Source organism: Pseudomonas sp. MWU16-30323 (assembly GCF_020515595.1).
Taxonomy (GTDB): domain Bacteria; phylum Pseudomonadota; class Gammaproteobacteria; order Pseudomonadales; family Pseudomonadaceae; genus Aquipseudomonas; species Aquipseudomonas yamanorum.
In genome coordinates, this window is the sequence record NZ_JAIWYM010000029.1 from 1 (window position 1) to 56295 (window position 56295).

The window sequence follows — 56295 nt, forward strand, 5'->3', positions numbered from 1 at the left end:
ATAGGCAGCCGTTACCCAAATAACGGATATACCCCCTAACCCAACAGCGCCCGAGCAAACTCATCAGACGCAATAAAGTCCATGGCCTTACGCAACTCGCAAGCCGCCTCAGCCCCAAACACCTCATCAAACCGCACCGCCATCTGCCTGGACACCACCCGCGCCTCTTCGTACTTACGCTGCCCCGCATCAGTCAACAACACCCTCCGGCTACGGCGGTCCAACTCATCCACCCGCAACACCACCAACCCATCCCGCACCAGCGGCTTGAGCGTATGCCCCAGGGCCGACAAATCCATCACCAACGACTGCGCCAAATCACGCATTTTGGGCGCGTCCCCATTGGCAATGTGGTTCATCAACGAATACTGAGTGGCCTTCAGCCCACACGGCAAAAACGCCTCATCATAGATTTGCGCCATCCGCCGGGACGCACGACGCACGGCTCCATTGGAACAGGTGCTGGGACTATTGAGGACGGGCGGTGCGCATTTCACAGGCTGATCACTCGCTACAGCTAAAGGGTTAACCGAACGTTAATCCGGCAAGATGAATATTGACACATGTTGCAACAAATTAGTTGCGTATGCCTCTAAACGCTATATCGTGGCATATGCCTCTATATTGACCGGATGTCAGTGCAGTTGGCCCGGATTACAGACGGGCGGGGCAGGAGGGAAGCGCTGTTTGGTACCTCCTTCAGTCATCAACTTCCTGTCTGGATCACACCTATGCTCAACCTCGTGCGCATCGCATTGCGGCGCCCCTATACCTTCCTGGTATTGGCTATTTTCATTCTGATTGTGGGCCCGCTCGCGGCCTGGCGTACTCCGACCGACATCTTCCCCGAAATTCGCATTCCTGTGATTGCCGTGATCTGGCAGTACACCGGCTTACCACCGGATCAGATGGCCGGCCGGATCACCTCGCCGTTCGAGCGGGTGCTGACCACCACGGTCAACGACATCCGCCATATCGAGGCGGAGTCGTTGAACGGCTTCGGCATCGTCAAGGTGTACTTCCAGCCGGGGGTCAATATCAGTACGGCCAACGCACAAGTGACGTCGGTGTCCCAGGCCATCCTGCGTCAATTGCCACCGGGCACCACGCCGCCGCTGATTCTCAACTACAGCGCCTCGACGGTGCCGATCGTGCAACTGGCATTGTCCGGCAAAGGCCTCAGCGAACAGAGGCTGGGCGACCTGGGCCTCAACACCGTGCGGCTGATGCTGACCACGGTGCCCGGCGCGGCGCTGCCGTATCCGTTTGGCGGCAAGACCCGCCAGGTGCAGATCGACCTCGACTCGGCGCGGATGCAGGCGCGCGGGCTGTCGGCGCAAGACGTTGCCACCGCCCTGGCCACCCAGAACCTGATCACCCCGGTGGGCACGCAAAAGATCGGCAGCTATGAATTCAACCTGCAACTAAACAACTCGCCGACGGATTTCCACGACCTGGAAAACCTGCCGATCAAGACCGCCGACGGCACCACCGTGTTGATTCGTGACGTGGCCACCGTGCGTGACGGCAACCCGCCGCAGACCAACATCGTGCACGTCAACGGTAACCGTTCTGTATTGCTGCCGGTGCTCAAGACCGGTTCGGCGTCGACCCTCGGAGTGATCGCCGGCATCAAGGACAAACTGGCCGACAACAAAGGCGCGTTGCCGCCCAACCTGAATATCGACCTGATCGGCGACCAGTCGCTGTTCGTGCGCTCAGCCATCAGCGGCGTGGCCCGTGAAGGGGTGATTGCAGCGGCGCTGACCAGCCTGATGATCCTGTTGTTCCTCGGCAGTTGGCGCTCCACGGTGATCATCGCCACCTCGATTCCGCTGGCCATCCTGTCGTCGATTGCCACGCTGTCGGCGCTCGGCGAAACCCTCAACATCATGACCCTCGGCGGCCTGGCATTGGCCGTGGGGATCCTGGTGGACGATGCCACGGTGACCATCGAGAACATCAACTGGCACCTGGAGCAGGGCAAGCCGGTGGAGACGGCGATCCTCGACGGTGCGGCGCAGATCGTCACGCCCGCCTTCGTGTCCCTGCTGTGTATCTGCATCGTGTTCGTGCCGATGTTTTTCCTGGAAGGGGTGGCGCGCTTCCTGTTTGTGCCGATGGCGGAAGCGGTGATCTTCGCGATGATCGCCTCGTTCATCCTCTCGCGAACCCTGGTGCCGACCCTCGCCAATTACCTGCTCAAGCCTCACGAACATCATGCCGACGGCACGCCGGTGGTCGCGCCATCAAGCAACCCGCTGGTGAAATTCCAGCGTGGGTTCGAGCGCCAGTTCGAGGCGTTTCGCGGGGTTTACCACGGGGCACTGGAGAGTGCCTTGCATCACCGCCGTATCGTGGTGATCGCGCTGCTGGCATTTGTCGCCGTGTCGTTTGCGCTGGTGCCATTTCTGGGTCGCAACTTCTTCCCCGAGGTCGACTCCGGGCAGATCCTGCTGCATGTGCGTGCACCGATTGGTACACGGGTCGAAAGCAATGCGCGGCTGGTGTCGCAGATCGAAAACACCCTTCATAAAGTGATTGAGCCCCAGGAGCTGGCGGCTATTGTCGATAACATCGGTCTGGCCATCAGCGGGATCAACGTGGCCTATAACAACACCGGCACCGTGGGCTCCCAGGACAGCGATATCCAGATCAGCCTGAAAGAGGGCCATCGTCCCACCGCCGAATACATGCGCGAACTGCGGGAACGACTGCCTCGCGAATTCCCGAGTGCGGTGTTCTCGTTCCCGGCGTCGGACATCGTCGGGCAGATCCTCAACTTCGGTTCTTCCGCGCCGGTGGATGTGCAAGTCAGCGGCAATAACCTGCCAGCCAACTTCACCTATGCCAGCACGTTGCTGCGGGAAATCCGGCGGGTGCCGGGGGTGGTGGATGCGCGTATCCAGCAGTCGCGGCAACTGCCAACCTTCAATATCAACGTGGACCGCACTCAAGCCCAACTGGTGGGCCTGAACGAGCGTGACGTGACCAACAGCCTGGTGGTTAACCTCGCCGGTTCCAGCCAGGTGGCGCCGACGTTCTGGCTCAACCCGGCCAACGGCGTGTCCTACCCGATTGTGATGCAAACCCCGCAATACGGCCTCGACACCCTGGCCGCGTTGCATAACCTGCCGTTGAGCGGCAGTGCCGGTGCGGCCGCGGACCAGACCCTCGGCGGCCTGGCTTCCATCGACCGCAGCCACAGCAACTCAGTGGTGACCCAATCGGATATCCAGCCGGTGGTGGAGGTGTTGACCGCGATCCAGGGCCGTGACCTCGGCGCCGTCGCCGCCGACATCCAGAAAATCCTCGCCGCCCACGCCAGCGAGGTGCCCACAGGTTCCAAGGTGCTGTTGCAGGGCCAGGTGCAAACCATGAATGCAGCCTTCAGTGGCTTGCTGTTTGGCCTGCTCGGCGCCGTGGTGCTGATCTACCTGTTGATCGTGGTCAACTTCCAGTCCTGGGTTGACCCGTTCGTGATCATCACCGCCTTGCCGGCGGCGCTCGCGGGCATTGTGTGGATGCTGTTTATCACCCATACGCCGCTGTCGGTGCCGGCGCTGACCGGGGCGATCATGTGCATGGGCGTGGCCACCGCCAACGCCATCCTCGTGGTGAGCTTCTGCCGCGAACGCCTGGCGGTGCACGGGGATGCGGTGCAGGCGGCGCTTGAAGCCGGCTTTACGCGTCTGCGCCCGGTATTGATGACCGCGATTTCGATGATCATCGGCATGGCGCCGATGGCCCTGAGCCTGGGGGAGGGCGGCGAACAGAACGCCCCGCTGGGCCGTGCGGTCATCGGCGGGTTGGCCTTCGCCACCATTGCCACGCTGTTCCTGGTTCCGCTGATTTTCAGTCTTGTGCACGGGCGGCGTCAGCACGCCACGCTTGCGACCACCGCCACTCAAGGGGTTTGACATGTCCACTTCCGTTTCCAATCCAGGTTCACCCCGCCGTAAATCCCGTGGCCTGCTCTGGCTCGTGCTGGGGCTGGTGGTGCTGGTCGCCGTGGTGGTGTTCGGTATCGGCGTGCGCGCCAGCGAATCCCGCGACCTGAAAACCTGGACCGACGCCCAGGCCTTGCCCAGCGTGATCCTGATCACCCCGAGCGTGCAGCCCCAAGGGCCGATCCTGAATTTGCCGGGGCGCCTAGAGGCGTATTCGCGGGCGTCGATCTTTGCCCGGGTCAACGGCTACCTCAAGACCTGGAACGTCGACATCGGCGACCACGTAAAGGCCGGGCAACTGCTGGCTGAAATCGACACGCCGGAGCTTGATCAACAACTGCTGCAAGCCAAGGCTGTACTGGCTTCGGCCCAGGCCGACGAGTCGCTGGCACAGACCACCGCCAAGCGCTGGCAGGCGATGCTGGCCTCGGATTCGGTGTCGCGCCAGGACGTGGATGAGCGCACCGGCGACCTCACCGCCAAGCAGGCCAAAGTGGTCGCGGCCAAGGCCAACGTCGACCAGTTGATTGCCACCAAGGGCTTCCAGCGGTTGACCGCGCCGTTCGCCGGCGTGGTCACCGCGCGTTCCACCGATGTGGGGGCCTTGATCAGTGCCGGTGGCGCCACCGGCAAAGAGCTGTTCGCAGTCTCCGATGTCAGCCGCCTGCGGGTTTACGTGCAGGTGCCGCAGTCGTCGGCGCCGCAGATCAAGGTTGGCACCGTGGCCCGTCTGAGCGTGCCGGAATATCGTGGCGAAGCCTTCACCGCCAAGGTGATCGCCACCGCCGATGCGGTCAATGCCGCGTCCGGCAGCACCCTGGTGCAACTGCTGGTGGACAACCCCGGCAGCCGCCTGTTGCCGGGCGGCTACACCAGCGTGCAGTTCACCTTGCCAGTGCAGACCGACGTGCTGCGCCTGCCTGCCAGCGCCCTGGTGTTCGATGACAAGGGCATGCGCGTGGCCACTCTCGACGCGAATAATCATGTGCACTTCAAGACCGTGACCATCGCCCGGGACTTTGGTGACAGCGTGGAAATCGGCAGTGGTCTCGTCGCCACTGACCGAGTGATCGACACCCCGCCCGACGGCCTGGCCGACGACGATTCGGTGCAACTGGCCGCCAACCCCGTAGAGGCCAAACCCCATGGCTAAGCGTACTTGCCTGGTATTGATCGCGACCCTGGGCCTGGGCGCCTGCCACCTGGCGCCGCCGCTGGACGTGCCGGAGGTACCCGTGGCCACGCAGTTCCATACCCAGGGCCCGTGGACCGTCGGCACACCGAACGACCAAGCGAGTCGCGACGGTTGGTGGCACATCTACAAGGACCCGCAACTGGACGCCATGGAGCAGCAGTTGCTGCAAAACAACCCGGACTTGAGCGCGGCATTGGCTCACTATTCCCAGGCCCAGGCGTTTTTGGCCCAGGCCCAATCCGGGCTGTTTCCGAAGCTCATCGGGTCGGGCAATGCCCAGCGCATTCGCCAGTCGGACACCCGGCCACTGCGCTCGGCCAGCCCGCCGAATGTCTACGATTCCGGGACCGTGGGGGTAGAGCTGGACTATGAAGTCGACCTCTGGGGCCGCGTGCGCGATACCGTTGCCGCCGGCACCAGCGACGCCCAGGCCGCCAAGGCTGACCTGGCTTCGGTGCGCCTGAGTTTGCAGGCAGAGTTGGCCGACAGCTATATCCGCCTGCGTGGCATCGACCGGCAAGACCAACTGCTACAGGAAACCAGCGACGCCTACGCCAAGGCCCTGAGCCTGACCGAAGGCTTGCACGGTGGCGGTATCGTTTCCGGCCTGGACGTGGCGCGGGCGCGTACCCAACTGTCGACGGTCAAGTCGCAACTGAGCCAGAATTTGGTGCAGCGTGCAGTGCTCGAACACTCGATAGCGGCGATGCTGGGTGAGTCCGCATCGACCTACGCGATTGCCCCCAGCGTCGCGGATATCGCCTTGCCCGGCGTGCCGACAGGTGTACCGTCTACGCTGTTGCAGCGCCGGCCGGACATTGCCGCTGCCGAGCGCCGGATTGCCTCGGCCAATGCACGCATAGGCGTCGCGAAAGCCGCGTGGTTCCCGGCCCTCACCCTGAGTGCCCAAGGCGGTTTCCAGAGCGATGAGTTCGCGCACTTGTTGAGCGCGCCCAACATCTTCTGGGCCATTGGCCCGTCGCTGGTGGGGACAATCTTTGACGGCGGCGCGCGCCAGGCCGGCGTCGACAGTGCCAAGGCGGCAACCGATGAAGCCGCGGCCAAGTATCGTGGTGTAGTGTTGACCGCGTTCGAGCAGGTGGAGAACAACCTGTCGATCCTCTCCGGGCTCGACGCCGCGCTGGTGGATCAGCGCGATGCCGCCGCTGCCGCGCAGTACGCCGAGGACTTGTCCCTGGCGCGCTATCGCCAGGGCGGCGCGGCGTACCTGGATGTGGTGACGGCGCAGGTAGCGTCGTTGCAGGCACGGCGAACTGTGCTCGATCTACAGACTCAACAGTTAAGCGCCAACGTAGGGCTGATCAAGGCCTTGGGTGGCGGCTGGAATATCGCCCAACTGGCGCAAAAGAACCTGTAGGAGCGAGCTTGCTCGCGAAGGTCGTCAACGATAACGCGGGCATCCTGAAAGCACACGGCGCTCTCGAGTTTTTCGCGAGCAAGCTCGCTCCTACCGTTAGTTGTTGTGAACATTGAATCCAAGGAGTAGTGGCATGACTGATTACGTACCGCCAAAAGTCTGGACCTGGAAAACCCAAAACGGCGGCACCTTCGCCAGCATCAACCGGCCCATCGCCGGCGCGACCCACGACAAGGAATTGCCGGTCGGTCGTCATCCGTTGCAGCTGTATTCGTTGGCAACGCCCAATGGCCAGAAGGTCACGATCCTGCTGGAAGAGCTGCTGGCCCTGGGTCACCAGGGTGCGGAATACGATGCGTGGTTGATCAAGATCGGTGACGGCGACCAGTTCGGCAGTGGCTTCGTCGGCGTGAACCCGAACTCGAAGATTCCCGCGCTGCTGGACCGCAGCGGGCCCAAGCCGATTCGGGTGTTCGAGTCAGGAGCGATCCTGCAGTACCTGGCCGAGAAGTTCGGCGCGTTCCTGCCCACCGAGCCGGCAGCCCGTGCCGAGTGCCTGTCGTGGTTGTTCTGGCAGATGGGCAGCGCGCCGTATTTGGGCGGTGGTTTTGGGCATTTCTATGCCTACGCGCCGACCAAGATCGAATACGCCATCGACCGTTTCGCCATGGAAACCAAGCGCCAGCTGGACGTGCTGGACAAGCAACTGGCCGAGCACGAATACATCGCCGGCGACGACTACACCATCGCCGACATGGCGATCTGGCCGTGGTATGGCGGCCTGGTGAAAGGCCGCTTGTATGAGGCGGGGGAGTTTCTCTCGGTGCAGGATTACAAGCACGTCGTGCGCTGGGCCAACGCCATCGAAGCGCGGCCGGCGGTGCAGCGAGGGCGCCGGGTCAACCGCGTGTCGGGCGATCCTTCAGAGCAACTGCGCGAGCGGCATGAGGCGTCGGACCTCGACTGACCCACCACACCCGCCCCTTGTGGCGAGGGAGCTTGCTCCCGCTGGGCTGCGCAGCAGCCCCAACACCTGCGCCACGCTCTACCTGAAAGAATGCGGGATGCTTATTGGGGCCGCTTCGCGGCCCAGCGGGAGCAAGCTCCCTCGCCACAGGTTTCTGCGGTGCCTTCACGGCGCTCCCACTTGGCAATCACCAGCGGTGCCAGGGCATTGCCCAGCACGTTCAACGCGGTGGTCGGCATTTCCATCAGGCGATACACCCCGGCGATAAAGGCGATGCCCTCCAACGGCAAGCCCGCACTCGCCAGGGTCGCCGACAAGATCACGAACATGAACCCCGGCACCCCGGCCGCGCCCTTGGACGTCAGCACCATGGTCACCACCAGCAGTGCCTGGTCGCCCAGGCTCAGGTCGATGCCATACAACTGCGCCACGAACAGCGTGCCGATCCCCAAAAACAGCGACGCTCCGTCCAGGTTGAACGAGTACCCCACCGGCACCACAAAGCTCACCAGCGAAGGCGGTACGCCGTAGGTTTCGAGCTTCTTCATCAGTTGCGGCATCACCGCCGCCGAGCTGGCGGTGGAGAACGCCAGGATCAGCTCGTCCTTGATATGCCGCATCAACGCAAACAGGTTGATCCCGCACAGCCGCGCCACCAGGTTGAGCACCACCAGCACGAAGAACGCAATCGACACGTAGCTGACCATGATCAACTTGGCCAACGGCAGCAGCGAACTGAAGCCGAAGTTGGCCACGGTCACCGCGATCATCCCGAACACGCCGATGGGCGAGTAGGCCATGATCATCGACGTGACCTTGAACATTGCCTCCGACACCCCGCGCAGCAGGGCAATCACCGGGGCCTTGCGCTCGGCGGGCAAGCGCGAAACCCCGAGGCCAAACATCACCGCGAAGAACAGTACCGACAGCAGGCTGCCCTGGGCCATGGCGTTGATCACGTTGTCTGGAATGATCCCGACAATGATCTGCCCCAGGCTGTGGCCGCCGCTGGCGCTGCTGGTGGGCAAGGTCACGGCACTGGCTTTCAGGCTGGCCAGTTCGGTGCCGGCGCCCGGCTGGAGCAGGTTGCCCATCACCAGCCCGACGATGATCGCCAGGGTGGTGATGCAGAAGAAATAGCCCAGGGACTTGGCCCCGATGCGTCCTAACGATTTACCGTCACCGTGCCCGGCGATGCCCACCACCATGCAGGCAAACACGATGGGCACGACGATCATCTTCATCAGCTTGATAAAGATATCGCCCGCCGGTTGCAGCAGGTTGTCCACCAGCCACGGCCGGGATTCGGGAAAACGGTGCAGCAGGGCACCGACGGCGATGCCGGCGAGCAGGCCGATCAGGATTTGCCAGACCAGCGCGATGCGGGGCTTGTGCATGGGAATGCCTCATTTTTATCAATGATTATGAGTGTTGTTCTAGGCAGTCAATGAGCGGCCATCCCTGGCCGCCGGGTGGGGCGAGAATCCGTCAGCGCAATCGATGGCACGCTTCATTCAGGCGACGGCAACCTTCTTCAATCACTTCAAGGGAGCTGGCGAACGACAGCCGGATATACGGCGACATGCCGTACGCCGCACCACTCACGGTGGCCAGGCCGTATTCCCGCAGCAGGTGCTCGGCCAGTTGTGTGTCGCTGTCGATCCGCTCGCCGTGCTCGGTGGTCTTGCCCATCAGCCCGGCGACGTTGGCGAACACGTAGAACGCGCCATCCGGCGGGGTGAAGCTCACGCCGGGAACCTCTTCGAGCAGGCTCAGCATGTGTTCGCGGCGTTGTTGGTACACCTCGCGCATCCCGGCGATGGGCGCCTGGTCGCCGGCGAAGGCGGCAACTGCGCCAGCCTGGCTGAGGGAACTGGGGCAGGTGGTGGTTTGCGAAAGCAACTTGGCAATGGCCGCGATCAGCCAGGCCGGGCCTGCACCGAAACCCAGGCGCCAGCCGGTCATGGCGTAGCCCTTGGACGCGCCGTTGACGATCAGCGTGCGCGGCTTCAGGTCCGGTGCGAGTCGGGTCAGGGAAACGTGGCGGGCATCGTCGTAGACGAAGTGTTCATAGATCTCGTCGGCCATGATCAGCACATGGGGATGACGCCGCAGCACCTCGGCCAGGGCCAACAGCTCGGCTTCGTTATACACCGCGCCGCTGGGGTTGTTCGGGCTGTTGAGGATCACCCATTTGCTGCGCGGGGTGATCGCCTGTTCCAGGGCTTGCGGTGACAGCTTGAACCCCAGTGACTCATCGCCGGGAATGATCACCGGCGTCGCGTCGTTCAGCCGTGCGATGTCCGGGTACGACACCCAATACGGCGTGTGCACGATGACTTCGTCACCGCGATTCAGGGTCGCCGCCAGGGCGTGATAGATGATGTGCTTGCCACCGCAGCCGGCAATCACTTCGTCCAGCCCATAGTCCAGCTGGTTATCACGCTTGAGTTTGAGGCAGATCGCCTGGCGCAGGGCGAGGGTGCCATTGGTGGCGGTGTAGTGCGTGTCGCCACTGTGCATCGCGACGCTGGCTGCTTCGAGGATATGCGCGGGCGTATCGAAGTCCGGCTCGCCGACGGTGAAGTTGACGATGTCCCGGCCCTGGGCGCGCAGTTCGCTGACCAGTGCATTGGCGGCGATGCTCGGGGAGGGCGCGATGCCCAGCACCCGATCGGACAGAAAGGCAGTACTCATCATGATCCCCTTCAGCCCGCCAGGCCGGCCTGTTGCAGCACCTTGTCGATCCAGCTCTGGCGCAGCGCACCGCTGGAGATTTCGGCTTTGACTTCCTCTTCATGGGCCGCGTGTTGCGCCGCCTTGCGCAGTACTTCGGGGGCGTCGGCCTGGGAGAAGGCGACCAGGCCGTCTTCGTCACCCACCAGCACATCCCCCGGGTTGATCAGCATGCCGCCGATGGACACCGGCACATTCACCTCGCCCGGGCCGGTCTTGTAGGGGCCGCAATGCACTACGCTGCGGGCGTAGCAAGGGGTGTCCTCGAAGCTCGCGACATCGCGAATCGCCCCGTCAATCACAAACCCCACGCAGCCGCGTTGCTGGGCGTAGAGCTTGACCAGTTCGCCGATCACCGCGTTGTGGGTGTCTCCCTGGGCGTCCACCACCAGCACGTGGCCCGGCTCCAGCATGCTCAAGGCCTTGTAGATCAGCAGGTTGTCGCCGGGGCGGGTTTTCACCGTGAGCGCGGTGCCCACCAGCTTGCCGGTGCGGTTGTAGCGGTTCAGCCCACGGGCACCGATGTGCCGGCCGAGGTTGTCGCTGATGTGCGGGGTGACCACGTGGGCAAACGCTTCAAGCACTTGCGCAGAAGCCAGGGGAGGGTTGGGCAGGATGCGGGAACCGGGCAAGGACATGGCGTATCTCCGATTGATCTTATGGGCCAGTGGCTAGATCTTAGGAGCGATGAACATACAGTTTTAGCGATATTTTATTATCTGATAGGATCGCTTTTTTTCATGTGTGGTAGCCGATGATCACGTTCAAGCAAATCGACGCATTGTACTGGATTGCCGAGTTGGGCAGTTTCGAGGCCGCGGCGAACAAGCTGAACATGTCGCAGTCGGCGATTTCCAAGCGCATCCAGGAGTTGGAAGAAACCTTCGATGTGGAGATTTTCGACCGCAGCAAACGCAATGCCCGGCTGACCGAAAAAGGCGCCGAGTTGCTCGACTACGCCAAGGACCTGCTGGAGCGTCGTGACTACATGCTGGAGCGGGTCAGCACCCGTGAAGTGCTGGTGCGCAGGTTTCGTTTGGGGGTGACGGAGCTGACGGCCTTCACCTGGTTGCCGGCGCTGGTGGAGGCGTTGCGCGAGGCCTATCCCAAGGTGCAGATCGAGCCGTCGGTGGAGTTGAGCAGCGAGCTGTTTCGCAAGCTGGAGAGTGATGAACTTGACCTGGTGATCGTGCCCGATGCCTACAGTGATTCGCGCTTTCTGAGTACACCGTTGGGCAGTGTGGAAAACGCCTGGATGTGCGCACCGGGGTTGGTCAGCGAGCCTGATCCAGTGGGGCTGGAGGTGTTGGCCGGGTATACGGTACTGACCCAGGGTTCGCACTCCGGGACGGGGCTGATTTATGAGCGCTGGCTGGCGGCGCATGCTGTGCAGATGCCGCGTAAGCTGACCAGCCACAACTTGCTGGTGCAGGTCGGGCTCGCGTTGTCGGGGGTGGGGGTGAGTTACTTGCCCAAGGCGTGCTTGTCGCATTTGATCGAGCGCGGAGAATTACGCGCATTGGAGACGGAACCGGCGCTGCCCAAGGTTGGGTATGTGGCGTTGCATCGGGGTGATCGGCAGTTTGGCTTGAACCAGAACGTGGCGCAGCTGGCGGTGCAGTGTTGTGATTTTTCGCGGTTGTTGTTTTAGTTTTTCGAAGCAGTGCATGAGTCCTTAAAGACCTACCCGGTGTAATCCATCATGAAACGCCATTTCGAAGATTTGCAGCTGGGCAGCATCGAGCTGTTCTGCCTGGCCGCCGAGGCCAGCAGCTTTACCGCCGCCGCCCAGGTGGCAGGCGTGACCCCGGCGGCGGTGAGCCGCAGCATCTCGCGGCTGGAAGAGCGCCTGGGCTCCCGGCTGTTTGTGCGCACCACCCGCAGCATCCGCCTGACCGATGGCGGCCGGACATTTTTCGAGCAATGCCGCCAGGCCCTCACGCAACTGGTGGAAGCCCAGCAGAAAATGATGGGCGCGCAATCGGTGCCGTCCGGGCTGTTGCGCATCAGTATCCCGACCACCTACGGCCATCACCGGATCCTGCCGCTGCTGCCGAAATTTCGTGCGCTGTACCCGCAAGTCACCGTGGATATCCACATCAGCAACCGCAACATCGATTTCGTCGCCGAAGGTTATGACCTGGCCATCCGCGTGCGGGCCCAGCCGGACTCGACGCTGATTGCGCGGTTGCTGGAAGACGCCAAGCTGGTGGTAGTCGCGACGCCGGCGTACCTGAAGCGTGCCGGCACACCCCAGACCCTGGAGGATTTGCCGGCCCATGAGTGCATCCAGTACGAATTGCCGAGCAATGGGCGGCGCATTTCCTGGTTGTTCCAGGTGGACGGCAAGGAGCGAGAGTTTGCCGGGGAAGCAGGCTACAGCTGCTCTGACGATGTGCTGGGTGGCGTGACCCTGGCCAAGCATGGCGCCGGGTTGTTCCAGACCTACAAGTTCATCGTCGAGGAGGAATTGGCCAACGGCAGCCTGGTGGAGGTGTTGCAGCCGTACGGCGGCCGTTCGCGGCCGTTTACCTTGCTGTATCCCCACGGCCGCTTCGTACCCCATCGGGTGCGGGCGTTTGTGGATTTTCTGCTGGAGCATCGCGCCGAATGGGCGGCGCTGTAGCGGCGGATAAATCCCAGGTCAGCATCAGTTGGCCGATGGCCGTGTCGATGGCGTCAGCGTCGACGCCATCCCGGGCCAGGATCGACACGCCTTGCAGGAAACTGTCGTAGACCGTAGCCATGGCACGGGCGTTGGTCTCGGCGGGTAACTGGCCTGCGCAGATGCCACGCTCGACGCAATGCACGATGCCTGCTCTTGTACGCTCCCGCGACTGAGTCAGCCCATGGGTGACTTGTGCGTTCTCGGGGGAGGGCGCGCTCATCACGCCCAGGGCTACCATGCAGCCTTTGGGATGCCCCTCTTCACACTGCATGCGCGCCGATTGGCGCAGAGCGGTCTCGATGGCCTGGCGCGGTGGCAGGCTGTCATCCCACAGGCATTCGGTGACTTGGGCGAACGTCGCCAGATAACGCTGCACGCATTCCTGGAACAGCGCGTCCTTGGAGCCGAAAGCGGCGTAGAAACTCGGCGCGGAGATGCCGCCGCCCAATCCGGCTTTCAACTGGCTCAGGGACGTGGCGTCATAACCGTGCTGCCAGAACAGGTGCATGGCCTGTTCCACGGCCTGGTCGCGGTCGAAAGTGCGGGGGCGGCCCATCTGCGCCATGGGGGAATCCTCTCGGGGTGATGAGATAAATACTAGTCGATACATAAGTCGTTGACAACGCTGGTTGGTGCGCCCAACATTTATATCGATCGGTATTTAAGTCCTCTTGTTCAAGGAGTTTCCCTGTGACCCCCTCAACCACCTTATCGGCAGATGCCGTTCCCGACCGCTTGCCCATCGGCGCTTTGCTCGCCCTGGCCATGACCGGTTTTATCTGCATCGTCACTGAAACCCTGCCGGCGGGCCTGTTGCCGCTGATCAGCGACGGCCTGGGAATTTCAGCGTCCATGGCCGGGCAGATGGTCACCGCGTATGCGCTGGGTTCGGTGCTGGCGGTGATCCCGCTGACCATCGCGACTCGCGGTTGGCGTAGACGCAATGTGCTGCTGCTGACCATCGTCGGTTTTCTGCTGTTCAATTCCATCACGGCGCTGTCGTCCCACTACGGGCTGACACTGCTGGCGCGGTTCCTTGCCGGGATGGCGGCGGGGCTGGCCTGGAGTTTGTTGGCCGGCTATGCGCGGCGCATGGTAGAGCCACATCAGCAGGGCAAGGCGTTGGCGCTGGCCATGGTAGGAACGCCGATTGCCCTGTCACTCGGCGTACCGCTGGGCACCTGGCTGGGTGGGCTGGTGGGCTGGCGCACCACGTTCGGGATCATGTCGGCACTGACCCTGGTGCTGATTGTCTGGGTGCTGGTGAAAGTGCCGGATTATCCCGGCCAGGCGGCCCATCAGCGCATGCCGTTGCGCAAGGTGCTGACCACGCCGGGCGTACGGCCGGTGCTGGCGGTGGTGATCTCATGGATGCTCGCCCACAACATTCTCTATACCTACATCGCACCCTTCGTGGCCCCGGCGGGCTTGGTGGACCGGGTGGATCTGGTGTTATTGGTGTTTGGTATCGCGGCGCTGCTCGGGATTTGGGTTACCGCCCGGTGGGTGGAGGTGGCGTTGCGCAAGACGGTGCTGGTCAGCCTGGCGGGCTTTGCGGCGACGTGTTTGGCGTTTGGTTTTCTGGCGCAAGTGCCGGGCGTTATTTACCTCGGCGTGGCGGTGTGGGGCTTGAGTTTCGGCGGCGCTGCGACGTTGCTGCAAACGGCATTGGCGGATGCTGCCGGGGATGGGGCGGATGTTGCGTTGTCGCTGAATGTGGTGGCCTGGAACAGCGCGATTGCCGGGAGCGGCGTGGTGGGTGGGGTGTTGCTGGATACCTGGGGCGTGGCTTCTTTCCCCTGGGCAATGTTGGTGTTGCTGGCGGTGGGCTTCGCGATTGTGTGGTGCGCGCGACTCCATGGCTTCAAGCCGGGGCCCCGGGCCCACGGCAAGCCAGCGGTTGCCGTCCACTGAACGGGGAGCGGCAACCGGTCTGTTCAGCTGCCTTTAACGAGCATGTACTTGCTGAAATTATTGATGTGATCATCAAGATTATCCTCAAGCATCATCCGGTACTGATCACAGAAATACTTCAGCATCGCCTCACGCGCCTGGGCCATCTCTTCGCCGGATTTGAAGCTGCGTGCGCTGACCCAGGCATTGAAGCGTGTGGTGCCGAACATCATCGAGGCGCTGACTTTGCCCAGGTCGGCGAACGCCCTGAACTGCTCGTTGGACAGCTCGATGTGCGCGTCCGCGCGATCATAGAAGCCGTTGTCGGTGGTGTCTGGCATTGCGGTTACCTTCCTGTTCGTGAGTGCGGCGAAGGTACCGCCGCGCTCCCCGGGAAGGCAACCACGTTGGCCGCTTCAGGCCTTATTTATTGCGCGTCACCCGCCACACCGTGTTGGCCAGGTCATCGGCAATGATCAGCGCACCCTTCGGGTCAACCGTGACCCCCACCGGCCGCCCGCGAGTCTTGCCATCGTCTCCACGGAAACCCGTGGCGAAGTCCAGCGGCTCACCGGCAGGCCGGCCATTGCTGAACGGCACGAAGATCACCTTGTAGCCCACCGGATTGTCCCGGTTCCAACTGCCGTGCTCGCCGACGAAGACGCCGTCGGCATATTTCTCGCCCATGGCCGGAATGGAAAAATCGACGCCCAGCGCGGCGACGTGGGAACCCAGGCTGTAATCCGGCTTGATCGCGGCGGCGACCTTGGCCGGGTTCTGCGGTTGGGCGCGGGTGTCGACGTTCTGGCCCCAATAGCTGTAGGGCCAGCCGTAGAACTCGCCTTCGCGCACCGAGGTCAGGTAATCCGGCACCAGGTCCGGCCCCAGTTCATCCCGCTCGTTGACCACCGCCCACACCTGCCCTGAGCCCGGTTGAATGGTCAATGCCGTCGGGTTGCGCAAGCCGGTTGCATAAGGCTTGTGGGCACCGGTGGCGGCGTCGATCTGCCAGACCATCGCCCGGTCGATCTCGACCTCCATGCCGCGTTCGGTGATGTTGCTGTTGGACCCAATGCCCACATACAGCGAGCGGCCGTCGGGGCTGATCGCCAGGGATTTGGTCCAGTGATGATTGATCGCGGCGGGCAGCTCGGTGACGGTGGTAGGCGGGCCACCGGCCTTGGTCTGGCCGTCTTGGTAGTCGAAGCGCACCAGCGCATCCTGGTTCGCCACGTACAGCTTGCCGTCGGCGAACGCCAAACCGTAGGGCGCGTTGAGGTTGTCGGCGAACACGGTTTTCAACTCGTAGGTGCCGTCACCGTCGGCATCGCGCAGCAGGGTCAGGCGATTGCCGCCCTTGACCTTGGTGTTGCCCTCGGCCTTGATCACGCTGGCGATCACGTCCTTGGGCTTGAGCTTCGCCGCGCTGCCGCCCCGGCCTTCGGCGACGAGAATGTCGCCGTTGGGCAGCACCAGGGTCTGGCGCGGGATCCGCAGGTCGGTGGCGATGGCCGTGATGCTGAAACCCTCGGGCACGGTGGGTTTCTGTTCGCCCCAGGCCACCGGTTCGGCGATCTTCATGCTGGGCAACAGGCCGCGTTGGGGTTCCGGCAGCTTGGGGTCGGGGCCGCGAGCCTGAGTGCTGTCGGCTTCGCCACCGCAGGCGCTCAACAACATCGCCATGCTTAAAACGGTCAGCGTGCTGGAAGGCTTCATTGGGCACCTCCCGAGCGCAGGCTGCTCAGGCCGACCCAGGTGGTCACGCAGGCCAGCAAGGTCACGATGGCAGACAGCACCAGGCCCGAAGGCATCACGGCCCAGGCATCCTTCGCATGCTCAAAGGCGTTGACCAGGCCCAGTGCCCAGGTCACCAGCAACAGCAGGAAGTACACCGTGGGGCGTCCGGCCTTGCGCTCGGCACGCAGCAGGTTGGCCAGCGCAAACAGCCACGCCAGCCCACAGAACACCAGGCCACCGGCGATCAGCCAGGCGGCGAAGTTGCTCCATTGGATCTGGTAGGTCTGGTAGTAGGCAATGTCACTCAGCAGGGCGCCGAGAAACAGCGGGACGGTACCGGCCAGCAAGGTCGCGTGAAGCGGGCCAGGCGTGCAGCGGTAGGTGAGGGTGGTGGTGACGGTCACGGGCGGCTCCTTATCGTTGAGCGGCCCTGATGAGGCTCATCAGGGCCGCGCTGACTGCGCTTAAGGAAGGAGCCTGCTGCTTGCGCGTTAGTTCACCGTCTATTCGTTTCCAAATATGTTGCGTCAGTTGATGCGTGGGTGCTGCTGCACCAGGTTTTCGCGCTTGGCTTCCAGCTCGGCGATTTGCGCGTCGATGTCTTCGATCTTCTGCTCGATATTGTCTTCGTGCTCCTGCAGCAGCTCCTTCGCTTCCTCGATATCCGAAGCTGCTGGTGCCGCGCCGCGCAGGGGTTTGTTGGCGGTTTCTTTCATGGTCAGGGCGGTGAAAAGCCCCAGTACGGCGAACACCATCAGGTAGTAGGCCGGCATGTACAGGTTGTTGGTGGTCTCCACCAGCCAGGCCATGGCGGTCGGCGTGAGGCCGGCCACCAGGATCGAGATGTTGAAGGCGCTGGCCAACGCGCTGTAGCGGATGTGGGTAGGGAACATCGCCGGCAGGGTAGACGCCATTACGCCGATAAAGAAGTTGAGCACCACCGCAATGATCAGCAGCCCGGAGAAAATCAGCCCGAGCTTGCCGCTGTTGATCAGCATGAACGCCGGAATGGCGAGGAAGAACAGGGCAATGCTGCCGACGAGAATGAAGGGTTTACGCCCGATCTTGTCACTGACAAAGCCAATCAGCGGTTGCACGAACAACATGCCGACCATGATCGCGATGATGATCAACACGCCATGGTTTTCGCTGTAGTGCAGGTTGTGGGACAGGTAGCTCGGCATGTAGGTGAGCAGCATGTAGTAGGTGACGTTGGTCACCACCACCACGCCGACGCAGGTCATCAGGCTACGCCAGTGCTTGGTGGCGACTTCCTTGAACGACACTTTCGGGCCGCCTGCCAGGCCTTCGCGATCGCCTTGTTCGAGTTGTTCCACATGCTGTTGGAAGGCGGGTGTCTCTTCCAGTGCGTGACGCAAGTAAAGCCCGATCATGCCCAGGGGCAGCGCGAGGAAGAACGGCAGGCGCCAGCCCCAGGACTGGAATGCCTCTTCGCCGATCACCGCCGAAATCAACACCACGACACCGGCGCCGAGGACAAAGCCGGCGATGGAGCCAAAGTCCAGCCAGCTGCCGAGGAAGCCGCGCTTGCGGTCGGGGGCGTATTCGGCGACGAAGATCGACGCGCCGGTGTATTCACCGCCCACCGAGAAGCCCTGGGCCATCTTGGCCAGCAGCAACAGGATCGGCGCCCAGATGCCGATCGAGTCATAGGAGGGGATCAGCCCGATGGCGAAGGTGCTCAGGGACATGATCACGATGGTCGCTGCCAGGACCTTTTGCCTGCCGTACTTGTCCCCCAGTCGGCCGAAGAACAGGCCGCCCAGCGGGCGAATCAGGAACGGCACCGAGAAGGTCGCCAGGGCGGCGATCATCTGTACGCTGGGGGACGCCTCGGGGAAGAACACCTTGCCGAGTACATAGGCGACAAAGCCATACACCCCGAAGTCGAACCATTCCATGGCGTTGCCCAGCGCAGCGGCGGTGATCGCCTTGCGCATCTTGGCGTCGTCGACGATGGTGATGTCATCCAATCCAATGGGATTGACGGTTTTCTTGCGTGATTTCATGGGAATTACTCAGCCCTGGTCCATTTCATTGCCACTGTTTTAATGGCACGTGCTCTTTGGTCAGATACATGCGGACACTGAATAATTCACCGTTGGCTGGATTTTTTTGTTAGCGGCCCGGCAAGTCTCAACGGATCCGCTCTCCCCCCAGGGAATCACGCTGCATCGATTGCAGATTTTTTTCGATGGTTTCGCAGAGGGCCTCCATCTGGATCTGATGCTCGCTGTCGCGAAACGGGCTTTGCAAATCGGTGCCGATGCGTTCGATGGCCAGCAGCATAAAGCCCACCACCGTGGAGGCCAGCGGGGTGAACCAGCCCAGGGATTCCACCAGGCCCACCGGCACGATCAGGCAGAACACCGAGATGAACAGGCGCGGGAAATACACGTAAGGGTAGGGCAGCGGCGTATTGGCGATGCGCTCCATGCCGCCCTGGCTGTTGGACAAATCCACCAGGGTTGATTCCAGCCGCGCCAGGCGGATGCTGTCCAGGCGCCCGGCCTTGTATTCCTGGGCCAGCAGGGCTGCGGAGCCGTTCAGGATGTCGTTGGAAAAGTTATTGGTACTGGTGCTGCGGGCGAATTCGTCGGCGGGCAGGAATGCGCGGATTTCCTCCGGGCAAGGCTGGCCTCGCAAGTGCGCCGCCAGGCAGTTCACATACGCCACGTGACGGCGCAGCAAGGTCGACTTTATCGGGTTGACCTCATTGTCCGGGTCATCCAGCAGCGTCAGTACTTGCCGCGCAAAGCTGCGGGAATTGTTGACCATCGCGCCCCATAACGTGCGTGCTTCCCACCAGCGGTTATAGGCGCTGCTGTTGCGGAAACTGATCAACACCACCAGCGCCGAGCCGAGCAACGTCAGTGGCATCAGCGGCAGGTTGATCTTGCTGTTGAGGAACAGCATGAAGTCCACGGTGACGGCGATATCCCAGAGCAACAGCCAGAACAGCGCCCAGCCCACATAGCCCATGGTCTTGATGATCAGGCGGTATTTTTTGATGATGGCAGCTTTCAAACGGAAACCTCGCGGCGAGCGGTAAGCATCAATGCCCTAGCTCGGACGGTGTTTACCGGGTAAAGGTTCGCCGGGGCGCTGCGTGTTCAGGCCTGAAGCGACAGGACGAAGCGGTTTTCGCTGTGGGGCATGCCGTCCGGTGCGGGCTGTTCAGGCACGAAACCGCAGCGGGTCAGGACTTTTTGTGAGCCCACATTCTCCGGGTACACGTAGGCCACCAGTTGCTTGAGTGCCCAACGCGCCTGTGCCTCGTGGATCAGATGCTTCAGCGCCAGGGTTGCCAGCCCTTGCCCGCACGAGCGCTCGCCCACGCGGTAACCGACTTCGGCAGAGCCCTTCGGTGAATCGATGCTTTTCAGGTTGGCGCGACCGACGATTTCGCCGCGGGCGTCTTCGATCACGAACGGGTGCCAGGCGCCGGTGGCGAGGCCAGATAAGTAGCCGTCAATATGCTCGGCGACACCCTGCATTGAGTAAAACGAAGGGTCGCGCGCCTCGATATGCGACTCGAACCACTCACGGTTACAGGTTTCGAAGGCCAGCAATGCTTCAGTGTCCGTACTGCTCAGCTCGCGAACGCGAAATGACGTCATTGCTCACCTCTTCCTGGCAATTGTGCGGTGAGCAAGCATACCCCATCAGTTATCCTGAACCGACCAGCTCATTCGCGGCAAAAAGGAACGGCAGTTGAACGAACACACATTGTCCATGCGCCTGGAGCGCGTGGCGGCCCATATTCCCGCCGGGGCGCGCCTGGCGGATATCGGCTCTGATCACGGCTACCTGCCGGTGGCGTTGATGCGTCGCGGCGCCATCTCGGCGGCGGTGGCGGGCGAGGTGGCCTTGACTCCCTTTCGCGCAGCCGAGCGCACGGTGCGCGAGAACGAGCTGGAGCAGCACATCACCGTACGCCTGGCCAGTGGCCTGGCGGCGATCGAGCCGGCAGACGCGATCACCGCGATCAGCATCTGCGGCATGGGCGGCGAGACCATCCGCGACATCCTCGACAGCGACAAGGCACGCCTCAACGGCCAGGAGCGCCTGGTGCTGCAACCCAACGGCGGCGAGCAACCGTTGCGCCAATGGCTGATGGAAAACGGCTACCGCCTCGTGTGCGAAGAGCTGCTGCGGGAAAATCGCTTCTTCTACGAAATCATCGTGGCCGAGCGCGCGGAGCCTGTGAGCTACACCGCTGAAGAGCTGTACTTCGGCCCGCTGCAAATGCAGGCGCGCCGTCCGGAATTCCTGCTCAAGTGGCAGCGCATCCTGCGCCACAAACAGCAGACCCTCAGCGACTTTGCCCAGGCGCGGCAGGCGGTGCCCGAGGACAAGGTGCGAGAGGTTGCCCAGCAGGCGCGGTGGATTACCGAGCTGCTCAGCACTAATGTGAATAGTGATGGTCCATAAGCCCCGCACGGAGCCGGCCGGCTCCGCATTGGTATTTTTGATCAAGGACAATGACAGAATGCTCGCCGCAAAGTGATCAGCCACTGCCTCCATCCGACCCTGTAAATCGGGCCTCGCCTTACGTTTTTCCTCTCACCCATTTGAAGATTTAACCCATGCACCTACGCAAAATTGCAGTTGGGCTGTCGGCCCTTGTTTTGCTCTCCACCGGGGCAGAAGCTCGTGGTCTGCTGGACCTCATCAAGCTGCCTGCCGAGCATCAGCAACACACCTCCCGCTCGGGTTCCATCAGCCAGGGTGCCGCCCTGGCTCTGTATTCAAACAAACAGAAACAGGCCTCGTTCGACGGCTGCGCCGACCTGTTCCCGGCTGCGCAACCGATCAACACGGCCACGGTGCCGGTCACCCTGAAACCCCTGGCGCTGTGCTCGGATAATTTTGCGGTGCTGTACTCGCAAACCAGCAAGACCCCGCTGGTAGTGGTCGAACGCCTGAATGCCCGCCAGTTGCAGGACGCCAAAGGCGAAGAACGCACCAACCAGTTCTACCCCGACCCGCGCATTCCCAAGGGCGCGCGCGCCGAGTTGAGCGACTACCGTGGCCAACACCCGGCCGTGGACCGTGGCCATCAATCCCCGGCCGCCGATGCGCCGAGCACCAACGCCATGGCCCAATCCTTCGCACTGTCGAACATGGTGCCCCAGGACCCGACCAACAACCGCAAAATCTGGAGCAAGGTCGAGGCAGACGTGCGCAAGTTTGCCAAGCGCGCCGACGGCAATGTGTACGTGTTCACCGGCCCGCTGTTTGACCCGGGCTACAGCACCATTGGCGGCAACAAGGTCTGGGTGCCGACCCGTCTGTTCAAGCTGGTCTACGATGTATCGTCCAAGCGCGCCTGGGCGTATGTACTGCCCAACGCTGAAACCCGTATCCAGAAGCCGATGGATTACGACACGTTTGTGAAGACTACCGGGCTCAAGTTGCTGGGGAATTTGCCGGTGACGGGGTCAGTCGGGCGTAGTTGATGGCTTGAAGCGCTTGGCGTTACTTGCCCTTTTTCAACGTCTTCAAACGCAACGTTGCGCGCTGCACAGCGGCCATCTTCTCTGGCCGCTTCATCTTTTTCCATTTGCGAATGTCGTCCTTGGTGCGTCCACAGCTGACGCACAGCTCACCACTGAGCTGGCAGGTTGAGACACATGGATTCTCGATATCCTTAGCCAAGGCATCACCCCTTCACGGCATACCGTTTCGCCAGGCGCAGACGCCAATCGCCCGCCATGCTGGAGGCGGCATTCCTCCTCGGAGTCGAAGCGCACGTAGCGGTCCGAAGAAGGGCGGTCCACGCCGGCGTCTTCCAACGCCGTGGCTGTCAGCTCGCGCATCCGCAGGTCCAGTCCGGTTGAAAGGGCCAGTTCCCTGTTTGCCCGGGTATCAAAGACCCAGATGACCACCAGGCTTTGCGCAAAGGCCTGGTAGTCGACTTCGTGGGTCAGCCAGTCGAAGCCGGTGATTTCCGCCTTGGCGATTTCACAGGCTTCAGTCAGGGTCGCGACCAGGCGACGCTCGATGCGTGCGCTGTCGCGTTTGGTTGAAGACATGGGGATTCCTTGAGGAGCGAGGAGGGTGATGATACGCGAGAGATCAACTGAGGGAGCTATCGAGGTGATCGTTCCCACGCTCTGCGTGGGAACGCCGCCTCGGACGCTCTGCGTCCAGCTGACGATGCAAGGCTCAAGCCCTGTGCAGGGGTGACGCGGAGCGTCACAGGATGTATTCCCACGCAGAGCGTGGGAACGATCAGCTGTGCGAGCCTGCGAAGTTTAACTGTGGGAGCTGTGTTGCCCATCAGATAGTTTTGGGCCGATCCAGCTTGCGCGTCATGGTGTACACCGCCACTCCGGCCGCCAGGATGCCCGAGGCCGCGCCGACCGCCAGTGCCCAGCGTGGGCCCAGGTGGTCGGCCACCCAACCCACTATCGGTGCTCCAATCGGTGTGCCGCCAAGGGCCACGCCCACTCGCAGGGCGATCACCCGGCCGCGCATGGCAGGTTCGGTGGTGAGTTGCATCAGGCTGTTGGTGGTGTTGCTGAAGGTCAGGGCGCCCACGCCGATGATCACCAGCGCCCCGGCGAACAGCCAGTAATTCGGGGCAATCGCCGCCAGGGTGCAACCCACCCCGAACACCAGCGCGCCGTACAGCAGCGACTTGAAGTGCGGCCGCTCACGACCGGCGGCGATCAGCGCCCCGGCGATGGTGCCGATGGCCAGGGTCGACGTCAGCAAGCCATACCCACGGGCATCGGCGTGGAACACGGTGACGGCCATGGTCGAGATAAAGATCGGAAAATTCATGCCGAAGGTGCCGATCAAAAACAGCATGATCAGAATCGCCATCAGGTCCGGCCGCGCCCACACATAGCGCAAGCCTTCGGTGAGGCTGCCCTTGGTGCGCAGCGCCCGCAGGCGGGTGTGCAGCCCGGAAACCCGCAGCAGAAACAGCGATGCCAGCACCGCGAAAAAGCTCGCGCCATTGAGCAGGAAGGCCCAACCGGTGCCCACCGACGCGATGGTCACGCCGGCCACCGCCGGGCCGATCATGCGGGCCATGTTGAACGAAGTGGAGTTGAGCGCGATAGCGTTGGACAGGTCCGCTTCGCCCACCAGCTCCGCCACGAATATCTGCCGCACCGGCGCATCGAACGCCGAGGCACAGCCGGACAAAAACGCGAACACATACACGTGCCACAGCTGCACGATGCCGGTCAGGGTAAACACCCCCAGCATCAGCGCCAGCACACCCATCACGCCCTGGGTAACGATCAGCAGCTTGCGCTTGTCGTAGTGGTCGGCGGCGAAGCCGGTCCAGGGCAGCAACAGCAATTGCGGCCCGAACTGCAACGCCATGACGATGCCGACGGCCGAGGCGTTATGCGGGGTGAGTTGGGTCAGCACCAGCCAATCCTGGGCGGTGCGTTGCATCCAGGTGCCGATATTCGACACCAGGGCGCCGGCGGCCCAGATGCGGTAGTTGACGCTGCGCAGCGAGCGGAAAATGCCCATCGAACTCACACCGGCCTTGAGGGATTACCACCATTGAAGCGCCCGAAATGCTGCGCCAGGAAAACACTCAGCGCCAAGGCCCCAAGACCGAGGGCGAGCACATCCGCGGTGCTTTTGAGGTCGAAGTCCCCGACCCGGCAGACCAGCACGTAGCCGATCACCAGGTTGAGAAACCCCCAGAGCACATTCAGCGTCGAGGAAGACCGCCCCTGGCCGCGCGGCTTGGCAAACGGCGTCTGGAAGGACTGCCCCATCAAACCACTGACGCAATGGGGCAGCGCGTTGGCTAGAAACACACCGCCGAAGAAATAAGACACCCACTCATGCCATTGCATCGTCATGCACCTCGTGTTTCAAGCAAACCGATGATGTCGTGTGCCGTGCCGGTTTCCCCAAGCTTCGGGAATACCTGGTTCAGGCTGTAGTGATGGGCCTCGGCGTTCGCGTCGGTCATGGCGTCGACGGCCAGGGTCACGTTGAAGCCGGCCTCGTAGGCCTGGCGCGCGGTGGATTCCACGCCGGTCCCGGTGGCAACCCCGGTGATCACTACCTGGGTGACACCGAGGGCCTTCAACTGCGCCTCAAGATCGGTGCTGGCGAAGGCGCCCCAGGTGCGTTTGGTTACCACAATATCGCCGGGTTGCTGGTCGAGTTCAGGCAGCAGGTCGGCCCATCCTGGTGGAAACACATCACTGCGCCGTGGCCGCTCGGTGCGCCCGGGGGCGAAGCCTGTGACGTTGACCAGCACCACCGGCATCCCGCGTTCACGGAACGCGTTGAGCAGCGCACGGGAGCGCTCCACCACGCCGCCGATGGGGTGAATGAACGGGTATTCGGCGATGCCTTTCTGCAAGTCCACGATGATCAGCGCGGTGTTGGGATCCAGCAAGGTGACGGCCATGGCATGTCCTCGAACGGGTAGAACGGTTCAGAAATCAGCGAGGCGCTCCAGCAGCTTTACCGCTGCCGCGAGTTCAGCTTGTTCTTCGGCAGACAGTTGCTCCTGCAGCGCCCGCAGCAGCCAATCGTCCTTGGCTGCGCGGCTGGCGATGAGGTGTTTACGAAAGCCGGGAGTCAGCTCGATCAGGGTTTGGCGCCCATCGCTGGGGTCGGGTTTGCCCCTGATCGCTTTCATCGTTTCCAGCCCGGCCACGGTGATGCGCATGGACTGCGGCCGCACGCTCTCCGCCCGGGCCAGGGCCGAGACGGTGCTGGGCCCGTCTCGGTCCAGGCGCAGCAGCACCGACTTCTGGGCCGAGGTGAAATCGTTCGGGTGGGTCTGTTCCCGCAGCCGACGTATCAGCTTGCCCAGGGAGATGCGCAGCTCGGCAGCCAGGGCGGCGGATTGGGTTTCGGAGGTGATGGAAGGTTTGTTCATGCTCGGACGTTAGCATGCGTGCAGAAAAACTGTACAGTTTAGCTGTATGAATTTTTTGTCATAAAACTCGGCTCTAACCGCGACGCTCCGACAAAATGGCTACCCCAGTTTGGCCTTACGGTATTCATCGGGTGTCTCGCCCGTGAGTTTGCGAATTTCGGCCTTTACAGTGGCCATTCTGGCCTTCCAGATCCTGACACCAGCGCCTCCCTTAGATCGACTGTCGCCGGCTGGCACCCGGCGGCTGCCCGGTAACGCGCTTGAACGCCCGGCTGAACGCCGCCTGTGAGTTATAGCCAAGGCGCTGTGCCACGGTTTCGATCGGCAGCCGCTCCAGCGTCAGCCACTGGCTGGCCAGGCGCATCCGCAGTTCGGTGGCGTAGCGCAACGGTGGCGTGCCGATGGTGGTTTGAAAGTGCTGGGCGAACACTGAGCGTGAGGTGTGACATTGCGCTGCCAGTTCCTCCACCGTCCAATCACGCCCGGGCTGCTGGTGCAACGCCAGCAGGGCCTTGGCCAGGCGCGGGTCGCGTAGCGCGGCCACCAGGCCGGACGCATTCCCGCAGGCACACTCGACCCAGCCCCGAACAACCATGGCCGCCACCACCTCTGCGAGGCGCGCCAGAATGCCGGCGAAGCCAATGCGGGCGCTGCTGACTTCACGCTCCATGGCCGCCAGGATCGGCATCAGCCCCGGATAACGTTGGCCCTTGGCGTCGATCAGCATCAGGTCCGGCATCAGGCGGCCAAGGCCGTGCAAGCTCCCCAGTTCAAACTCCATGCAGCCGCTGAAGAGCAGGGCGCTTTGCGTCACGCCCACATCGGCCCGGGCATCCACGGCACACACCGCATCGCCGAGGGCTGCCCCGTTGAAGCTGTCGATGTCCTGCACCGGCACCTCCGGGCTGGAGAGCAACTGATGGGCGCCCCCGTGGGAGATGAACACGGCGTTGCCTGGCGTCAGTTCGTACAGGGTGCTGTCCTCGGTACGCAGGGTGACGCTGCCAGCGGCGACAAGGTGGAAGTACGCATGCCCGGGTTTGGCCGCAAAGCCCAGGCCAAACGCCGGCCCGGCCTGGATGCGCCGGTAGTCGACACCCCGCAGGCGCATGCCGCGCAGCAGCTCGTTGATGAGGTCAGAAGACTGGTCGAACGGATCGGTGGGCATCATTTTCGGGGTTTAGGTAAAGGATTCGAGATTTTGCATCATAGATCATCCTGATCGTCGCACCTAGACTGCCGGTCGCGATCACTTTTGAAGGATGACCCTGATGAGCAGTTGTGTGTGTGGCGCCGTAACCGGTGCAGATGCAGCGCCCGCGACGCCGGCCTGGATGGCGGTGTTTTCGTTGGCGATGGGCGTGTTCGGATTGCTGACGGCGGAGTACCTGCCGGCCAGCCTGCTGACGCCGATGGCGGTCGAGCTTGGCGTATCGGAAGCCTTGGCAGGGCAGGCGGTGACGGTCACGGCGGTGGTCGCGCTGTTCGCAGGGTTGCTGGTACCGGGCCTGACCCGCGGGATCGACCGCCGCGTGGTGTTGCTGTGCTTCAGCGCACTGATGATCTGTTCCAACCTGCTGGTGGCGGTCTCGTCGAGCCTCACGGTGTTGCTGCTGATGCGCGTCCTGCTGGGCATCGCACTGGGGGGCTTCTGGAGCATGGCGGCGGCGGTGGCGATGCGGCTGGTACCGGCGGCATTGCTGCCGCGTGCCTTGTCGATCATCTTCAGCGGCATCGCGGTGGGCACTGTCGTGGCGGTACCGCTGGGCAGTTTTTTGGGCGGGCTGTACGGCTGGCGCAGCGCGTTTCTCGCAGCCGCCGCAGTGGGCGGCGTGACCCTGGTGTTCCAGCTATTCACCCTGCCGCCACTTGCACCCCGCCGGACGGCACGCTTGAAAACCGTGCTTGAGGTGCTGCTGCGTCCGGGCATTGCCGTGGGCATGTTGGGATGTGTGCTGGTGCATACCGGGCACTTTGCGTTGTTCACCTACATCCGGCCATTCCTGGAAAGCACCACTGGTGTCGGCGCCGAAGGGCTGGCGTTGATGTTGCTCGGGTTCGGCGTTGCGAACTTCGCCGGCACGCTGCTGGCCGGTTGGCTGCTGGTGCGTCTGCCACGGGGAACCCTGGTGCTGATGCCGGCCCTGGTCGGCGTGGCAGCACTCGCCCTGGCGCTGTTGCCGGCGACCGTGACGGGCCAGGTGTGGCTGTTGATGCTCTGGGGCCTGGCGTTTGGCGGCGTGCCGGTGGCCTGGTCAAACTGGGTTGCACGGGCAGTGCCTGATCAGGCCGAAAGCGCCGGCGGCATGGTGGTGGCTTCGGTGCAGTCGGCGATTGCCGCCGGGGCGGCGGCGGGGGGCGCGATGTTCAGTTTCAGTGGTATCGACGGGGTCTTTGTCGCGGCAGGTATCTTGATGCTGCTGGCGGCACTGTTGATTGCGCTGAAGGTGAAGGTAGAAGCGCCTCCACAAGGTGCAGAGGCGGGGCCGGTGTTTCATCTCTGAAACCGTGTTAGAGGCAGGGGGCGAGAATAAACGCATGCGCTTCGCCCCCTTTCAGTCCGCTTGATCAATCCTGCTGGTTTTGGGCTCGGGTCCAACTCCGAGCAATCGTAGCTGAACGACCGCCTGCTGATCATTGTCCGGCAGCGACCCTCGTATCTCTCTTTACTTCAGTAGCTGCGCAAAATAACCTCTGCCTCGCAGGCACCGTCCTGCTCCTTCAGGTTTGGCAAGGCGCCTCACACTCACCAGCACCGCCTGGCAGGTGTCTCGGTGCTTGCACGTTGAGGTTCTGCGATGAGCGCAGTTGTTGATCATGGCGTCCGTTTCGGACGAATTGCAGTAACGCTTCCCGTAAAGGACATGGGCAAGGCTCATGACTTCTAAACCAAGGTCCTGGGGTTTACGAAAACCTTCGAAAACGGAAACCCGGTCGGCTTCATGATTCTGAAACGCGACCAGGGTGAGCTGCATTTGACCTTGCAACCCAACCACCCAGCCGCCGCATTCGCGATTGCCCATCTTATGGTGGCGGATGTCGACAGGCTGCACGCCGCTTGCGTGCAGCATGGAGCGAGGATCATCAAGCGCCTCAAAGACCAGGATTACGGGTTGCGGGCGTTTGTGTTCGAAGACCCGGACGGGAATCGTATTGATGTAGGTCAGCCGCTCTAACCGAGCAATCAGGGAAGATAATGTTGACGACTACCGATGTTGTTCACACGCTGCGTGCACCGTCAGAGCTTGATTACTACGACACCCGGTCAGCCCCGCTGCCTATTGAAATCACCGCGCTGGATGCCTGGAACATCATGACCGGCGAACCGGGGCCGTTGATGCAGGTGGCTTTCCGAATCAGGGATGCCATTTCCTCGTTGTTTGGTGTGAAGCGCATCGGTGGGTTCTCCGGCACCCGGCGCGAGGCAGTCCAGGTGGGCGAACGCCTGGACTTTTTTCTGGTGGAGCGCAGCACCCCCGACATGCTGGTGCTGACCGAGCGTGACCGGCACCTGGATGTGATGATCTGCCTTTCAATCGCTGACCGTGTACTCACGATCACCTCGTCGGTTGTCACCCATAACACCTATGGGCGCCTCTACATGCTGCCGGTGGGGCCGGCGCACAAGCTAATCGTCAACAGCCACCTCAAACGACTGAAACGAACGCTGCAAGAGAACACATAACGCCCGGCGGGTAGGGGGCCAACTACACTCCCTTGGCCTCGCCAATCAGAATATCCTCGAAAAACGCCCCGATCGGTTGGGTGGGATGGCACAGCTGAATCTCCAAAACCCACACCATCTCGCTCGGTACGATCTCGACCTCAGCCAGCTTGTCCTGCCCGAACAGGGCATGGGGGAAGTCGGCGATGCGGTGCCCGGCCAGGTTGCGCTCAAGGCGCCAGCCTTTGGCGTGGGCACTTTGCTCGGCAAAGTCGTACAGCTCGCGCCCGGTCAGCCCGCGGTGCCAGGCGTCGCGGGTTTCGTCGAACACTTCATGCAATGCCTTCACGCAGGCGCCATGCAACGGGTGCTCGCCGAAGACGAAGGTGTCGCCGTAATCGCCTTCATAGCCATCCCACACCGGGCCAAGGTCGACCACGGCGATATCGGTGGCCCGCAGCTTGCGCTGTGGGTCGATGCCTTGGCGCGGTGTGCGGATGGTGTCGTCGCCAAAACGGATATAGGTGGGGTGCCAGGTGTGAGACGCGCCCATGGCCTGCAAGGTTTGACTGGCCATGTCGAGGGCTTGCGCCGTGGTCATGCCGACTTTCAATTGGGCGGCGATGGCGGCCAGGGCCCTGACCGTCTGCTCGCGGGCCGCGAGCATGCCGTCCAGCGAGTAGCGCGGGCCGACTTTTTCCAGCACCGGGTGCCGTGTGTTGAGCGATTCCGCTGGTGTCAATGCACCGCTGGGGACGAAGGCTTCGGCGACAAAACGATGAGCCTGGGCGCCCACTGCCAGGCAGGTTTCGCGGACTTGGCTGATCATCTTGCTGTTGCCGCAGGCATAGATCTGGCTCTCCGCCCAGTGGTGGGGCTGTGTCAGCGCAACCTGTTGCACGCGGGCGTCTACCGACTGCACTCGATGCCAGCGAAAGCGTGGATGCGCCTGGCTGGCCCGCTCCAGAAACTCGGCGTCGTAGAAGTCTGCCGGCGACGAGTTCCCCCAATACAGGGTGACTTCGGCCTGGCGGGCCAGGGCCGTCAGCAACAAGGGCTTGATACCGGCATAACCGGTCCCGGTGGCGAACAGCACAACAGGGCGCTCATCGTCGTGTTGCCAGGTGCAGGCGCCCACGGGGCCTTCGAGTTTCACGGCATCGCCCACTTGCAGGGTCGGCAGGATGCGTTCGGAAAACAGGCCCCCGCTGACCTGGCGAATATGAAACACCAACCGGCCTTGGTCCTGTGCGGGCAGATTGGCGACGGAGAAACAGCGGCTGTCGCCATCGTCGAGGCGAAACCTGAGGTACTGGCCGGCCCGCACGTCGAGTGGCTGAGCGGTCAGCAACACCAGCTCCACGATATCTGCGCTCAACGCGCGTTTGCTGATCACCTGTGCGCTGACTTCCAGCATTGGCGTATCCAGCGACCAGCCGGGGATTTCCAGGCGCATGTCGCTGCAGGCATGGCTCTGACACAACAACATCTCGTCAGCCGCGAGTGGGTAGGAGGGCGCCGGGGTGTCGGGTGTGAGCACCTTTTCGCGGAACTGGCCCGACACCACCTTGACCTTGCACGACCCGCAGGCGCCGCGCCGGCAGGAGAAGGGGACGGCAAGACCGCTGGCCAGCATGGCGTCGAGCAGCAATTGGTCGGCGGCTTCGAAGGATTTGCCCGAGGGCAACAATTCAACGACATGGCGGTTGTGCATAAACACCTCGGGGCAATTGAGGTTCGATTGTTGCGTTAGACTAGGACCAGAAGAACCTCCAGTTTTGGATAATTCACATGGTCCAGCTTCGCAAATGGCGCCCGCTGCTCAAACTCGATGGCGCGCAGCCGCAGGCGTCCTACAGGAAAATCGTCGAGGGCTTGGTAAGCGCGATTGTCGAGGGTCGCCTGCGCCCCGGAACGCTGTTGCCCGGCACACGGGAGATGGCGCAACTGCTGGACGTCAACCGCAAGACGGTGATCCTTGCCTACGAGGAGGCGGTGACCAAGGGCTGGCTGGTCAGTATTCAGCGTCGCGGCACTTTCGTCAGTACGCAACTGGCGACAGGCGCGGTGACTGCCGCCAGCGCGCCGAAGTCGTTTGCCCCCGCGTTACGGGACGTGCCTGCGGCTGCCTATTTCACCCCGGGCGAGCAGGTGACAACACTGCAACACCGGCCGGGTGCGCTGTTTTTCGATAATGGCGCCTGTGACCATCGTTTGCTGCCCCAAGCCGTCCTGCATCGCTATTACCGCAACGCCTTGCGCAACAGCTTTACCACCAACACCGTGCGCCATGGCACCGAAGGCAGCGGCCAGTACCTGCGCAACGCCCTGGCGGAAATGTTGCGCCACAATCGCGGCCTGAATGTCGACGCGCAGCAGATTTGCCTGACCCAAGGCGTGCAGATGTCGCTGTACCTGACCGCCAGCGCGCTGCTCAAACCCGGTGATGTGGTGGTGGTCGAACGCCTGAGTTACCCACCGGCCTGGGAGATTTTCCGCCAGTTGGGCGCGCAACTGGTCACCGTGGACCTGGACGACGAGGGTTGCCGGGTCGACCAGCTCGACGAACTGTGCCGCCGGCACAACGTGCGGATGATGTATGTCACCCCCCATCACCAGTTTCCTACCACCGTCAGCCTGCGTGCCGGACGTCGCCAGCAACTCCTGGAATTGGCCCGGCTGCATGACTTCTGCATCATCGAGGAAGATTACGACCACGAGTACCACTTTGCCGGACGGCCCTATTTGCCCCTGGCCAGCGACAGCGCGCAGCGTCATGTGATCTACATCGGCTCACTGTCCAAGTCCCTGGGCAGTACCTTCCGTTGCAGCTATATCGTTGCCCCGTCGAACCTCATCGAAGTGCTCGAGCGCACGGCGGCGGTGAGCCTGGGCCAGGGCGATGCCGTGATGCAGCGGATGCTCGCGGACTTGATCAACGATGGCGAGTTGAAGAAACATCTGCGTCGGGTATCCAAGGAATACCGTCGGCGGCGGGAGACACTGCTGAGTTGTTTGCTGGAGGCGTTTGGCGAGCAGATAGCCGTGCAGGAGCCGGAAGGCGGGCTGGCGTTGTGGGTCAGGTTCTGCGACTCAATCGACGTCAATCAACTGGCTGAAAAAGCCCTGGAGCTGGACCTGGTGGTGCGCAGCGGTCGCCTGTTTTCGCCCTTTGATCATCCGGAGAACGCCTTGCGCCTGGGCTTCGCCTCGCTCAATCCGGAGGAAATCCGCATCGCCACGCAGCGCCTGGCTCAGGCGGCGCGGGCGATTGGGGAAGCGGCTAAATAACTACGCCGGCTGACGCCCACCTGCTCAGTCCGGAAGCGGAGATCTAACAAGCAAAGAAAATCCAGTGTGGGAGCGGGCTTGCTCGCGAATGCGGTGGGTCAGTCAGCACATTTTTCACTGACACACCGCATTCGCGAGCAAGCCCGCTCCCACATTTGATCTTTGTTGGATTGGGCATTGCGTTCACAACAGCCGAACCTAGCGCGACAACACCGGCGCCGCGCCTTTTTCCTCCGCGCCCACCTCATGCAGGGAAATCCGCGAGGTCTCCGGCAACGCCAACCCACCCGCCAGCGCCAGCACCGCCACCGCAATCAGATAAAACGCCGGCGACAGGTTGCTGCCCGTGGTGCTGATCAACCACGTCGCCATCAACGGTGCCGTACCCCCAAAGATCGTATAAGCCATGTTGTAAGTAATCGCCGAAGCGGTATACCGCGTGCGGGTCGGAAAGGTCTCCGACAGCAACGCCGCCGTTACCACTCCACACAACACCGCGCCCACCGCCAGCAACATCACCCCGACGACCGACGCCGCGAACGAGCCGGAACTGGCCATCAGGAACGAGGGATACACCACCACCATCAACAACACACACGCCGTCATCACCGTAACCCGACGTCCCACCCGGTCCGAATACAACCCCGCCAGCGGGCAAATCGCCGCCGCGAAGATCAGTGCAATCAGCGACACCAGCAACGCCATCGCGCGGCTCAGCCCACCCGCCACCTGCAGATACGTCGCGAAGTAGGTGGTGAACATATAAAACGACAGCGCCGTGAGCGACACAAAAGCGCCCAGGCAGCAGATCGCCGCACCATGGTTGCGCAAGGTTTCCTTGAGCGGGGAGTGGGCGACCGCGTGTTCCTGCTTCACCGCCTGGAACGCCGGCGTCTCATCCAGCTTCCAGCGCAGGTAAAGCCCCACCAGCCCCAGCGGCGCGGCGATCAGGAAGGGCAGGCGCCAGCCCCAACTGCCCATCGCCTCGGCGGACAACGACGCTTCAAGTGCATAAGCCACCACCGCTGCGGCGGCGAACGCAGAGAACGTCGACACCGGCACAAAGCTGCCATACCAGGCGCGTTTGTCACTCGGCGCGTGCTCCATCAGATAGGCACAGGCGCCGGCGTATTCACCCCCGGCGGAGAAGCCTTGGGCGCAGCGGATCAGTGACAACAGAATCGGCGCCGCCACACCGATGGCCGCGTAGGTGGGCAGCAGGCCGATCAGCGTGGTGGCGCCGGCCATCAGCAAGATCGTCATGGCCAGCGTGCGTTTGCGGCCGATCCGGTCGCCGAGCATGCCGAAGAAAATCCCGCCCAGGGGCCGAAACGCGAAGGCCACGGCAAACACCGCGAAGGTCTTGAGCAATGCCGCGCTGGCGTCGCCGCTGGGGAAGAATTGTTGGGCGATGGTGGTGGCGAGGAAGCCATAAACGGCGAAGTCGAACCACTCGACAAAGTTACCGATGCCGGCAGCGATGATCACTCTGCGCAGGGTTTGCGGGCTGACCTGTTCGGTGGAGGGGCTCGTCATGGGGGAAGGCCTCGGCGGTGGTAGGGGGATGCTTGATTATCGGGGGCGGCCGTTGGGCGACGGGGCTCAAAAGAGTCGTCCGCGTAGTCAGTAGCGACTTGATGGGGTAGGGCAGAGGCAGGAATTGGGCCAGGTAAGGCGGGCGCTATCGACGGGCGGCGCTGGTAACTCGCCGTTCAGCCTTGGTATTACTCAACACGGCCCCATAACTAGGGCTGTATCCATCCAGGGGAAGAACACGCCATGAGCAACCAAACTGAAACCGCCATCCTCGCCGGCGGCTGCTTCTGGGGCATGCAAGACCTGTTGCGACGCTACCCCGGCGTGCTGCAAACGCGCGTCGGCTACACCGGCGGCGATGTGCCGAACGCCACCTACCGCAACCACGGTAACCACGCCGAAGCCATCGAGATTGTTTTCGACCCGACGGTGATCACCTACCGGCAGATTCTCGAGTTCTTTTTCCAGATTCACGACCCGAGCACGCCCAACCGTCAGGGCAATGACCTTGGCCCCAGCTATCGTTCGGCGATTTATTACCTCAGCGAACAGCAGCGCGATGTGGCGGAAGACACCGCAGCGGATGTGGATGCCTCGGGGTTATGGCCAGGCCGTGTCGTGACGGAAATCGAACCGGCGGGGCCGTTCTGGGAAGCGGAGCCGGAGCATCAGGATTACCTGGAGCGGATTCCGAACGGCTACACCTGCCACTTCATCCGCCCGAACTGGAAACTGCCGAAACGCGGTTAAAAATGTGGGAGCTGGCTTGCCTGCGATGGCGGTGGCCCAGTCGAATAAATTATCGACTGATGCACCGCCATCGCAGGCAAGCCAGCTCCCACACAAAGCCCTCGCCTACAAAATCTCCTATGCCCTCAGCGCATCTGCAGAATGATCGGGCTGCTGCTCGCCGGGCCCGTGTGCTCACGCAACTTGCCCACCGCCTTCGCATCCACCGCACCACCCTGATTGCCCCACGTGCCGCGCACAAAGGTCAGCACCTCGGCAATCTCCTGGTCCGACAACTGCTCCCGAAACGCCGGCATGCGATAAGCGTCCGCCACATTCGCCGCCACCACCCGCTGCGAGCCGTTCAGGGTGATGTTGATCGCCGAAGCATTCTCCTTGGCCAACGCCGAAGTCGCACCCGCCAGCGGCGGCATCCAGTCCGGTTGCCCTTTGCCTTCCAACCCGTGGCACGAAGCACAACGGGTCACATAGGTATGGGCGCCCGGCGCATCCAGGCGTTCCGCAGCCGACACCGCCTGATACTGCCAGGCCGCACCATCACGCTGCTCGTCACCCGGCAACGACCTGAGATAGCGCGCAATCGCCGCCAGGTCATCGTCGGTCATGAACTGCGTGGAGTTGTTGAACGCCTCGGTCATCGAGCCATAAACCACCGCATGCTTATTGCGACCGGTCTTCAGGAATTGCACCACTTCCGGCTCGCTCCAGCGCCCCAGGCCCGTGTTGTGATCGTCCCGCAGGCTCGGTGCGTACCAGCCATCCAGCAAGCCACCGGCCAGGTACGGCTTGCCGGTTTCATCCAGCGCCTTCTCGTTAAAGGCCAGGCCCCGTGGCGTGTGGCAACTGCCGCAATGCCCCGGCCCTTGCACGATGTAAGCGCCGCGGTTCCACAGCTCATCCTTCCCGGCCTTCGCTACGTAGGGCTTGCTGTCGGTAAACACGCCATTCCACAGCGCGATAGGCCAACGCATATTCAATGGCCACGGGATCGAACTCGGCGCATTGGCCTGCCGTACTGGCGCCACGCCCTTCATGAAGAACGCGTACAAGGCGCGCACATCATCGTCGCTGAGCTTGGCATAGGACGGATACGGCATCGCCGGATACAGGCGTCGCCCACCCGGCGCGACACCCTGGCGCACCGCGCGGTCGAAGTCGGCGAGGCTGTAGCGGCCGATACCCGTTTCCGGGTCCGGCGTGACGTTAGTGGCATGGATCGCCCCCAGCGGCGTGGCCATTTCCAGCCCACCGGCAAAAGGCGCGCCGTTGGGCACGCTGTGGCACGCCACACAATCGCTGAGCCGGGCGACATACTCGCCTCGGGCGATCAGCGCGGGGTCTGCGGCGACAGGCTCGGCGCCCAGCGGCGAAACCGGCTCACGGGTGACATACCAGGCCAGCAGGCCTGCCGCGACCAGGCACGGCAGCGCCAGCCAGCCAACGGTTCTTGCGAATCGACGGTTGTTCATAAGTGCTCAGGCCCCGGTCAGGTGAAGGAGTAGCGGCTTAACGGCATGCTGCGAATGCGCTGCCCCGTCAAGATCGCCACGGCGTTGGCCACGGCAGGTGCCACGGCTGGCAGCGGCGGTTCGCCGATGCCACCCATTTTTTCCCCGCTCTCGATCACGCGCACATGCACCCGCGCCATCCGCGAAGGCGGCAGCACCGGATACAAATCGTAGTTACGCGCCCGAGGCAAGCCGTCCACATACACCGCCTCTTCCAACAGCACCTGAGACAAGCCCAGGGACACCGCCCCATTCACCTGTGCCTCGACAATCGCCGGGTTGACGATGCTACCCGGGTCGATTGCCTGCCAGATGTCATGCACCTTGACCTGCCCGTTCTCGATCGAGACCTCGGCGATCACTGCCGTCTGCGTGCCGAACGGCGACGCCATCGCCACCCCACGGGCGCGCTTGCTGCCGTCTTCGGCGACAAACGGGCCACGTTTCCAGCCTCCCGACAACTCGCCCACCGCCTTCAGCAGCGTGGTCAGTCGCGGGTTATCCCGCAACAGATGCAGGCGCAACTCGAACGGGTCTTTGCCGCCTTTGTCGGCCAGCTCATCCAGAAAGGCTTCGTAGAAAAAGTCATTCAGCGAGTTGCCCACCGAACGCCAGTAACCCAGCATCACCGGGCCCTTCACATAAATCTGCGCAATGCGCTTGTTGGGAATCGCATAGGACTTCCCGGACAAGCCCTCCAGCGCCGTCGGGTCGAGCTTCTCGCCTTGTTTACCAGCCAGGGCCTCAGTCGGCCCCTCCGTGGCACTCACGGCTTCAATCGCCACCGGCCAGCCATCACTGTCCAGCGCCCCACGGAAATTCACCGACGCCACAGGGCGCAGTACATCCCGCAGAAACTCTTCTTCACGGCTCCAGATCAACTTCACCGGGCGCCCGACCGCCTTGGCCAACTCAATGGCCTGCGGGTAAGGGCTGGCGGAGTCATACAGAAAATGCCGGCCGAAAAACCCACCCAACAGCGGCGAATGCAGGGTAATCCGCGACGGGTCCAGCCCGGTGCGCTTGGCGATATCGGCCAGGAACATATCCTGCGCCTGATTCGGCAACCAGATCTCCAGCGAACCATCAGCATTGAAACGCGCCAGCGCCGAAGGCGGCTCCAGCTGCGCATGGTGCAGATACTGGTTGTGGTAAGTGGCCTCGATCTTGGTCTTGGCATTGGCCAGCGTACCGGCCACATCACCCTCGTTCTCATCATCCCAGGCCGGGCCGGTTTCTGCGGCCAAGCGCTTGAAATGCTCGTCGCTGGAAAAGTCCTTCGGCATCCCGCGCACTTTCGAATCCGCCGTCGGCTCCAGCCAATCGACCTGAATCGACTCCACCGCACGCTTGGCATGCCACCAACGCTCAGCCACCACCGCCACCGCACCCGGCAGGCGATGCACCGAATGCACCCCCGGCATGGCCTTGACCTGGTCCTCATTGCGCAGGCTACCCACCGTCATGCCCAAGCGAGGCGCATGCTGCACCGCCGCGTGGAGCATGCCGTCGACCTTCATATCAATGCTGTACAGCGCCTTGCCGGTGGACTTGTCATACGCATCCAGACGCTTCACCGGCTTGCCGATCCAACGGAACTGGCTCGGGTCCCGCAGCTTCACACTGGCCACGTCCGGCACCGGCAGGTCCATCGCCCGCCCGGCCAGCTCGCCATAGGTAAGGGAACGCCCGGACGCCGCGTGCACCACCTTGCCCGGCTCGGTCGACAACTCACCCACCGGCACCTTCAACGCCTGCGCCCCGGCCTCCAGCAACATCGCGCGGGCCAATGCCCCCAGCCGGCGCATCGTCGGGTAACTCATGCGCACCGACATACTGCCGCCGGTAATCCGCATGCCATTTTCCATCACCACAAAGGCTTCACCGGGCGGGGCGCACTCCACCAGGAACGTGGACGGGTCGGCGTCCAACTCCTCGCCGACAATCTGCGCCATCGCCGTGAACGTGCCCTGGCCGCCTTCGATAAAGGGGCTGAGCAAACGAATCGTGTTGTCCGGACGAATCTCCAGGAACGCCGGCACCTGCGTACCGCGCTCACCAGCCGCCGCCGCAGTGGCCGCCTGCACCCGGCCAGAACCCAACGGCAGACCAAAGCCAATCACCAACGCACCCACCGCCGTACTGGCCAGGAAACGACGGCGGGACAGGTTCACCGGGTCATTCAACGCCGCGACCAAAGGCAGTGCAGCGGGATCAATGCGAACGTTCATCAGGCCTCTCCCTTCGCAAGGTCATGCACCGCCGCATGAATCGCGTTATAGGTGCCACAGCGACAGAGATTGACCATCGCCGCGTCGATCTGCGCATCGGTCGGCTTCGGCGTTTGCTTGAGCAGCGCCGTCGCCGCCATCACCTGGCCGGACTGGCAGTAACCGCACTGAGCGACCTGATACTCGACCCAGGTCGCGACCACCCGCTTGCCGACCTCATCGGACTCGATCGCCTCGATGGTCGTGATCTCCCGACCGACCACACCGGAGACCGGCGTGACGCAGGAACGCACCACATTGCCGTCCACCAGCACCGAACATGCACCGCACTGCGCCAGGCCGCAGCCGTATTTGGTGCCGGTCATGCCCAGGTTGTCGCGGATGACCCAAAGCAGAGGCGTGTCGGGTTCTGCATCGACTTGGTGGGTCTGCTGGTTAATTCGTAATTCCATGGCTCACCCGCTGATCATCGGTTGGTGTTGCATTTTTTTAGTATGTTTGGGCGGTGAAGTGGGGCTTCGCCGCAGGGCATCGTAGGCCCGTTATGGTTCACGCGCGCGTGGTTTGAGTAGTTTAGCGGGCGTTTGGATTGACTCTAGACCGTAGGTCAGGGGGGCGCTATGGGGAGGGTGAAAGGTCGGAGGATTAGGCAAGTATTCGACAGGAATGCGTTAGAGAAGAGGGCGCCGGGTGACTTTCTCACAGGTAATTCCGGGTGGCGCGTCTGACGATTCGTTTTTTGCAAAACCTAGCCGAAAGGTCAGTTGTTTGGCTTTGGGCCGTCCAGCAGCATCGCAGGTGCAATTCCAACTCAATGAAGCAACACCCTTGCGGTGTTGGACCCGCTTGGACGGCAGACAAGGACAGCACAATGGAAATCGAGCGCGTGGAGAAACATCAATGAACGAAGGATTTTTCATTGGCAAAGGTGACAAAACCACCTGCGGCGGGGAGGTTCTGGAGGGTGATCCCAGAATCAACATAATGGGCCTGCTTCATGCTTGTGCAGGTGATCGGGTTACGTGTGGGGTGGACGGGGAAACGTATCAGATTGTCGGTGGCATTTCGCATATGCACAGTCATGGCAGGCTAATGGCTGGCACGCTGGACAGCCGTAGTGGTTGCCCCTGTAACGCACGGCTGATTCCCTCGGAGCTCACCACCAGATACCGGAACGAAAGCGCTGCACCCCAGGCAAGCAGGCGAGCGGCGCAAAGCGTTGTTTCAACGGTAACCCGTCCCTCTGTAGCGCCGCGTCAATCTGCGTTTGCTCCTTCGGGCCATGCAGCCCCGCTGGTATTTAACCGATTGGAGCCTCAGGAGCCGGGTTTCTATGTGGTGCCCAAAAGCATGACTCGCGAAGCACTGGAGACTCTGCTTTTCCCCACCGTCGATCCGGCCGTGATGAGCAAGTTCAGGGCGCTCAACCCTAACCTGGGCGAGGTCAAAGCCGGCTCTCTGATCGTATTGAGCGATCCGACAAACACGTCCTGTACCTACCAGGAGGCACAACTGATGCAGGCGGCTCAGCAGGTCAAGGCGTCCCTGGACCCTCTGACGCCGGACGAGGCCGATTTCGCGTTTCTTCACGCTGCCGAAATTGCCAGTTATATGGCGCCCGACTCAACCTGGCTCGGCGTCAGCGCGGTGGTAATGGAAACGCACCTGACCCGGCTGCGGGACACGCTTCAGGCCATGGAGCGGCTGCATCAGGAAAGCTATCGTCAGCATGGGCATCTTAAATCGCCGCAGTTTTTTGCTGAACGCAAGCGGCTGATGGCGCAGTTGGATGCGCATTTGCTTAACTCCACTCGACTACGTGGCCAAACGACCATGGGCGATCATCCGAAGCTGAAAACGGCTCTGGGTATTTCGAGCCGAAGCTTGGTGCACCATTGGGGTAAGGCCGGTGGGCCGGGGCAGATTCCGGGGTATGCCACGCATGTGGAGGCGACGAGTCGGGCAGCCAAGTATATGAAGGCGGGTGGGTATATCGCGATTGGTATTGGTGGGGGGGCCTCGCTTCTGGCTATTCAGGAGGTGTGTAGCGGGGATTCTGGAGCCGCTTGCGAGAAGGTTAGGTTTACTGAGGGTGGGAAGTTTGGATTGTCCACCATATTTGGTTCTGCGGGTGGGTGGGCAAGTAGCGTCGCTGGGGGGCCGATTTGCGTGGCGCTTGGCTTCTCTACAGGTATCGGAGGTGTGATCTGTGTCGCATCCATAGTCGGGGCTGGCACATGGGCGAGCACGACTGTGAGCGGTAACGCGGGCGAATACTTGGGGGAGAAAATTTACGAGGCTACGCAACGATGACCAGTATTGACTCCTGGTCTCCTTGGTTAGCGATTATTTTTATTGGTACACCCACTCTGCTTGCAGCCGCGGGTCTTGCAGTCAGTCTGTACCTTACCCACTGTCATCTGGACGCCATGAAGGAGGCCTTGAAGAACAGTCGTTATATTTACATTTGGGGAGATAGCCTGGGGAAACGGGGTTTGATTTGGTCCCTCTTGGAGATGGGGAAAATCGCCGGGATGATTTTGATGCCAAAAGCATACATCCGCCTCGGCGACTTGGACCCAGTGGATGTTGAGAGCTTCCCACCTTATCTAAAACGGCTTCTAGTAATTACTACGGCGATGATAGTCACGTCCTTAATCTGGATAGTAGTGGTAGCCGTGCTACTGGAGGTCAGGTAATTCTGGCAGGACCTCACCGGGACAGCGTGGGGGTGATGGAAACGCACCTTACACGCCTGCGCGACACGCTTCAGGCCATGGAGCGGTTGCATCAGAAAAGCTATCGTCAGTATGTGAAGATCGGTGAGTTGGGGGGCGAAAGATTAGGAGAAAAACTGTATGAGAAAATCTTGCCATGACAGAGGAGGAGTTTTGGAAATCCTGGCTAGTTATCTGGATTTTGGCATGGCCGTTTCTGCTCGCGATTGTAAGTTTGACGTACAGCTTTTATCTGAGCCGCTTTCATCTGGACGCGATAAAGGATGCGTTGAAAAACAGCCGTTATATTTATCTTTGGGGGCCGAGTCTGGGGAGGGGAGGTCTGATTTGGTCTCACTATGAGATGTCAAAAATCTCCGGGATGGTGGCGTGGCCGAAGACGTATATCCGCATGGGCGATTTAAACCCTGTGGACGTTGAAAACTTCCCCCCACACCTGAAGCGTCGTTTACTCATCAATCTAACGCTGATGGGTATTTCCTCCGCCGGGATATTAGCTGCAGGCCTGCTGGCGCAGTACGGGTAGCGGGACGAAGGGCTAACTCGGGTAAGGCGGGCGAATGCAGGTGGGAAAGAATTCACGAGGCTACGCAACCATGATCCGTGTTGACTCCTAGTGCCCCTGGTTTACTAGGAAAGTTTCAAGAAATGAAGTCTAAGGCAAAAGCATGCAAAAGTTGTCAAGTGATTAGTAGTGCGCCATTAATCAAAATAAAAAATGGACGCTGCTATACGTGCAGAAAAAAATCTCATGAGAAAATCGCCGATACGAAAATATCATTTTTAGCACCTGTAATCCTCGGTGCTATTTCTTTATATTTTTTGATGGTATCAATAAGCTCGGTTTATTTTCAACACGCTATTATTTCCTATAGAGGGCGGGGGTACAGCGCATCATATGAATTTACAGGCATTGCAATTATCCTTCCTGTATTGTCATTTATAATGAACTTCATTGTTTCTTTAGTATTGGCTTTAGCCTGCTATGATAAGCGTCGTGAAAAAACATACACTAAAGTAATAGTGGGAAGTCTTCTTTCTTGCTTTGTTTTTCAAGTAGCTGCTGTTTTTTTTGGCGAAAGAGTAAGTTAACGATCCTAAAAAGTGAGCTCAGGCCACCATGAAAAATAGAAATAAAGGGGACAGAAATAAAGGGGACGGCTTCATTTAAAAAATGGATCCATCCCTTTTTCGCTCCACCTCTCGACTTACGCGACCTGAGCCTTGGTGGAAGGCGGGGTAGACTTGCGATAAGTCAACAACACAATCCCAGTCACTACAATCACCCCGCCCACCACCTGGCCGGCGCTGAGCATCTGGTCGAGCAAGAAATAAAGGGGACGGCTTCATTTAAAAAATGGATCCATCCCTTTTTCGCTTCACCTCTCGACTTACGCGACCTGAGCCTTGGTGGAAGGCGGGGTAGACTTGCGATAAGTCAGCAACACAATCCCAGTCACTACAATCACCCCGCCCACCACCTGCCCGGCGCTGAGCATCTGGTCGAGCACGATCCAGCCCATCAACAACGTCGCCAGCGGCTCAATGTTCATTACCGGCGCATTACGCGGCATATCCAGGCGCGGCACCGAAATGAACAGCACGATAAAACCCGTGCCATACAGCACCACCAACGTGGCCAGTGCGAGCCAACCGGTACTGGTGGCCGGCAGGTTCAGGCCATCGACAAGCGCACCGCTCAAACCCGCGAGGTTGACGCTGCTGAACACGATAAAAATCGTCAGCAGACTGCGCACTGAACCGCGCACCAGAGACAACCTGTGGTCAGTGATCCACAGCGCACAGGCGAATACGAACGCGGCGCAAAAGGCCAGGGTGACGCCGAGCATCCATTCCGGGCCCAGGGTGGTGTTGGCGGAGAGACGGCCGGGTACGTCCAGCACGAAGACAAGGCCCACCAGAATCAGGCTCATCAGCAAGGCCGTGCGCGCGGTGGGGCGTGGGCCGCCGAGTGCCCAGGTGAGCAGGGCCAGCAGGATGGGGAAGACGTTGGCGACCAATAAGGCCAGCGCTACCGGGACGCGGGCGACGGCGGAGTAGAGGCAGAGGCTTTGGGTGGCGATGAGAAGGCCCAGGAGGACTTGCCAGCGCCACGCGCCTGGGGGGAGGCGGAGGTTTTGGCGTTGGTATAGGACCAGTATCGCCAGAACCAACAGGGTGCCGCCGGAGCGCATGAGGATTGCCAGGAGGACTCCGGCGCCGTCGTCGAAGGCTACGCGGGCGGCGATGTGGTTGCCGGCGAAGGCGCAGCCCATGCAGAGGAGGATTAGGACGGCTATGTGGCGGGGGAATTGGGTGGGGGCAGGGGGAGTCATGGTGGGGGCTCGGGAGTTGGCGCCATCGTCGGGGATGGGGGATTATTTTTAGGTTGTCGTACAACTTGGTGGTGGGATTTGTAGCGTTTTTGGTGGGAGGGGGCAAGGGGTTGTTTTAGTTAGGTTGGCTAAGAGTGCCTACCGAAGCAGCTTCCGCCGAAATTCGTAGGGGCGCCGGGCGTGGGACGGATAGCTCTAATTCAGCTGGTCGTTAGAAGGAGGTCGTATGAGTCGTTTGGCGGAAGCGTCCCAGCGTGTTTTCGGCAACTAGGTCGGAAAGGGATGGATTTATTGATTTGGAATAGATCGCTTTTGGCCCAACAATGGAGATAAGTCGAATAATTCGTGATGGTCGAGAACGGCTGTTCGCGAAAGACCACTTTCGGCCAGAAGCAGACGGCCGATGTCGTTCTGGTTTCGACTGATTTGAGCTTGCGCTATAGACGACTATCGCGAGCGTTAGAGTCTGACGCCTGATTGGGGGCATTCACTTTCGCAATTTTCAAGCGAATAGTCTTGTGGACCCAATCCTCATCCTATCGCTTTCCAATAAACGAGCTGCCAAATAGATGGCTTTTGGCCGCATGGCTGATTAACATCGGGATGCCTCGCCTGCTTGCTGGTGCAGCCGCCTCACAGCACTGAACCAAGTTTGACAGACGCCAGCCATCTCTCTTCGGAGGTTGCTGTCCGGGTCGCGACCAAGATCGCCGTTAAGGCTTCGCGGTCTCCCGAAGGTAAAGAGCACCGCTCGACTGCTGCGTCAATAACCGTAACTCTGTCTGTACGTTGGGGTCACCAGACGGTTAGCAGCTTTATTTTCAGCGTGGTGTTCGATGTTCAGCCGCACGGCGCGCGCTTGACCGCGAAGCCCAAAAAGGTACGATTTTCACCTTGGCGGGCCCTTCGGAGGACAATATGCGGTCGTGCAAAAACGTGCCAACCTGGCGCATGGCGCGAGCTTAGCCGCGAGGCCCAAAAAGCTACGATTTATCGTATTTTGACGGATTCTTTGGGGGTAATCATGCGTTTATGCAAAAACGTGCCAGCTTGGTGCTCGCCGCATCACGGAGTTTCGTGACTGCAATCAGCCTCGCCTGCTTGCTGGTGCAGCCGCCTCACAGCACTGAACCAAGTTTGACAGACGCCAGCCATCTCTCTTCGGAGGTTGCTGTCCGGGTCGCGACCAAGATCGCCGTTAAGGCTTCGCGGTCTCCCGAAGGTTGAAGGTCCTCTGTAGCAGTTGGGTGAGAGTTCACTGGTGTCTCCCAACAAACAAGGAATTTTTATGGCCTCGTCGCTTTACCGTAGGATCTACAGTGGGGATTCGTTGTATTCGGCTTGGAGGAAGGTCAAAGAAAGTGCCTTCTCTTCATCATCCGAAACTATCCGAAACGAAGCTAAGGCTTTCGAGAGCCAACTCCCCAAGTCGCTTTCCGACATCCAGCGCACGCTATCCAAGAAGACCTTTACCTTCCAAAAACAGACTGGTGTGGCTATAACCAAAGCCAACGGAAATTCTCGCCCGATTGTACTTTCACCTATACCAAACCGGATCGTCCAACGGGCTCTACTCGACGCCTTATCCCGCATTAAGTTCGTGAAAGAAGCGCTGGCTACCCCTACGAGTTACGGCGGCATAAAAAACAAACGGGTCTCGATGGCGATAGCCGACGCCAAGGTAGCCATTGCGAAAGGGGCCGCCTTCCATATCAGGTCAGATATCGCTGAGTTCTTTACCAGAATTGACAAGGCCCGAGTGATGAGACTTGTGACCCCTCACATCAAATGCCCAGACACAATTGCTTTATTTCAAGCAGCTATCACCACAGAGCTCGCGAACATTGACGTTCTTCGGCGACAGGGCCTCGATGAAATTTTCCCCATTGGGGTGGAGGGTGTAGCTCAGGGATCTCCACTGTCGCCACTCATAGCCAACTTGTACCTCCACGACTTCGACAAAACCATCAACGATGGTGAGGTCACTTGTCTTCGGTACATCGATGACTTCCTAATCCTCGGGAAGGATATGGGCTGCGTGGACCGTGCTTTTAGCAAAGCACAGACTGAGCTCAAAAAGCTCTCACTTGAAGCATACCGACCCTTCGCGACAAGTGACAAAGCTTCAAGGGGTCTTACAGCTAAAGGATTCGATTTCTTGGGCTGCTTCGTTTCGGCAGGATTGGTCCAGCCATCGACAGCTACGAGGGAGCGATTCAGGAAACGGATCAAATCCGATTTAGACGCATCGATACGCATGATGAAATTCAGTGTCGAAGCTGGAGATATATCCCCAAAGGGATCCTACTCTGGCGCGCTACAGAATCTCGATAGAGTAATCCTGGGTTGGGGAAAGGCATTTTCCTTTTGCAGCAATGGCCAGTGGATAAAGAGCTTGGATGACTACATCACAAATACATTGGCGCAGTATGAAATAGAGAAAGCGAACCTCTTTCAAAAAACAAATGGCACCACTCAGCGTAGGATGCTGGGGGTAAGGCTGCTTGCAGCGGTCCACTCGGAGCGCAAAGAAACGGAGTGACCGCGTTTGTCCGATAAATGCCTATCGCGCAGGGCAGCTATCGACCCATTTCTGCCGGTGGCGAAAGGCAACAATCGACCAAAAAATGTCGCTTTTGAACATGATTGTCTGACATCGGCCTGATGATTCTCGCAGTACACGTTGACCAGCAATGCGTGCCGTGATATCAGTTTACCATCGGGCTCGGGGCACGATTTAACTTTCCACTGACTATATGCGGTGGCCACTGCAAGGGTAGCTTTGCCTGTTCGCGCTATACGTTGACGTTATCGATGGCGCTGGTAGAAGAGAAAATAGCCCCGAGACCCGGTACTACGAATGGATATCGACGAAATTTTCAAGAATTTGTTTGGTCCCGGCTTTAGTAACCTTGATGGATTTTGTCAGTTACTTAAGGTTGATCAAAACAAACTACTGAGCTTTCTTTACAAAAAGAAAGGCAGCCATTACGTAAGCTTTTCCATTTTAAAGAAAAACAAAACCCATCGCACCATCAAAGCCCCAAAAAGGGTGATGAAAACAATTCAGCATGCACTATTGCCGCATTTGGAGAAATTCTATTCTCCAAAATCTTCCAGCCATGGCTTCGTCAAGGGCAGGAACGTTAAGACAAATGCTCAGATCCACGCCAGAAAGAGATATGTATTCAATATTGATTTGAAAGATTTTTTTGAAAGCATTCACTTCGGACGAGTCAGAAACCTATTCATGGCTCATCCATTTAATGCACCCCATAATGTTGCGACGGTCATGGCACAAATCTGTTGCAGCGACGGGAAATTAGCTCAGGGCGCCCCTACGTCACCGCTGATATCTAACATGATATGCCGTAAGCTTGACTCACAACTGCAGGCGTTAGCAAAGTCAGGCAAATGTCACTTCACCAGGTATGCTGACGACATCACATTTTCGTTTACAAGCACCGCAAAACATCTGCCTAAGGATATTGTCGAGATTTCCGAAGACGGCAGAGCGATACCTGGGCGCGAGCTGGAAGAAATCATCAAATCCAATGGATTCATCATAAATCCTGAAAAAACGCGTCTTCAGCACCGTACGCAGCGACAAATGGTAACCGGGCTTGTTGTTAACGATATGCCGAACGTCACGAGAGAGTTCATCCGTTTAACGGGCTCAATGATCAACGCCCTCAAGCGCTACGGGCCTGAGCTGGCAGAAGCCAGATATCTGGAGATCCTCAAGGGCAAAAATCAGTCACTGCAGTCTCGACAAACTCTGCGGACAAAGGACAATGTTGGCGATTTTTATATCAAGGTGGTCAAAGGACGACTGAACTACATCCAGATGGTTCGGGGGCGAGGTGACAAGATATATCGTAGATTGGCGTACGAGTTTACAGTAGCAATAGGCAAAGAAAATACTGAGTTCAAAAAATCACCAGAAGAAATTTTAGGAAACTCAATTTTTGTCGTAAACAATATAATTGATGAAAGCCAAGGGACAGCCTTCCTTCTGGAGGGGGTCGGCATAGTGACCAACGAACACGTTGTGACCGGGGTATGCAAAACCATCGCCCGTCACTCCATTTCATTCCACCGTGCCGGTGACCCGAAAGAATATTCCGCAGAGCTTATCCTTTCAGACAAGAAAGCAGACTTGGCTATTTTTCATCCCAATGAGGATTTTAAAAATATACCTGCCCTGCAAAAATGCGATAAGACTATCATTCGCCCCACCGATCCGGTTCTGTCTATCGGCTTTCCTAAACATCGAGACGGTACAGCACACTACATCGCGAAAGGTAATACTACCCAACGGCGTCGACAGGTTGACCTAGACCTTTGGCTGGTAGATTTCACGCTAATGGAGGGAAACAGTGGAGGCCCTATGTTCAACGACTCAATGGAAGTAATAGGCGTCACAGCCAGAGGCGCTAAAAACAATATAGAAGCAGCACTTTATGGTTTTATACCATTAGAGAGCTTGAACAACTTTACAAAAAGAGCCGACTTTTTGTTCCTAAAGAAGTTGTATGACTATATGGGGGGCGGAACGCTAAAGCTCTTACCGGAAATTCGCGGCAAAGGGATTTTTAGCAGCACCCATCAAACAAGGCTTCATAAGGAGGAGCATCTCTAGTGCTTTGGGGGGGCAGGTGTTGCTGCATTGGGCGCCTGCCTCAGTCTGTCCAGACTGCTTCTTGGTTTCGCTCCGTTCACTGATGTCCGCTTTTGGCCGAAACCACCCCTTTAATTCCCATACCGGTCTACCATGCCACCCCCGGCAGTGGTTCCACGCCCTACCGACCTCAATCTCAAGGTATCGCCCATGACCTCTTCACCCCGCACCACCCCATCCCGCACCTCATCCGAGGCATCCCAATGAGCATCGACCAAATCAGCCTCCCAAAAGGCGTAGGCCCTCAGGCCATCAAACTCCTCGACGCCATCACCGGTGCTGACACCAAAGAAGACCTGAACCGCGCAGGCGGCAAAGCCGAAGGTTTTGTATTGGGGCTGGAAAGCGCCAAAGCCATCAAAAGCCAAATCGCCGAGTCGCTGTATGTGGCATACGACGACGCGGCGAGTAATCGGTTGGGTGAGTTGAAGGGCTAGTCCCGCAGGACCGCGTTGGGCTTTATGCCCGAGGTGTTTCGCGGTCCATCAGTTTGCCGATCAGCAGTACGCTCAATTCGCTCAGTTGGTGAATGGCTAATGCCACGTCGCGGTCTTTGCCGGTCAGTTCGTCGGACAGGTCGAGCAGCAGGGCGCTGACGGAGGAAACGGTTTCGTAGCTGTTGGCGATCAGGATTTCACTGCTGACGCCGGAGGTGACGCTGAAGAGGGCGGTTGTCTCTGGGACTGTCTCGGCATCGGTGCCGGGATTGAGGTAGTGATCAATGGCGCGCTGGGCAGCCTGGTGGAGTTTTAGATCCGGTTTCTTCGGAGGATTCGGGGTTACTTTGAACATTCACGCAATTCCTGACTTGGGGCTGACCCCCTTTCGCTACTAAACGAAAAGGGTGGCAGCTGCACGCAGGTTAGTAGACCGGGGAATTACGCAAAGCCGGCGCGCCCGAAGGCGCCCTACGCACAGCCACCATCAAGCACAGACAGGAACGTCTGATTGATGAAGCTCGTGCACTAAGCGCAATTCAACTAAGGGCTACTAAACCCGATCACTGAGTTTTCAGCGACCGAGCAACCTTAGAGATGACCACCCAGGTGCACAAGCCGGCGGATTCTGACGCAAGCGTAGGCAAAGGAGCAAGGTGCTATGGCCTACGCAAAGTCTCCTTCATCCCGCAAATGGAAGCGCCAGCCGGTACGCCCTCAACCCCAAATCACTCAACCCCTCCAGGCTCTCGCCCTGGCCAGGCATGAGCAGGCTGATCCCCAGATAATGCTCAAGGTGCAGGGTGAGGGTCTGGCCTTCGACGCACAAATCCCAATAGCGCTGATCCAGCCCGTCGGCCTTTACGGTCCATTCGCCTTTCAAACCGTGCTCCAGCACTTCGGCGATGGCCGCGAACAATTGCCAGTCGGACGTTTCCGAAATCTGTATTTCCATAAGGGATCATCGATAGGGTGAAAGGGCGTGTTTCGCCGTGAGATGCTTGTCGTAGAATGTGACAGAACCTGCGCAGCTTTCAAAGGAATGAGCCCCTGGCAAGCCGCGCCCCACCGCACGGAAGCCTGTTTATGAAAATCCCCCTCTGGATTACCCTGTTTCTGGGCTGCCTGTTACCGCAACTGTGCACGGCCAACACCCCGCATATCGACCCGCATGCCGAGAGCCTCTATCAGCAAGCTTTGCCGTACCTAAAACAAGCAGATGCCAAGCTGGAAGCGGTGCCTGCGAACTTTCCCACCGCCAGCGCAGACGAGAAAAAGCGTTCCCAAGTGCTGGTGGCGGAGGCGGGCGAGTTACTCAAGCCGGCGATCAAGCTGCTTGAACAAGCTGCCGCACTGGACCACCCGGTGGCCCAGCATCGCCTCGCGATGATCTACGTGATGTTCTACCCGGTCGACGAGATCAAGGAAAAGGCCTGCCCGTTGTTGCAAAGCAGCTTCCTACAAGGCTTTGCACCACCGGCGCTGCAGCTTTCATCCTTTTGCTTTGAATTTACGGACACGCCGGAATTCCAGGCAACGCTGAAGGCCATTGCAACCAGCGCGCCCGCGTATGAGCAATATTTCCCGCAGCCTGCGGTGAAGCTTGAATGCAGGGCCGAGATGCCTCAGGGCATGGCGTTGCAGTGGGGCAGCAGTCGGGATTATCAGGCTGAAATGTACCGGCTGCTGGGGGACAGTAACCGTGCGCAGCGTACGGAGTATTACCAGCAGGCGATCGCGATCAATGATTGCTACAAGGCGAAAAAGCGCCTGGGGTTAAGTCAGTAACCGGGCGGGTATGAATAACAGTTAAGGAGAAGGGCATGGCGGGTGGCGAGATTGGGTGTGGTTCGTTTCAGGGCAGCGACAAGTCGGGATCGGCCTTTGAGGCGGTGTTGGACGCGCTTCCGTTGCAGGCGCGGGACTGGGTTGAGGCGGCCAGGCAGCAATTGGATTCGGATGATTTTGTGCTGTTGGAGGTTGATCATGCGCAGGGCTTGCTTCCCTTTTTCAAGGACTACCAAACACGCCTGATCGCCGAGATCGGTCACGATGATTGGGAACGGGCCGCGCGGGATGAAGCAGCCTCGCTTGATGATGTGGCTGCCAAGTGGGGCGCGGGCAAGGGCTGGCGGCTTTATTGCGTGGGGGATCTGGTGCGTGCTTGTGAGCAGTCGGCGGTGGAGCAGCAGCCTGTTTACATCGCGTTCAGCTAGGGCATCTGTGGCGGGGCGCAAAGGAAAGAAAAATACACTTTTTGCTGCGCGGGGCGTCCAACCCTGAAACCGCCGTCAAGGCTTTCATCTCCAGGCAGCTGCTCTCAGCTAAGGACCGATTATGGTGACGTTGTTTATTTTTCTTCTGGCCTGCGGTGCTGCGGCGAGCACCGGCATTATCTTCAAACCGGGCGACTGGTACGCCACCCTGGTCAAACCCAGCTTCACGCCTCCCAACTGGCTGTTCCCGGTCGCCTGGACCATCATCTACCTGCTGCTGGCTTGGGCTGGCTATCGCTTGACCCTAATTCCCGGCAGCGAAGTCGTGCTGGCTCTATGGGCTGCGCAGATCGCACTCAACACCCTGTGGACGCCGGTGTTCTTCGGCGCCCACCGCATTCTCGCCGGGATGGTGATCATCACGCTGCTGTGGCTGGTGGTCGCCGCCATGGTGTTGCTGACGGTGCGGCTGGATTTGATCACGGGGCTGATCCTGTTCCCGTACCTGGTGTGGCTAAGCGTTGCGGCTGCGTTGAATTTCTCCATCCTGCGTAATAACCGCTAAGCCTGGCGACGTGGGCAGAGGGCGGAAACATCATTGCCATGATGCCCACGCACACTGGCCAAGGTGAACATCTCTTTCAGAGATAGAGGAAATACAGAGTGGGAACTCATACGCTGTGGCCTGCTGAAGAACATGAATTGGCGCAAATGCAGCGCTTCAACCAGAAGCTCGCCTGGATGCCGCGTTTTCGCATCCGCAACCGCGTGACGCCCCGGGTGATTCAGGCGCTGTTGCGCTCAAGCCAGGTGGTGGCCGGCAACAAGTTGCTCAAGCATGGCCTTCAGGCAGAAAGCCGGCGGGTGGGCTCTGTGCCGGTGCGCATCATCCGGCCGAAGGGTAAGGCCAAGGGCGTGGTGCTGGATATCCATGGCGGCGGCTGGGTGATCGGCAATGCACAGATGAATGACGACCTCAACGTGGCCATGGTCAACGCGTGCGACGTGGCGGTGGTGTCGGTGGATTATCGGCTGGCGGTGAACACGCCGGTGGAAGGGATTCTGGAAGACTGCCTGGCTGCGGCGCGCTGGTTGCTCGCGGACTGTGAGGAGTTTGCTGGCCTGCCGGTGATCGTCGTCGGCGAGTCTGCCGGAGGGCATCTGGCGGCGGCGACGTTGCTGGCGTTGAAGCAATGGCCCGAGTTGCTGGCGCGGGTGAGCGGGACGGTGCTGTATTACGGCGTCTACGATTTGACCGGTACACCGAGCGTGCGCACGGCGGGGCGGGAAACGCTGTTGCTGGACGGGCCGGGCATGGTGGAGGCGCTGCGCTTGTTGACGCCGGGCCTGAGTGATGAGCAGCGTCGGCAGCCGTCGTTGTCACCGCTGTATGGCGACCTTGCGGGGCTGCCGCCGGCGCTGATGTTTGTGGGGGATCTGGACCCGTTGCTGGACGACACGCTGCAGATGGCGGAGCGGTGGGCGGGGTCTGAGGTGTATCTGTTACCGCAGGCGGCTCATGGGTTTATTCATTTTCCGACGGCGATGTCGGGCAGGGTGCTGGCTTACAGCCGCGGGTGGATCACGGCTCGTTTACGCTCGGTTAGTTGATATCGGATTTTTACAACAAGGCCACATGGAAAGATGAGCATAAGAAAAACATTCATCGCGTCACTGGGGATTTTATCGCTGGTACAAACGTCACTGTCCTTTGCGGACAACGTTAACGGGAAAAACATTTATCTGCAGCGATGCGCCATGTGCCACGGCGCGGATATCAAAGGGACGGGACCCTTGGCGAATAAAAGCAATCCGCCTACGCCTGACCTGACAACGGCTACTTTCAAAAAACGCTTGAGTGATTATCCGGGCGTTATCGTGTCGTCCGTCATTCTTCGTCCAAATGGCGACCTGATTCCAAGAACGTTGCGGGAGAACGGTGTAAAGCTGTCGCCGTTCACCTGGAAAGTTCAGGACTTCCGCGACTTGAATCAGTACATGAGTGGTGTGATTTCAAAAAGCCGATGATGCTGTGCTCGTTCCCACGCTCTGCGTGGGAATGCATACCGTGACGCTCCGCGTCACCAACAGCGGGACGCAGAGCGTCCCCGGCGGCATTCCCACGCAGAGCGTGGGAACGATCAGTCACCGAGTCAGCAACCGCTCAATGCCACTTGCGGACGCTCACCTGCAAAGAAGAACGGCCGCAACCGCACGCCCACGCTGTTGCCGATAAACGCCGCCACCAACCACACCCAACCATGCAGGCTGCCCGACGCAATCCCGCTGAAGTACGCGCCGATATTGCAGCCGTACGCCAGTCGCGAGCCATAACCCAGCAGCAACCCACCGATCACCGCGGCGAACACCGAACGTGCTGGAATCTTCAGGCTTGGAGCGAAACGCCCGGCCAATCCCGCAGCCAACAGCGCACCAAGGATGATGCCGACGTCCATCACGCTGGTAATGTCTTCCCACACCGGCGCTGCCAGGGCCTTTGCGTTGCCCGGCATTTGCCAGAACACCCAGCTGCCCACGTCCACGCCCAACCCGCTGGCGACCTTGGCGCCCCACAGCGCGAACGCGGAAGTGATGCCCCACGGCCGCCCGGCCAGTGCCAGGGTGGCGTAGTTGAGCAGGGCCAAGCCAATTGCGCCCCACACCAATGGCCATGGCCCGCGCAGGAAGCGGCGCAGGCCCTGGTGTTCGCTGGTCACGCCGGCTTCAAGTTGCCCGTGACGGCCTTTTTCCAGGCGCACGGTGACTGCCGCGATGATGCCGAACACCGCCAGGCTCAGCAGCAACGCCGGTACCACGCCGAAGCTTTTGACGATGGAGACCGCCGGGAACGAAGGAAGGGCAAACCACCAGTCGACGTGGTGAGTCGCGATCAATGAACCACAGATAAAGAAGAACAAGGTCACCAGCATGCGCGCGTTACCGCCGCCCACGGTGAACAGGGTGCCGGACGCACAGCCGCTGCCCAGTTGCATGCCGATGCCGAAGATGAATGCCCCGAACACCACCGACACCCCGGCCGGCGCCACCAGACCGACCACGGGTTGACCGAACAAGGTGCCGGCTCCCAGCGCGGGGAAGAACAGCACCACGGCAATCGCCAGCATCACCATCTGCGCACGCAAGCCCGCGCCGCGCCGGTCGGTGATGAACACCCGCCAGGCCGAGGTGAAGCCGAAAGCGGCGTGGTACAGCGTCAGCCCCAGTGCTGCGCCGACCACCAGCAACAGCACTTGGCGCGAGCCGACGCTGTTTTGCAGAAAGATGGCGCCGAACAGCAGGATGACAAACGCCAGCAGGGGCGCGAGCGGCTTGCGCGCAGGGGTTGTAGAGAGGGAAAGGCTCATCGGGTATCTCGGTTCGAATGCGGTGGGTTAAGTGCGAGGCGGCCGAGTATAAACCTCGCACTCTTCCACTGGCATTAGCCCAGGCGAACGGAAAGCTCGACGTCGTCACCGATGGGCACCGACAGGTAGCCATTTGCCGGGGAGCGCACCCGGGCCAGGTAGTCGGGGCAGTAGTCGGTGTTGTCGGCGACGATCAACGCGCCGGGCTTGAGGCGGCTTTCCACCAGGTTCAGTACATCGCCATACAAGGCTTTGGCGCCGTCGAGCAGCAGCAGGTCGACGCTGTCGGGCAGGCCGGTGGCCAGGGTGACCAGGGCATCACCTTGGCGGATCTCCACGAGGTCGCTGACGCCACCTTGTTCCAGGTGTTGCCGCGCCAGGGCGATCTTCGAGGGCTCAAACTCGCTGCTGATCAGCGCGCCGCCGCCGTTGTCTCGCAGGGCGGCCGCCAGGTGCAGGGTGGACAGGCCGAACGAGGTGCCGAACTCGACAATGGCCCGCGCTTTTGCGCTGCGGGCCAGCATGTAGAGCAGGGTGCCGGTGTCGCGGGAGACGGGCAGCCACAGGTCTTTCAGCATCCCGTAGAGTTCCAGGTAGTCGGTTTTGCTGCGCATCAGGCGATCACGTTCTTCAGGTGTCACGTTGTTGAGGACGGGGCTCGTGGCGGCATTGGCCTGTGTGTACAGCCGTTCAATCAGGGCCGCCATCGGGGCCGAGGTAAGCGTATTCATGGGGAGGTCCTGTTGCAGGTTGAGCGCCGTGAGGCGCCGGGCTAGTATGCGAATGATTCGTCGCATTTAAAGTATGCGAACAATTCGTCACATTCGCTATTCGCATTCAAACCGCCGCAGGCACGCCCCATGACCGATCGCCAGACCTCGCAGATTTCCTCACGCAAAGAGCCCAAACAGGCGCGATCCACCGAGTTGGTGTCGGCCATTCTCGAAGCGGCTATTCAGGTTTTGGCCAAGGAAGGTGCCAGCCGTTTCACCACGGCTCGGGTCGCGGAAAAGGCCGGAGTCAGTGTGGGCTCGGTGTACCAGTATTTCCCCAACAAGGCGGCCATCCTGTTCCGGTTGCAGACGGATGAATGGCAGCAAACCTCGCAAATGCTCAGCCGGATTCTGGAGGACGTAAGCCAACCGCCCCTTGAGCGGCTGCGGGCGTTGGTGCATGCGTTTATTCGTTCGGAGTGTGAGGAGGCGCAGATGCGGGTCGCCCTGAGCGACGCCGCGCCGCTGTACCGTGACGCGCCCGAAGCCCATGAGGTGCGGGCGGGAGGGCAACAGGTCTTCCGGACGTTCATGCTTGAACTGCTGCCGCAGGTGCCTGAGGCGACCCGCGACCTGGCGTGCGACTTGATCGTCACCACCTTCAGTTCGGTGGGCAAGGAATTCTCGGGAAGCCCGCGCACTGAAGCACAAATGACTGCCTACGCGGACGCGATGGCGGATATGTTCGGTGCGTATGTGACGGTGCTTAACCAGACAGCACGATGACCCGCAGGGCGGGCCATCGTTTGCAGTGCTTGCCTTAGCGGCGGTTCAGCCACACCGTCTGCGCATTGCAGAATTCCCGCACACCAAAGTGCGACAACTCCCGCCCGAAACCACTCTTCTTCACACCTCCAAACGAGACCCGAGGATCGGACACGCTGTAGGCGTTGATGAAGATGCCGCCGGTTTCCAGTTGATTGGCGATGTGGCGCGCCTTTTCCGGGTCGGTGGTGAACACGCTGGCGGTCAGGCCGAATTCACTGTCGTTGGCCAGGGCCACGGCGTGGTCGGCATCGCGGGCAGTGATGATGGAGGCGACCGGCCCGAACAGTTCCTGTTTGAACGAGGTCATCTGGTCGGTGACGTTGGCCAGCACGGTGGGTGCGTAGAAGTTGCCTGCGCCTTCGACTTTATGGCCGCCCAGCAGCAAGGTAGCGCCTTCGGCCAGGGTGGCCTGGACCTGGCCGTCGAGTTCGTCCCGCAGGTCGAAACGGGCCATCGGGCCGATGTAAGTTTCGCTGGCGGTCGGGTCGCCCATCACCAGGTTGCGGCTGGCTTCGAGGAATTTGGCGGTGAAGGCTTCCACCACGCCTGCCTCGATGATCAGGCGCTTGGCAGCGGCG

54 protein-coding genes and 2 pseudogenes (1 of these 56 only partly in view) are annotated in these 56295 nt (G+C 60.6%); 26 read left to right on the forward strand and 30 right to left on the reverse strand.

From position 1 onward, the window contains the following. Positions 1-35: 35 nt before the first annotated feature. Positions 36-422 carry a MarR family transcriptional regulator gene (locus LIY45_RS24830; protein ID WP_226477934.1) on the reverse strand — a complete coding sequence of 129 codons (387 nt, stop codon included), beginning with the start codon at positions 420-422 and terminating at the stop codon, positions 36-38. Positions 423-731: 309 nt separating this feature from the next. Between LIY45_RS24830 and LIY45_RS24835 the strand changes: the two genes are divergently transcribed. The 4 genes from LIY45_RS24835 (at position 732) to yghU (ending at position 7490) form a co-directional block, all read left to right on the forward strand. Next, complete coding sequence (locus tag LIY45_RS24835) at positions 732-3920, forward strand: efflux RND transporter permease subunit (RefSeq protein WP_226477935.1); 3189 nt, start codon at positions 732-734, stop codon at positions 3918-3920. Between the two features lies 1 nt (position 3921). Next, on the forward strand, positions 3922-5103 hold the full coding sequence (locus LIY45_RS24840; RefSeq protein ID WP_226477936.1) for an efflux RND transporter periplasmic adaptor subunit: 1182 nt from the start codon (positions 3922-3924) through the stop codon (positions 5101-5103). Continuing rightward, positions 5096-6523 carry an efflux transporter outer membrane subunit gene (locus LIY45_RS24845; protein ID WP_226477937.1) on the forward strand — a complete coding sequence of 476 codons (1428 nt, stop codon included), beginning with the start codon at positions 5096-5098 and terminating at the stop codon, positions 6521-6523. Before LIY45_RS24840 ends, LIY45_RS24845 begins: the two co-directional genes overlap by 8 nt. 133 nt (positions 6524-6656) lie before the next feature. After that, complete coding sequence (yghU, locus tag LIY45_RS24850; RefSeq protein WP_017478722.1) at positions 6657-7490, forward strand: glutathione-dependent disulfide-bond oxidoreductase; 834 nt, start codon at positions 6657-6659, stop codon at positions 7488-7490. A 101-nt stretch (positions 7491-7591) separates the two neighbouring features. Here the strand turns inward: yghU and LIY45_RS24855 are convergent, their stop codons facing one another. From LIY45_RS24855 to LIY45_RS24865, 3 genes are all read right to left on the reverse strand, one after another. Continuing rightward, complete coding sequence (locus tag LIY45_RS24855; RefSeq protein WP_226477938.1) at positions 7592-8887, reverse strand: cation:dicarboxylase symporter family transporter; 1296 nt, start codon at positions 8885-8887, stop codon at positions 7592-7594. Between the two features lie 91 nt (positions 8888-8978). Continuing rightward, entirely contained in the window at positions 8979-10187 is a 1209-nt protein-coding gene (locus LIY45_RS24860) for a pyridoxal phosphate-dependent aminotransferase (protein WP_226477939.1), read from the reverse strand. Positions 10188-10198: 11 nt separating this feature from the next. Beyond that, complete coding sequence (locus LIY45_RS24865; RefSeq protein ID WP_226477940.1) at positions 10199-10864, reverse strand: RraA family protein; 666 nt, start codon at positions 10862-10864, stop codon at positions 10199-10201. Positions 10865-10980: 116 nt separating this feature from the next. On the opposite strand from LIY45_RS24865, the gene LIY45_RS24870 reads away from it, so the two are divergent. Continuing rightward, the gene (locus LIY45_RS24870; protein ID WP_226477941.1) at positions 10981-11877 is read left to right on the forward strand and encodes a LysR family transcriptional regulator; all 897 of its coding nucleotides are present in this window, start codon (positions 10981-10983) and stop codon (positions 11875-11877) included. A gap of 51 nt (positions 11878-11928) precedes the next feature. Continuing rightward, complete coding sequence (locus LIY45_RS24875; protein ID WP_226477942.1) at positions 11929-12852, forward strand: LysR family transcriptional regulator; 924 nt, start codon at positions 11929-11931, stop codon at positions 12850-12852. Here LIY45_RS24875 and LIY45_RS24880 read toward each other — a convergent pair. After that, the gene (locus LIY45_RS24880) at positions 12755-13459 is read right to left on the reverse strand and encodes a TetR/AcrR family transcriptional regulator (protein ID WP_226477943.1); all 705 of its coding nucleotides are present in this window, start codon (positions 13457-13459) and stop codon (positions 12755-12757) included. The genes LIY45_RS24875 and LIY45_RS24880 overlap by 98 nt on opposite strands. Before the next feature lie 125 nt (positions 13460-13584). Here LIY45_RS24880 and LIY45_RS24885 point away from each other — a divergent pair, with 125 nt between their 5' ends. Next, positions 13585-14808, forward strand: coding sequence for an MFS transporter (locus tag LIY45_RS24885; RefSeq protein WP_226477944.1), 1224 nt, complete (start codon positions 13585-13587; stop codon positions 14806-14808). Positions 14809-14831: 23 nt separating this feature from the next. Here the strand turns inward: LIY45_RS24885 and LIY45_RS24890 are convergent, their stop codons facing one another. The 6 genes from LIY45_RS24890 to LIY45_RS24915 all read right to left on the reverse strand — a co-directional run bounded on the left by LIY45_RS24890 (position 14832) and on the right by LIY45_RS24915 (position 20165). After that, positions 14832-15128, reverse strand: coding sequence for a DUF3144 domain-containing protein (locus LIY45_RS24890; RefSeq protein WP_003207921.1), 297 nt, complete (start codon positions 15126-15128; stop codon positions 14832-14834). 82 nt (positions 15129-15210) lie between these two features. Further along, positions 15211-16503, reverse strand: a complete 1293-nt coding sequence (locus LIY45_RS24895; RefSeq protein WP_226477945.1) for a sorbosone dehydrogenase family protein — start codon at positions 16501-16503, stop codon at positions 15211-15213. Then, a complete protein-coding gene (locus tag LIY45_RS24900; RefSeq protein WP_226477946.1) occupies positions 16500-16928 on the reverse strand; it encodes a DUF2231 domain-containing protein in 429 nt (142 codons plus the stop codon). The genes LIY45_RS24895 and LIY45_RS24900 overlap by 4 nt, the downstream gene beginning before the upstream one ends. Before the next feature lie 123 nt (positions 16929-17051). Continuing rightward, positions 17052-18554, reverse strand: a complete 1503-nt coding sequence (gene proP / locus LIY45_RS24905) for a glycine betaine/L-proline transporter ProP (protein WP_017478733.1) — start codon at positions 18552-18554, stop codon at positions 17052-17054. A 127-nt stretch (positions 18555-18681) separates the two neighbouring features. Then, the gene (locus LIY45_RS24910) at positions 18682-19572 is read right to left on the reverse strand and encodes a bestrophin family ion channel (RefSeq protein WP_017478734.1); all 891 of its coding nucleotides are present in this window, start codon (positions 19570-19572) and stop codon (positions 18682-18684) included. An 86-nt stretch (positions 19573-19658) separates the two neighbouring features. After that, the gene (locus LIY45_RS24915; RefSeq protein WP_226477947.1) at positions 19659-20165 is read right to left on the reverse strand and encodes a GNAT family N-acetyltransferase; all 507 of its coding nucleotides are present in this window, start codon (positions 20163-20165) and stop codon (positions 19659-19661) included. A 94-nt stretch (positions 20166-20259) separates the two neighbouring features. Here LIY45_RS24915 and LIY45_RS24920 point away from each other — a divergent pair, with 94 nt between their 5' ends. Beyond that, a complete protein-coding gene (locus LIY45_RS24920; RefSeq protein ID WP_226477948.1) occupies positions 20260-20979 on the forward strand; it encodes a tRNA (adenine(22)-N(1))-methyltransferase TrmK in 720 nt (239 codons plus the stop codon). A gap of 155 nt (positions 20980-21134) precedes the next feature. Continuing rightward, positions 21135-22007 (forward strand): DNA/RNA non-specific endonuclease, encoded by an 873-nt coding sequence (locus LIY45_RS24925; protein WP_226477949.1) that lies wholly within the window; start codon positions 21135-21137, stop codon positions 22005-22007. A gap of 19 nt (positions 22008-22026) precedes the next feature. On the opposite strand, the gene LIY45_RS24930 is transcribed toward LIY45_RS24925, so the two are convergent. The 7 genes and pseudogenes from LIY45_RS24930 to LIY45_RS24960 all read right to left on the reverse strand — a co-directional run bounded on the left by LIY45_RS24930 (position 22027) and on the right by LIY45_RS24960 (position 26591). Then, positions 22027-22206: a DUF1289 domain-containing protein gene (locus LIY45_RS24930; RefSeq protein ID WP_003207939.1), complete on the reverse strand. Its 180-nt coding sequence runs from the start codon at positions 22204-22206 to the stop codon at positions 22027-22029. Between the two features lie 4 nt (positions 22207-22210). After that, a pseudogene (locus LIY45_RS24935) lies at positions 22211-22583 on the reverse strand (hypothetical protein). 247 nt (positions 22584-22830) lie between these two features. Continuing rightward, on the reverse strand, positions 22831-24045 hold the full coding sequence (locus LIY45_RS24940) for an MFS transporter (protein WP_226477950.1): 1215 nt from the start codon (positions 24043-24045) through the stop codon (positions 22831-22833). A gap of 5 nt (positions 24046-24050) precedes the next feature. Beyond that, complete coding sequence (locus LIY45_RS24945) at positions 24051-24386, reverse strand: hypothetical protein (RefSeq protein WP_226477951.1); 336 nt, start codon at positions 24384-24386, stop codon at positions 24051-24053. Further along, a complete protein-coding gene (locus LIY45_RS24950; protein WP_226477952.1) occupies positions 24383-24946 on the reverse strand; it encodes an isochorismatase family protein in 564 nt (187 codons plus the stop codon). The genes LIY45_RS24945 and LIY45_RS24950 overlap by 4 nt, the downstream gene beginning before the upstream one ends. A gap of 27 nt (positions 24947-24973) precedes the next feature. Then, positions 24974-25423, reverse strand: coding sequence for a hypothetical protein (locus tag LIY45_RS24955; protein ID WP_003214523.1), 450 nt, complete (start codon positions 25421-25423; stop codon positions 24974-24976). Between the two features lie 211 nt (positions 25424-25634). Beyond that, positions 25635-26591, reverse strand: coding sequence for an AraC family transcriptional regulator (locus LIY45_RS24960; RefSeq protein WP_226477978.1), 957 nt, complete (start codon positions 26589-26591; stop codon positions 25635-25637). A gap of 103 nt (positions 26592-26694) precedes the next feature. On the opposite strand from LIY45_RS24960, the gene LIY45_RS24965 reads away from it, so the two are divergent. The 3 genes from LIY45_RS24965 (at position 26695) to LIY45_RS24975 (ending at position 29108) form a co-directional block, all read left to right on the forward strand. Then, positions 26695-27927 (forward strand): MFS transporter, encoded by a 1233-nt coding sequence (locus tag LIY45_RS24965; RefSeq protein ID WP_226477953.1) that lies wholly within the window; start codon positions 26695-26697, stop codon positions 27925-27927. Positions 27928-28320: 393 nt separating this feature from the next. Beyond that, on the forward strand, positions 28321-28599 hold the full coding sequence (locus LIY45_RS24970; RefSeq protein ID WP_226477979.1) for a VOC family protein: 279 nt from the start codon (positions 28321-28323) through the stop codon (positions 28597-28599). A gap of 20 nt (positions 28600-28619) precedes the next feature. Continuing rightward, the gene (locus LIY45_RS24975) at positions 28620-29108 is read left to right on the forward strand and encodes a DUF2867 domain-containing protein (protein ID WP_226477954.1); all 489 of its coding nucleotides are present in this window, start codon (positions 28620-28622) and stop codon (positions 29106-29108) included. A gap of 22 nt (positions 29109-29130) precedes the next feature. Here LIY45_RS24975 and LIY45_RS24980 read toward each other — a convergent pair whose 3' ends face one another. Continuing rightward, positions 29131-30801, reverse strand: coding sequence for a M24 family metallopeptidase (locus LIY45_RS24980; RefSeq protein WP_226477955.1), 1671 nt, complete (start codon positions 30799-30801; stop codon positions 29131-29133). Between the two features lie 77 nt (positions 30802-30878). Between LIY45_RS24980 and LIY45_RS24985 the strand changes: the two genes are divergently transcribed. Further along, a complete protein-coding gene (locus LIY45_RS24985; RefSeq protein WP_226477956.1) occupies positions 30879-32378 on the forward strand; it encodes a PLP-dependent aminotransferase family protein in 1500 nt (499 codons plus the stop codon). Between the two features lie 198 nt (positions 32379-32576). Here LIY45_RS24985 and LIY45_RS24990 read toward each other — a convergent pair whose 3' ends face one another. Then, positions 32577-33914 carry an MFS transporter gene (locus tag LIY45_RS24990; protein ID WP_226477957.1) on the reverse strand — a complete coding sequence of 446 codons (1338 nt, stop codon included), beginning with the start codon at positions 33912-33914 and terminating at the stop codon, positions 32577-32579. Between the two features lie 243 nt (positions 33915-34157). Between LIY45_RS24990 and msrA the strand changes: the two genes are divergently transcribed. After that, a complete protein-coding gene (gene msrA, locus LIY45_RS24995) occupies positions 34158-34664 on the forward strand; it encodes a peptide-methionine (S)-S-oxide reductase MsrA (protein WP_017478755.1) in 507 nt (168 codons plus the stop codon). 125 nt (positions 34665-34789) lie between these two features. Here the strand turns inward: msrA and LIY45_RS25000 are convergent, their stop codons facing one another. Genes LIY45_RS25000 through LIY45_RS25010 form a run of 3 tightly spaced genes read right to left on the reverse strand, consistent with a single transcriptional unit; the run spans position 34790 to position 38855 of the window. After that, on the reverse strand, positions 34790-36133 hold the full coding sequence (locus tag LIY45_RS25000; protein WP_226477958.1) for a cytochrome c: 1344 nt from the start codon (positions 36131-36133) through the stop codon (positions 34790-34792). A gap of 17 nt (positions 36134-36150) precedes the next feature. Beyond that, positions 36151-38403 carry a molybdopterin cofactor-binding domain-containing protein gene (locus LIY45_RS25005; protein WP_226477959.1) on the reverse strand — a complete coding sequence of 751 codons (2253 nt, stop codon included), beginning with the start codon at positions 38401-38403 and terminating at the stop codon, positions 36151-36153. Continuing rightward, positions 38403-38855: a (2Fe-2S)-binding protein gene (locus LIY45_RS25010; RefSeq protein WP_226477960.1), complete on the reverse strand. Its 453-nt coding sequence runs from the start codon at positions 38853-38855 to the stop codon at positions 38403-38405. Before LIY45_RS25010 ends, LIY45_RS25005 begins: the two co-directional genes overlap by 1 nt. A 448-nt stretch (positions 38856-39303) precedes the next feature. On the opposite strand from LIY45_RS25010, the gene LIY45_RS25015 reads away from it, so the two are divergent. The 3 genes from LIY45_RS25015 (at position 39304) to LIY45_RS25025 (ending at position 42233) form a co-directional block, all read left to right on the forward strand. Then, positions 39304-40716, forward strand: a complete 1413-nt coding sequence (locus LIY45_RS25015; RefSeq protein ID WP_226477961.1) for a PAAR domain-containing protein — start codon at positions 39304-39306, stop codon at positions 40714-40716. Positions 40717-41277: 561 nt separating this feature from the next. Continuing rightward, the gene (locus LIY45_RS25020; protein ID WP_226477962.1) at positions 41278-41667 is read left to right on the forward strand and encodes a hypothetical protein; all 390 of its coding nucleotides are present in this window, start codon (positions 41278-41280) and stop codon (positions 41665-41667) included. Between the two features lie 122 nt (positions 41668-41789). Further along, a complete protein-coding gene (locus LIY45_RS25025; RefSeq protein ID WP_226477963.1) occupies positions 41790-42233 on the forward strand; it encodes a hypothetical protein in 444 nt (147 codons plus the stop codon). A gap of 116 nt (positions 42234-42349) precedes the next feature. Here LIY45_RS25025 and LIY45_RS25030 read toward each other — a convergent pair. Further along, positions 42350-42475 (reverse strand): annotated as a pseudogene (locus LIY45_RS25030) (EamA/RhaT family transporter); the annotation flags it as partial. Between the two features lie 57 nt (positions 42476-42532). Beyond that, positions 42533-43477, reverse strand: a complete 945-nt coding sequence (locus tag LIY45_RS25035) for a DMT family transporter (RefSeq protein WP_226477964.1) — start codon at positions 43475-43477, stop codon at positions 42533-42535. Positions 43478-44765: 1288 nt separating this feature from the next. Here LIY45_RS25035 and LIY45_RS25040 point away from each other — a divergent pair. From LIY45_RS25040 to LIY45_RS25050, 3 genes are all read left to right on the forward strand, one after another. Further along, a complete protein-coding gene (locus tag LIY45_RS25040; RefSeq protein WP_226477965.1) occupies positions 44766-46019 on the forward strand; it encodes a reverse transcriptase domain-containing protein in 1254 nt (417 codons plus the stop codon). A 318-nt stretch (positions 46020-46337) separates the two neighbouring features. Then, on the forward strand, positions 46338-48119 hold the full coding sequence (locus LIY45_RS25045) for a reverse transcriptase domain-containing protein (RefSeq protein ID WP_226477966.1): 1782 nt from the start codon (positions 46338-46340) through the stop codon (positions 48117-48119). 242 nt (positions 48120-48361) lie between these two features. After that, positions 48362-48595, forward strand: coding sequence for a hypothetical protein (locus LIY45_RS25050; protein WP_003214497.1), 234 nt, complete (start codon positions 48362-48364; stop codon positions 48593-48595). A 22-nt stretch (positions 48596-48617) separates the two neighbouring features. On the opposite strand, the gene LIY45_RS25055 is transcribed toward LIY45_RS25050, so the two are convergent. Together LIY45_RS25055 and LIY45_RS25060 are read right to left on the reverse strand one after the other, a co-directional pair. After that, positions 48618-48950, reverse strand: a complete 333-nt coding sequence (locus tag LIY45_RS25055) for a DUF6124 family protein (RefSeq protein ID WP_167662448.1) — start codon at positions 48948-48950, stop codon at positions 48618-48620. Between the two features lie 327 nt (positions 48951-49277). After that, complete coding sequence (locus LIY45_RS25060; RefSeq protein WP_226477967.1) at positions 49278-49550, reverse strand: DUF3630 family protein; 273 nt, start codon at positions 49548-49550, stop codon at positions 49278-49280. Between the two features lie 131 nt (positions 49551-49681). Here LIY45_RS25060 and LIY45_RS25065 point away from each other — a divergent pair, with 131 nt between their 5' ends. The 5 genes from LIY45_RS25065 to LIY45_RS25085 all read left to right on the forward strand — a co-directional run bounded on the left by LIY45_RS25065 (position 49682) and on the right by LIY45_RS25085 (position 52839). Continuing rightward, positions 49682-50383, forward strand: a complete 702-nt coding sequence (locus tag LIY45_RS25065) for a hypothetical protein (RefSeq protein ID WP_226477968.1) — start codon at positions 49682-49684, stop codon at positions 50381-50383. Between the two features lie 35 nt (positions 50384-50418). Then, positions 50419-50811: a hypothetical protein gene (locus LIY45_RS25070; RefSeq protein WP_226477969.1), complete on the forward strand. Its 393-nt coding sequence runs from the start codon at positions 50419-50421 to the stop codon at positions 50809-50811. A gap of 124 nt (positions 50812-50935) precedes the next feature. Next, positions 50936-51376: a TspO/MBR family protein gene (locus LIY45_RS25075; RefSeq protein ID WP_226477980.1), complete on the forward strand. Its 441-nt coding sequence runs from the start codon at positions 50936-50938 to the stop codon at positions 51374-51376. Positions 51377-51522: 146 nt separating this feature from the next. After that, entirely contained in the window at positions 51523-52422 is a 900-nt protein-coding gene (locus LIY45_RS25080; protein WP_226477981.1) for an alpha/beta hydrolase fold domain-containing protein, read from the forward strand. A 33-nt stretch (positions 52423-52455) separates the two neighbouring features. Further along, positions 52456-52839, forward strand: coding sequence for a cytochrome c (locus LIY45_RS25085; RefSeq protein ID WP_177071460.1), 384 nt, complete (start codon positions 52456-52458; stop codon positions 52837-52839). 125 nt (positions 52840-52964) lie between these two features. On the opposite strand, the gene LIY45_RS25090 is transcribed toward LIY45_RS25085, so the two are convergent. Further along, the gene (locus LIY45_RS25090) at positions 52965-54176 is read right to left on the reverse strand and encodes a YeeE/YedE family protein (RefSeq protein ID WP_226477970.1); all 1212 of its coding nucleotides are present in this window, start codon (positions 54174-54176) and stop codon (positions 52965-52967) included. A 74-nt stretch (positions 54177-54250) separates the two neighbouring features. Next, positions 54251-54907 (reverse strand): class I SAM-dependent methyltransferase, encoded by a 657-nt coding sequence (locus LIY45_RS25095; protein WP_226477971.1) that lies wholly within the window; start codon positions 54905-54907, stop codon positions 54251-54253. 129 nt (positions 54908-55036) lie between these two features. Here LIY45_RS25095 and LIY45_RS25100 point away from each other — a divergent pair, with 129 nt between their 5' ends. After that, on the forward strand, positions 55037-55675 hold the full coding sequence (locus tag LIY45_RS25100) for a TetR family transcriptional regulator (RefSeq protein WP_226477972.1): 639 nt from the start codon (positions 55037-55039) through the stop codon (positions 55673-55675). A 34-nt stretch (positions 55676-55709) separates the two neighbouring features. Here the strand turns inward: LIY45_RS25100 and LIY45_RS25105 are convergent, their stop codons facing one another. After that, positions 55710-56295, reverse strand: the 3' end of a protein-coding gene (locus LIY45_RS25105) for an aldehyde dehydrogenase family protein (protein ID WP_226477973.1). 806 nt of this gene lie beyond the right edge of the window; only the last 586 of its 1392 coding nucleotides appear in the window; its start codon lies off the right edge, out of view; it ends in the stop codon at positions 55710-55712.

Bases quoted from the DNA above. Each gene is read 5' to 3' on its own strand.
- LIY45_RS25005 (WP_226477959.1), bottom strand. From the start codon at position 38,403: ATGAACGTTCGCATTGATCCCGCTGCACTGCCTTTGGTCGCGGCGTTG.
- LIY45_RS24875 (WP_226477942.1), top strand. From the start codon at position 11,929: ATGAAACGCCATTTCGAAGATTTGCAGCTGGGCAGCATCGAGCTGTTC.
- LIY45_RS25045 (WP_226477966.1), top strand. From the start codon at position 46,338: ATGGATATCGACGAAATTTTCAAGAATTTGTTTGGTCCCGGCTTTAGT.
- LIY45_RS25025 (WP_226477963.1), top strand. From the start codon at position 41,790: ATGAAGTCTAAGGCAAAAGCATGCAAAAGTTGTCAAGTGATTAGTAGT.
- LIY45_RS24945 (WP_226477951.1), bottom strand. From the start codon at position 24,386: ATGACGATGCAATGGCATGAGTGGGTGTCTTATTTCTTCGGCGGTGTG.
- LIY45_RS24950 (WP_226477952.1), bottom strand. From the start codon at position 24,946: ATGGCCGTCACCTTGCTGGATCCCAACACCGCGCTGATCATCGTGGAC.
- LIY45_RS24855 (WP_226477938.1), bottom strand. From the start codon at position 8,887: ATGCACAAGCCCCGCATCGCGCTGGTCTGGCAAATCCTGATCGGCCTG.
- LIY45_RS25085 (WP_177071460.1), top strand. From the start codon at position 52,456: ATGAGCATAAGAAAAACATTCATCGCGTCACTGGGGATTTTATCGCTG.
- LIY45_RS24845 (WP_226477937.1), top strand. From the start codon at position 5,096: ATGGCTAAGCGTACTTGCCTGGTATTGATCGCGACCCTGGGCCTGGGC.
- LIY45_RS24925 (WP_226477949.1), top strand. From the start codon at position 21,135: ATGCACCTACGCAAAATTGCAGTTGGGCTGTCGGCCCTTGTTTTGCTC.
- LIY45_RS24860 (WP_226477939.1), bottom strand. From the start codon at position 10,187: ATGAGTACTGCCTTTCTGTCCGATCGGGTGCTGGGCATCGCGCCCTCC.
- msrA (WP_017478755.1), top strand. From the start codon at position 34,158: ATGAGCAACCAAACTGAAACCGCCATCCTCGCCGGCGGCTGCTTCTGG.
- LIY45_RS24940 (WP_226477950.1), bottom strand. From the start codon at position 24,045: ATGGGCATTTTCCGCTCGCTGCGCAGCGTCAACTACCGCATCTGGGCC.
- LIY45_RS25100 (WP_226477972.1), top strand. From the start codon at position 55,037: ATGACCGATCGCCAGACCTCGCAGATTTCCTCACGCAAAGAGCCCAAA.
- LIY45_RS24890 (WP_003207921.1), bottom strand. From the start codon at position 15,128: ATGCCAGACACCACCGACAACGGCTTCTATGATCGCGCGGACGCGCAC.
- LIY45_RS24975 (WP_226477954.1), top strand. From the start codon at position 28,620: ATGTTGACGACTACCGATGTTGTTCACACGCTGCGTGCACCGTCAGAG.
- LIY45_RS25010 (WP_226477960.1), bottom strand. From the start codon at position 38,855: ATGGAATTACGAATTAACCAGCAGACCCACCAAGTCGATGCAGAACCC.
- LIY45_RS25035 (WP_226477964.1), bottom strand. From the start codon at position 43,477: ATGACTCCCCCTGCCCCCACCCAATTCCCCCGCCACATAGCCGTCCTA.
- LIY45_RS24965 (WP_226477953.1), top strand. From the start codon at position 26,695: ATGAGCAGTTGTGTGTGTGGCGCCGTAACCGGTGCAGATGCAGCGCCC.
- LIY45_RS24960 (WP_226477978.1), bottom strand. From the start codon at position 26,591: ATGCCCACCGATCCGTTCGACCAGTCTTCTGACCTCATCAACGAGCTG.
- LIY45_RS25090 (WP_226477970.1), bottom strand. From the start codon at position 54,176: ATGAGCCTTTCCCTCTCTACAACCCCTGCGCGCAAGCCGCTCGCGCCC.
- LIY45_RS24870 (WP_226477941.1), top strand. From the start codon at position 10,981: ATGATCACGTTCAAGCAAATCGACGCATTGTACTGGATTGCCGAGTTG.
- LIY45_RS24895 (WP_226477945.1), bottom strand. From the start codon at position 16,503: ATGAAGCCTTCCAGCACGCTGACCGTTTTAAGCATGGCGATGTTGTTG.
- LIY45_RS25040 (WP_226477965.1), top strand. From the start codon at position 44,766: ATGGCCTCGTCGCTTTACCGTAGGATCTACAGTGGGGATTCGTTGTAT.
- LIY45_RS24915 (WP_226477947.1), bottom strand. From the start codon at position 20,165: ATGACGTCATTTCGCGTTCGCGAGCTGAGCAGTACGGACACTGAAGCA.
- LIY45_RS24835 (WP_226477935.1), top strand. From the start codon at position 732: ATGCTCAACCTCGTGCGCATCGCATTGCGGCGCCCCTATACCTTCCTG.
- LIY45_RS24865 (WP_226477940.1), bottom strand. From the start codon at position 10,864: ATGTCCTTGCCCGGTTCCCGCATCCTGCCCAACCCTCCCCTGGCTTCT.
- LIY45_RS24985 (WP_226477956.1), top strand. From the start codon at position 30,879: ATGGTCCAGCTTCGCAAATGGCGCCCGCTGCTCAAACTCGATGGCGCG.
- LIY45_RS25065 (WP_226477968.1), top strand. From the start codon at position 49,682: ATGAAAATCCCCCTCTGGATTACCCTGTTTCTGGGCTGCCTGTTACCG.
- LIY45_RS25060 (WP_226477967.1), bottom strand. From the start codon at position 49,550: ATGGAAATACAGATTTCGGAAACGTCCGACTGGCAATTGTTCGCGGCC.
- LIY45_RS25055 (WP_167662448.1), bottom strand. From the start codon at position 48,950: ATGTTCAAAGTAACCCCGAATCCTCCGAAGAAACCGGATCTAAAACTC.
- LIY45_RS25095 (WP_226477971.1), bottom strand. From the start codon at position 54,907: ATGAATACGCTTACCTCGGCCCCGATGGCGGCCCTGATTGAACGGCTG.
- LIY45_RS24830 (WP_226477934.1), bottom strand. From the start codon at position 422: ATGGCGCAAATCTATGATGAGGCGTTTTTGCCGTGTGGGCTGAAGGCC.
- LIY45_RS24990 (WP_226477957.1), bottom strand. From the start codon at position 33,914: ATGACGAGCCCCTCCACCGAACAGGTCAGCCCGCAAACCCTGCGCAGA.
- LIY45_RS24880 (WP_226477943.1), bottom strand. From the start codon at position 13,459: ATGGCGCAGATGGGCCGCCCCCGCACTTTCGACCGCGACCAGGCCGTG.
- yghU (WP_017478722.1), top strand. From the start codon at position 6,657: ATGACTGATTACGTACCGCCAAAAGTCTGGACCTGGAAAACCCAAAAC.
- LIY45_RS25080 (WP_226477981.1), top strand. From the start codon at position 51,523: ATGCAGCGCTTCAACCAGAAGCTCGCCTGGATGCCGCGTTTTCGCATC.
- LIY45_RS24955 (WP_003214523.1), bottom strand. From the start codon at position 25,423: ATGAACAAACCTTCCATCACCTCCGAAACCCAATCCGCCGCCCTGGCT.
- LIY45_RS25050 (WP_003214497.1), top strand. From the start codon at position 48,362: ATGAGCATCGACCAAATCAGCCTCCCAAAAGGCGTAGGCCCTCAGGCC.
- LIY45_RS24840 (WP_226477936.1), top strand. From the start codon at position 3,922: ATGTCCACTTCCGTTTCCAATCCAGGTTCACCCCGCCGTAAATCCCGT.
- LIY45_RS25020 (WP_226477962.1), top strand. From the start codon at position 41,278: ATGACAGAGGAGGAGTTTTGGAAATCCTGGCTAGTTATCTGGATTTTG.
- LIY45_RS25070 (WP_226477969.1), top strand. From the start codon at position 50,419: ATGGCGGGTGGCGAGATTGGGTGTGGTTCGTTTCAGGGCAGCGACAAG.
- LIY45_RS24980 (WP_226477955.1), bottom strand. From the start codon at position 30,801: ATGCACAACCGCCATGTCGTTGAATTGTTGCCCTCGGGCAAATCCTTC.
- LIY45_RS25000 (WP_226477958.1), bottom strand. From the start codon at position 36,133: ATGAACAACCGTCGATTCGCAAGAACCGTTGGCTGGCTGGCGCTGCCG.
- proP (WP_017478733.1), bottom strand. From the start codon at position 18,554: ATGAAATCACGCAAGAAAACCGTCAATCCCATTGGATTGGATGACATC.
- LIY45_RS25015 (WP_226477961.1), top strand. From the start codon at position 39,304: ATGAACGAAGGATTTTTCATTGGCAAAGGTGACAAAACCACCTGCGGC.